This is a genomic window from Actinomycetota bacterium, assembly GCA_014360655.1.
Taxonomy (GTDB): Bacteria; Actinomycetota; Geothermincolia; order Geothermincolales; family RBG-13-55-18; genus JACIXC01.
This window is the reverse complement of record JACIXC010000007.1, coordinates 57,672-115,342: the sequence shown is the minus strand read 5'-3', so window position 1 is coordinate 115,342 and position 57,671 is coordinate 57,672. Positions and strand designations below refer to the sequence as shown.

The following is a 57,671-nucleotide window of genomic DNA, read 5'->3' as shown; positions in this document are numbered from 1 at the left end:
GGTAGTGGGGGTATTCCTTCCCATCGGTGGGATTCTGGTGCATGCACATCATGTAGGGGAAGGGAATGCCGAAAAGGGCATCGTAGCCGCCCACCACCCGCCTCAAGGCCAGGGCGAGGCCGCGCATTTCCCCTTCGTCCATCTCCGCCAGGGACCCGAGATGCCGCTCCGGGGCGATGAAGATATCGTAGCCGTACTGGGCGAAGGGAGGCACGAAGGCCATAAAACCCATCTCGCGGTGGACCACCCGCGTTCCCCCTTCCAGCTCGTGCTCGAGCAGGTCACAGAGGAGACAGCCCCTTCTTTCGCTCCAGTGGTCCAGGAAGGAGGCCAGTTCCACCTGCAGGCGCTGGGGTATGAAGGGATAGGCGTAGATCTGGCCGTGGGGGTGGTGGATGGTGACTCCCACCGCCTCACCCCGGTTCTCGAAGACGAACACGTACTCGATGCCGGGGAGGCTTCCCAGCTCGCGGTAACGCTCCCGCCAGTGCTTGACAAGTTTTACCAGGTGGTCGAGGGGTAGCTCGGGCAGGGTGACATCGTGGCGGGGGGAATAGAGGGTGACCTCGCACTTGCCCAGGCTGGGCCTCACTGGGATGAGATCATCGCCAGGGAGATCCGCTTCGGGCGGGTCGGGCACCAGGGAGGGGAAGTCGTTTTCGTAGGCCAGGACATCGTAGTCTTCCGGCACCTTTCCCGAACCGGGGCAGAAGGGGCAGGGACCATCCGGCAGCAGCGGTCGTTCCTGGCGCTGGGCGGCCACCATGACCCAGGTTCGCAGGAGCGGATGCCAGCGTAGCTCCACCTCTCACCCCTTTCCCTTTGGCGTTCCCTCCCGGACGGCCCGTACGAGGTCGGCGACCTCCGGCCTAGCTCCATCCCTTGCCCCTTTCGCCTTTAACGGGCCGGAGCGGGGCCGCGCCATCCCCAATCCGTGCAGGGCATACTTATTTTACATAACATACCTCGCCGAGAAGCCGCTTGCCGGCGCCCGGAGCGGGACCTCGCCTCCCCGGGTCATGCATGTAACGTTCTTGATCATGTCGATCAGCATCTTTCATGCGTCATCGCGCGCGGCTTTCCTGTCATTGCGAGCGAGGCGGAGCAATCTCAAGGAAGCATGTCATCGCGAGCAGCGGAGCGACGAAGCGATCTCACCCGGAGGAAAACGTCATCGCCGTGATGGCACAACCGGCTTGCCCGTTCCTTTACGCGTACGGGATCGCTTCGTCGGCGCTTCGCGCCTCCTCGCAATGACGGGGTCCGGGCGCTCGCGCGCCTCCCGCTATGACGTTTTTGAAATGCGCCTCCGGGCCACGACACGCGGTACACGGACGCGAACGAGGATCGGCCTTAAACATTCCTGATGAAGGGAAGGCGTGAACGCAGTCGGATTTCCTGGCCCTCCCAGGGGGCGAAGTAGGGGATGACCTCCACTCCATAGCCCACGGCGTGTTCGAGACTGTCGGCAAAGAGAGGGTCGGTGTCGCGGTTGGCCGAGAAAGCCCTCCCACCGGGGTGCTTGACCACGAACACCACGCAGGCGCGTAGTCCTTGCTCTCGCGCTCTCGCCAGTTCCGCCAGGTGGCGTGACCCCCTCTTGGTGGGAGCATCGGGGAACTGCGCGACCCCGTCAACCACCAGGGTGCATCCCTTGACCTCCACCAGGCAGTGCGGGCCCCGGCCCTCGAGGAGGAAATCAAGCACGCTGTCGCCGAAGCGGTATTCCGGCGCTATGCGCGTGATACCGGGAAAATCGTCCAACCGACCTTCGCGCACCGCCTCGGAGAAGAGGGAGTTTGGCAGGCGCGAGTCGATGTTCACCCAGCCCTCGGGGCAGGCCACCCCGATGAGGTCCCAGGAGGTGAGCCGTCCCCATCCCGGGGCTGCGCGCAGGCGAACTCTTGCTCCGGGGATGAGAAGCTCGTGCAGGCGGCCGGGATCGGGAACGTGAGCCCGTACGCGTTCCCCCTCCAGTTCCACCAGCGCGAGGAAGCGGTTGGGTCTTTCCAGGAACACCGCGTCCTTCCAGGTTCCGATATCCATGTACCCCAGGATATCCCGAGCGGCTGCGTCCCGCCATGATGCGGCAGTAGAGGCATTCAGAGGTAGGGGAGGAAGAAGCGGAAGGCGGACCCCCCTCCCGGACGGTCCTCGTGCCAGATGCGCCCGTTGTGGCCCTCCACGATCTGGCGCGCCAGGAAAAGCCCCAGGCCCAGGCCCTCGGAATGGTGCTGCGCTTCCTCCACCTGGTAGAAGCGCTCGAAGATGCGCTCGCGGCTTTCCTCCGCCACTCCCCTCCCGCGGTCCAGGACGGAGACGATGATCCCCTCCCTGACCGCCTCCAACTGCACCTCCACCGCAGTTTCGGAGGGGGAGAATTTCACCGCGTTGTCCAGGAGTATCACCATCAGTTCGTGGATGCGGGTGGCGTCGACCGGGCACGAGCCGATCTCCCCGATCATGTTGAAGCGGAATTCCCTTTGCGGGAAGCGTTTCTCCATCTCGGAAAGGGTCTGCGCGACGAGCTGCGCCACATCCTCCTTCCTGCGCGAAAAAGGGAGGCGGTCGCGCTCCACCAGGGAGACGCGCACGAGTCCCTCTGCGATATCCTTCAGCCTGTCGGTGGCGGAGACTATGGCATCGGCGACCTCGCCGAGTGTCCTCTCGTCCAGTTCGCCGGCGCGTTCCCGCAGCAGCTCGGAGAAGCCTCCCAGCAGGGCCATGGGGTGGCGCAGCTCGTGGGATGCGATGTCTATGAAGTCCCGCAGGCCTTCCTGGTAATCCCAGCGGTCCTCCTCGATGGCGATGGCCCTTCCCAGCATGATGAGGATGTCTATGTCCGCGGCGCTGAAGCGGCGCTCCGTGTCGAAGAAGAGGCAGAGGCAGCCTATGGGCTCGCTCTTCAGTTTCACGGGATAGCAGAGGCATTCCCGCAGGCGGTGGGAGATCACGTCGGGGTCGTTCTCGAAGACGCCCGCCGGGAGGTCCTTGCTCGAGACGGGGGAATCCACGCCACGCGAGATCAATTGCCAGCATACGAGGTTTTCCACGTTGTCCAGGGCGAGGAACCCCTTCTCCGCCGCCAGCGACGAGAAGACCTGGAACCTGCCCCTCTCCTTCCTGCCGTAACAGGCGAGGCGCGCCTCCATGATCCCCCCGGCCGCCATGATGATGTCGGCGATGTTCGCCAGGGGGTCGTGGCCCAGGCTCAGAAGGCAGCGATTGAGCTTTTCCAGCCCCATCTCCGTCTTTTTGCGCTCGGTGATGTCGCGGGTGATGGCGGTGAAGCCGATCGGTTTGCCGTGGGAGTCGCGCAGGAGAGAGGCGCTGATCTCCCCCCAGAAGCGCGTCCCGTCCCCGCGCACGAGGATGTAATCCTCTTTCCTCACCCTTCCTTCCGCGGGCCTGGTGCGCATGGAGTCGATGGCGCGGGCGTGGTCCTCGAGGGCGATGAACTCCAGGATGTTCCTGCCCGCCACCTCCTCGGGGCCGTCATAGCCCAGCAGCTGCGCTCCCGGAGGGTTGATCATGACGATCTTTCCCGCGAGGTCCGTGACGGTGATGGCATCCGGTGAGGTCTCCACGAGGGTGCGATAGCGCCCCTCGCTCTCGGCGAGCGCCCGCTTCGCCTCCTCGCCCTCGGTCACGTCCCGGGCGTTGACCACGATGCCCCTTACCGCGGGGTCGTCCAGGAGGTTGACGGCCACGGCTTCCTGCCAGCGCATGGTGCCGTCCTTGTGGCGGTAACGGTAACGGGCCACTTCCGTGATCCCTTTGTTTTCCAGGTCGGGCCGGAAGGAGTCCACCACCGCCTGCATGTCCTCGGGGTGAAAGAACTCCAGCGCGTTCCTGCCCAGCGCCTCCTCCGGCGTGTACCCGGAGATCTTCTCCACGGAGGGGCTGACGTAGCGTATGGTGAGGTCGTCGTCGAGCACCGCGATGAGGTCGTACGCGTTTTCGATGAGGGCGCGGTAGTAGCGCTCGCTGCGCTCCAGTCGCTGCAGGGCCTCCTGCACTTCCTCCGTGCGTTGTTCCACCAGCCTTTCCAGGTGGGCCCGGTGTCGAGCGAGCTCTTCTTCAAGGCGCCTCTGCTCGGTGACGTCCGCGCCTATGTTGATGACCTCCACGACCTCTCCCGAGGGCCCCCGGATGGGCACGCCGGTGATGTCGGCTACAAGGTAGGTGCCGTCCCTTCTCCTGATCCTCAGGTCGTTGCGGGACGCCTTCTGGCCCTCGAAGATCTCGGAGAGGGCGGTGGCTACGCGCGGGTAATCGTCGGGGTGGAGGATGTCCAGCTCCAGGATACCCTTCCCCACGAGCTCCCCCTCGGTATAGCCGAGCAGTTCCGAGACCACCCGGTTGACGCCGGTGATCACCAGCTCGCGGTCGAAGGAGAACACGCCGAAGCGCGCGTTGTCGTGCAGGATGCGGTAGCGCTCTTCCGATTCCCGCAGCGCTTTCTCCAGCTGCTCCCTTTCCGTGACTTTCCGGGCGATGGCCAGGAAGTAATCCTTCCCGCCGGCGGAGAAGGAGGAAGGTGAAACCTCGGCCACGAAGGGGCGGCCGCGCCTGTCGGCGGAGAGAAATCGGTGTCGCTTCCCAAGTATGTCCTCGCGCGTGCCGGAGATCATCTTTCGGAAGGACTGCGCGAAGCGTTCGCGTTGTTCCTCCGGGACCATCAGCCGCGCCATGTCGGTGCCCAGGACCTCTTCGCGCGGGTATCCCCAGAGCTCCTCGGCGGCATGGTTGATGAAGACGATGCGCGCTTCCTCGTCGATGCAGACGATGGCGTCGGAGGCGGCATCCACCATGTGACGAAGCAGTTCCTCGTCCGGGTGGGCCCCGTGGTCGACGCCACCGGGCTTTTCGCGCGGTCCGCCCCGTTTCTTCGCGCGGTCCGTTCCACCCCTTGCGCGCGCGGGCTTCTCGCCTTTTCCGTCGGGCCTCGCCTTGCCCATCGTCTCTCCCTTCCCAGGAGGACGAGGCCTTGACTTGCGTCCTCGCCCGGCCATCCCTCTTCCCTGCGCCGGTAAGAAGTTGCTGCGGGTAAGGGGAAACCCTTTCCCACGCCCGGCCTTTCCGTCCCGGCGCGTTTTCGCCGTCCGACAGCGTCCATCCAACAGAAATATACCCTAAAAAGGGCGGAAATAGGCCTTTCACACTGCTGCCGGCGGCGGGTTCCGCCGCTGCCTTGGGCGCGTGCCCCGCGTGGGCTATATTAAGGAAGTGGGCACGCGGACCGGGAGCGCGTGCCGGATGCCTGAGCGGAGACCACATGCGTCGAGGCCCCGGAAACGGGGGACTTTTCGGGAGGCGGGCCTCGGGACGGGGACTTATCAGGTGACTGAGCGGTTACGGGGACAGGAGGGAAAGCGAGCCCACATGAGGCGGGAGGAGGACAGACGGGGTAAGGACGGGCGGGAAGCGAAAAAGGCGGGTGCGGGAAGGCGGGAGGCGGGAGGAACACGGGAGGCAGGAAAAAGGCTGGAGGGAAAAGTCGGGAGGCGGGAGGAACACGGGAGGCAGGAAAAAGCGGGAGGCGGGAGGAACACGGAAAGTGGAAAGAAGGTGTGAGGCCGGAAATGGGTAGGCTTACCATCATCTCCTGGAACGTCAACGGGTTGCGGGCGGCGTACGGGAAGGGGTTCCTGGAATGGTTCCTCGCGGCCCGCCCCGATATCCTCTGTGTGCAGGAGACCAAGGCCCTGGAAGACCAGCTCCCACCGGAGCTGCGGGAAGTGAAAGGATACCGTGCCTTCTTCTCCGTGCCGGACCGCAAGGGTTACAGCGGGGTCGCCATCTACACGCGTCATGAACCGCAGGGCGTGCGCGGCGGCTTCGGCATACCCAGGTTCGACAGTGAAGGGAGGTTCCTGGCCGCAGACTACGGCGATTTCCTTCTCTGCAACGTCTACTTCCCCAACGGGAAGCAATCGCGGGAGAGGCTGCGGTACAAGCTGGATTTCTACGACGCCTTCCTGGATTACGTGGAGGCGGTGCGCGGGGGAGGAAAGCCCGTGGTGGCCTGCGGGGACTTCAACACCGCGCACCGGGAGATAGACCTGGCAAGGCCGAAGGAGAACAGCAAGGTGTCAGGATTCCTTCCCGAGGAGCGCGCCTGGCTGGACAGGTTCGTGGCCCACGGGTACGTGGACACCTTCCGCATGTTCAACGAGGAGCCCGGCCATTACACCTGGTGGGACCTGAAGACACGCGCCAGGGAGAGGAACATAGGCTGGCGCATAGATTATTTCTTCGTCAGCGAGGAGCTGCGGGAGAGGGTGAAGAAGGCATACATCCTGCCGGAGGTGGAGGGCTCGGACCATTGCCCCATAGGCCTGGTGCTGGATATGTGAACGGTATGTAGACGTGGAGAAGGAAGAAGAAAGAAAGGAAAGAAAGGAAAGAAAGGAAAGGAAAGGGAAGGGAAGGGAGAAGAAGGAAGGCAAGGAAGGCAAGGAAGGTAAGGAAGGTAAGGGAAGATCGGCAGAAGGAAGGAAAAAGGGAAGGAGAGGGACTTGTTCGAGGACGTGGAGGACATCACCATCAATTACGAGGAAGACGGGGTACAGGTGGTCGAGGAGCTGGACAGGGAGATCATCACCCGCGGCGCCTGGGCCACGGTGCTTTTCCGCTACCGCCAGTGGGAGCGCTCGCGGGATGGTTACGGACCCGAGCGTTATACCATAAGGCGCTACCGCCGTATAAACGGCGAATACCGGCAACAGGCCAAGTTCAACATCTCCAGCGTGGAACAGGCCAGGAAGATCGTGCAGGTCCTCGAGCGCTGGATAGCCGAGGCCGGAGAGGGTGACGGTGAAGACCCGGACGAGGAGTGATCGTAGCAGGGTCGGAAGCCCCCTTCCCTCGTAGCGTCCCTGGGCGAGCTTTTGCCCGGGTACCGGAACCTCTCTTTGAAACTGCCCCAAAGCCGCTTGTGGATCGCAAAACACCGCTATGGGTTGCCCGGGTATCGGAACCTCTATTCTGCAACCGCCACCCCAGTCCGGGTCCCGTTTCCATTAGCCCAGGCCGGCGCTTGTGCTTCTTCTTTACACCTGGCATCCGCTCGGCGGCCTTGGGCCTTTATCAAGACATGGCCAGGCGCTCTCGTCCGTGGCCGTAAGTCGGGGCGGACCCGCTGTCGTCCATCATCTCGGCTTCATCAGGGCTTGGCCATGCGCTCTCGTCCGTGACCCCCTTTTCCGCCTTCCCCGATGTCCGCGCCTGTCGGGCCTGCCGGCGTGCCGGACGGGAGTTGTGCGGGAAGCCCCTGCCGGTGCCCGGGAGGCACGGTCCGATTTAATAAAAAGAGAGGGAAACCCGATAATCCATAGTACCGGATGGTCCGGCCGGAACACGGGACACGCAATGTTCAATGATTAAATAAGACGAAAGGGAAACCCGATAATCCACAGGACTTGTATAGATCGGCGGTGACGGATAGACAGCAACCGGTCGAAGCAATGGAGGTGTAGCAAGGATGGATGATGGAGGGAAGAAATCGCAGGTGGGGAGGAAGAGGTCAAGCATCCTCTACCAGATAACGGCGCTGGTGGTCATCCTCATGGTCACCAGCGGGGTGGTCATCTTCCTCTTCGTCAACGACGGCTATAACCGCATGGTCGAGAAGAGCGTAAACAAGGTGGTGGAGGAGAAGGCGAAGGTCATCGACACGGGCATGAAGTACATGGCGGAGGTGGAAGCGAAGGAGATCCTGGGAGACCTGCAAAAATACACTCCGCAGCAGCTCCTGGAGATGAGCGGGGCCACCCTTTCGGGGGAGTTGAGCGAGCCTTTTCTGAAAGCCCAGGAGCGAATGAAAAAGCTCGTCGAGGAGAGAACCATGGGGGTGGATCTCATAATCGAGGTCCTGTTGGCCACCCCACCCATGATCCCCGAGAGCGGCATCATGTTGGCGACAGACGACAGGCTCATGGAAAGGGACGAGAACGGAAGGCCGAAATACCGGGTGCCAGACGTGGTGCTCGCGACCATCGAGGATATCGAGGAGGGGGGCGAGAGCTACAGGTACCTGGAGGACGGCATCCCCGAGATCGGGCTCGAGGGCAAGTACCTCATGTGCCTCTATGACCTCTCCAAGCTGAGCCCGGTGCTGACCGGCGCGTGGGGCATCGACTTCGTCTCCATGGAAGAGGCGGTGGCGGACATCAACGCTTTCTACAGCAGCGAGAAGAACCGCGCCATCGTGATCATCGCCGTGGTGGTGGGATTATCCGTGCTCCTGGCCATCCTCATCACCTTCTTCGTGCTCAGCATGCTCATCCGCAGACAGATAACCGCTCCCATCGAGGAGCTCTCCGCGGCCGCGGAGCAGGTCATGGAGGGCGACCTGGACGTGGATATAAAAGTGCGCGAGGGAGAGGAGTTCGAGGGCCTGAAGCGCGCCTTCAAGGAGATGGTCGAGAGCTTCAGGAAGTACATAGCCAGGTCCGTTGGCGAGGAATAAGGCACGAGTAAGGCACGAATAAGGCACGAATAAGGCACGTAAGGGCGCGAAAAAGGCGCGAGAAAGGCACGAATAAGGCACGAGTAAGGCACGAATAAGGCACGTAAGGGCGCGAAAAAGGCGCGAGAAAGGCACGAATAAGGCACGTAAGGGCGCGAGAAAGGCACGTAAGGGCGCGAGAAAGGCGCGAGAAAGGCACGAGTAAGGCACGATACCAGAGAACGTCATCGCGAGGGGGCGCGAAGCGCCCCCGTGGCGATCTCACGCGTAAGAAGGAGCGCACGCTGACGGAAGGCGAGTTCCGTTCGAGATGGCCACGTCGGCGCTCACGGGCCTCCTCGCTGCGGGCGGGATGAGGACGAGGAGACTGATTGACGGGTCGGGACGGTGGCGGGCGGCGTGCCGGCGGCGCGGGCTCGCTTGCTCCCCGCTCAACCCCCGAGTTCCTCCAGCCAGGACAGGATGAGGGGGTACACCTCCTCGTAGACCCTCTTCCCCATCACCAGGTCCGTGTGGCCGTACCCCGTGAGGTTCTCGAACCGCTTGCGCTCGCCGGCCACCAGCTCGTAGCCGTGCGTGCGGATGTTTTCCGCTCCCACGAAATCCAGGGTCCCGGTGATGAAGAGGAGGGGCAGGGTGATGTCCGCCATGCGTTCCGTGTAACTGCAGGCACCGCGGTAGTCCCGGAAGTCACGGTCGCGGACGAGGGAGAGTATCTGCCTGGTCATGCGCGCGGTGACGTTGTCGGAGGCCCATCGCAGGAGGCTGCAGCCCACTTCCGGGTAAACGTTCTCCCGGTTGTAGAGAAAAACGGCGATGGGGCCGTGCATCGCCAGCACCATTCCCAGGCGCGGGAAGCGCGCGACCAGGTCGCCGAGGCGGCTGACGGGAAAGCGCGGGGACGCCGTTTCCAGCGATCCGCAGAGGCGGATGAGCATGCGTACGGTGGCGTCGAAGAAGGGCAGGCGGGAGAGCGTCGCCACCCAGGCGCCGCCGCCGTGGTGAAAGGCGGGAGGGCTGCCGATGGTGATCCCTCCCAGGAGAGCACGGTTCCTCTCGGCCGCCAGCGCCGGGTCCAGCGATACCTCGCAGCCGCCGTCGTGGGAGGTCATGCGCGCGCCGGCGAGGTACATGTAGAGGACCATCCCTCCCATGCTGTGCCCTATCCACACGGGCTTCTTGCCCGTGGCCAGGCTCACCCCATCCACCAGGGCCGGCGCATCCAGGGCGGCCAGGTGGTCGACGGAATGCAGCCAGCCGTTCGTGTCGCTGTGGTAGGGCCACCTGCCGCATCCCCGGAAGTTCGCGATCCACACGTCGTAACCCCGCTCCGCCAGGAAAAGGGCGAGGTTGTGCCTGCGGTGGGGCAGGTCGAACTCCAGGCCGTTACCGGTATAGCCGTGGACGAGGATGACCGGCTGGGCGCCCTCTCTCGCGTACCGCTTGAGGCGCAGGGTCACGCCGTCCCCGGTGTGGAAACACTCGCAACGGACTTCCAGGTGGGCGCCGGGGGCCACCTCCTCCGGGTTAAAGGGGATCGTTTCCAGGCCGAGGGATCGCGGAACCGCGCGGGAATCGTCCATCTTCCACCTCCATCCGATACGGGAGGGCATACGCCGTTTCGCCGTGCGGCCTGCGGGCGCGCGCACCTCTTCAACCTAAAACACGTTGACCCTTGCCGCCGCCTCCTGCGTCCGAGGTTGTTCACTTGTAATCGCCACCATTTTATTGATGGCAATGATCGTAATGCAACGCAATCGTGACAACTCCCCCCGTGGAGCTGTGGCATCCCAATGACGACCGTTGTATTCCTCACGCAGCGACGTATGACATGGTTTTTCTCCTGGAAGTATTCATAACCACGGTGCCCCACGGTTGCCTAACAGTTGCCCCGCGGTTGCCCCACGGTTGACCAGAGGTTGTCCAATAGGATCTTCTTGAGGGCATGCTGTATCGTTTCGGTAGGCGCTTTCCTGGTTGAAAAAGGTTGGGAAACCACCCTATCGTCCCGACAAGACAAACAAACTCCACAAGAGGAAAGGTCAAGGTTGACGGACGTACTGCCCGTCGGTAAAATGAATTTACCTACCGTTAAGTAAGGTCCTTATCGGCAGTGAGGGAGCTGGTGAACAAATCTCGCTGGGACGAGATATTGAGCGTCGCAGCGCGCCTTTTCCGGGAGAAGGGGTACCGCGCCACCACCATGGAGGACATCGCCTCCGAGTTGAGGGTTACCAAGCCCGCCCTCTACTACTACATCGACACAAAGCACGACCTCCTCTACGCCATCTGCGAAGCGGCCATCGAGCGGCTGATGGAAGGGGCGAAGAAGATCATGGAGGAGCCCGGCACGGTGGAAGAGAGGCTGCGCCGTCTCATCGCCTGGCACGTGAGCATGTTCTCAGCGCACGGCGACGTCATCGCGGTCTACCTGGCGGAGGAGAGCGAGCTCCCGGAGGAAAAGCGCAAGTTCATACGCTCTCTCAGCCGCGATTACGAGTCGTTTTACCGCGAGCTCATGGAGGAGGGCGTCAGGGAGGGAAGGTTCCGGGAGCTGGACGTGCCCATGGCCGTGCGCGCCATATCGGGGATGTGCAACTGGCTCTCCGTCTGGTTCCGCCCGCGAGGGAAATACACGGCGGAGGAGGTAGCGGATATCTTCTGCGACCTTTTTCTCCATGGGTGCGCGGCCGCGGAACGCCGGTGAGCCCGGCGCCGTCCTCCGGCGGGAGGGCTGCGGGAAGACGGCGGTAATGCGACGGGAAGACGGCGGTAGGGTTACGGGAACAAGGCGGGAGGGCTGCGGGAAGGTGGCCGGCTGCGGGAAAGCGATACGCCGTCAGCCCGAGGCGGCAGCATTTTCGACGGCTCGCGGGCGGAAGGAGACGTGAGGTTCCCCCGTTGGGGCGCCTGGATGAAGGCCCGAAAGATCACGGGAGGTGCGGGTGATGGAGGACTGGATGGCAGGGCAGGAGATCCTGGTCATGGAGGGGAAGATCAAGGTCCCCTACCGCTGGGCGGCGGGAGAGACGGGGACCCGTTACCTGCAGGCCCTGCGGGACGAGGAGAGGTTCCTGGGGACGAGGTGCCCGGACTGCGGAGTCGTCTACCATCCTCCGCGGCGCCACTGCCCGGACTGCGGCGCGGAGTGCGCGCAATGGGTGGAACTGGGAAGGCGGGGGACGCTCCTCACCTATACCGTGGTGCGCAGGCACCATCCCCACCTAGCGCCCCTCGCCCTACCCTTCGCCTACGGGATCATCCGGTTGGAAGGCGCGGATACCGGTTTCCTCCACCTGCTGCACGAATTCGCGGAGGGCGAGCTGCGCGCGGGCATGGAGGTGGAGGCGGTCTTCGCGGCGGAGAGGGAAGGGAGCATCCTCGACGTGCGCTATTTCCGGCCCGTGCGGGAGGTGGTCTAGGTGGACCCGGTGGCCGTGGTGGGGGTGGGGATGACCCGCATGGAGCGCGAGAGGCGAGCGGACACGTACGCGGACCTGGTCTACGAGGCGGTATGCCTGGCGCTCGAGGACGCGGGGATGACCATCGACCAGGTGGACAACGTGGTAACGGTCTCCAACGACTTCTTCGACGGCAGGACCATCTCCTCCATGGCCGTCCAGGACGCCTGCGGTTCCTTCGACAGGAACGTGTCCACCGTGGAGGGAGACGGCACCTTCGGGGCCTTTTACGGCCTCATGCGCATCCTCTCGGGAAGCTTCGGGACCACCCTGGTGTGTGCCCATCACAAGGGGTCGGAGAGCGACATGCCCCTCATCACCAACGCCATGTTCGACCCCGTCTACGAGCGTTCCCTGGGCGTCGAGGCGGTGAGCTCGGCGGCCCTGCAGGCAAAGGCTTACATGGACAGGTATGGCATCACGGAGGAGGAATGCGCCCTGGTATCGGTCAAGAACCACGGCAACGCCTTCCGCAACCCCCTTGCGCAGCTGCCCCTCGAGCTGACGGTGGAGGATGTCATGTCCTCCCCCTATATCGCCGAGCCCCTCAAGGTACTGGACTGCTGCCCCATCTCGGACGGGGCCGCGGCGCTCGTCCTGGCCTCCGCCGAGAGAGCGCGGAGGACCGCCGGCAGGCCGGTCTGGGTGCGGGGCGTGGCGCACTGCTGCGACGCCTACCACCTGGGTGACCGCGACCTGGGGGATGTGCGCGCGCTGCAGCGTGCGGCCGCGAAGGCCTATGCCATGGCCGGCGTCGCGGATGCCGCCCGCGAGGTGGACCTGGTCGAACTCTATGACGCCTTCTCCTATATGGAGCTCATGTGGCTGGAGGGTCTCGGGTTCTGCGAGCGGGGCGAGGCGGGGAGGCTCACCGCGAGCGGGGCGACCTCCCTGGAAGGCAGGCTGCCGGTCAACGCCTCGGGGGGCTGCCTGGCGGGAAACCCGGTGCTGGCGGCCGGGCTCAACCGCATGATCGAGTGCGCGCTGCAGATACGGGGTGATGCAGGTGAGCACCAGGTGGAGGGCGTGCGCACGGCGGTGGCGCACGGCATCAACGGCCCCTGCGGCCAGTCGCACTGCGTGTGGGTGCTGGGAGGTGAACCGTGATGGGAAAGAGGGTCGCCGTGGTGGGGGTGGGCATGACCAGGCAGCGCTCCTCGCGCCCCGATGTCAACGGGCAGGAGCTCATCCACGAGGCGGTGCGCGCCGCCCTCGCCGATGCGGGCATGAAGCGTGACGATATCGACGCCGTGGTCATCGGCAACATGGACCACTTCGAGGGAATCAACTACGTGGACACCTGGTCCGTGGACGGGAGCGGGGCCCTCATGAAGCCCATCATGAAGCTCACCACCGGGGGGACCACGGGCACCACGGTAGCCATGGCCGCCTACTACCACGTGGCCTCCGGGCTCTTCGACCGGGTGCTGGCCATCGGCTGGGAGAAGAACTCCGAGTCCGACACCACGGGAGCCATCATCACCGCCTTCGACCCCTTCTGGGACCGCCCCATCTTCGCGGGGGCGGTGGCGGGCCTGGCCCTGGAGGCCACCCAGTACATGCACCTCACGGGGGCCACCGAGGAGGACGCGGCCTACGTGGCGGTGCGCGAGCGCCGGCACGCGCTCAACAACCCCTACGCGCACCTGCACATCAACCTGACCATAGAGGATGTCATGAACTCCCCCTACCTCTCCTGGCCGGTGAAGATGGGAGACATGTGTCCGCGCACGGACGGGGCCTGCGCGCTGATCTTCGCGAGCGAGGATGTCGTGGAAGAATTTCCCAACAAGCCGGCGTGGATACTCGCCGTGGCCGACCGCCACCTCTGGGCCTACACCAGCGACCCATACGTCAACCAGGCGCTGGAGAACGGCTGGTGGTTCCCTGCCCTGGAGTGGGCGGCGAGGGAGGTCTACGACAAGGTGGGTGTGAGAGACCCCCTGAAGGAGATAGACGTGGCCGAGCTCTACCTCCCCTACTCCTTTGCCGGCCTCCGCTACATGGAGTCCCTGGGCTTCTGCCCGCGCGGGGGCGGCCCGGAGCTGCTGCGCTCGGGGGCCACCGACATGGGTGGGGAGTGCCCGGTCAACCCCTCGGGAGGGGTGATGTCCTCCAATGCCATCGGCGCCACCGGGCTGCTGCGGGTGGCGGAGTGCGCCCTGCAGATCCAGGGGCGGGCGGAGGACCGCCAGGTCCCGGACGTGGAGCTGGCGCTGGCCACCGGCTTCGGCGGCTGCTTCTGGTCGGACGTGCTGCTCTTGGGGAAAGAGAAGCCGGAGAAACCGCGGGGGTGAGGGAGATGGCCGAGGAGAGGATGGCCGAGGAGAGGAAGGAACTCATCAAGCTGGAGAGCGGCGAGGCGGAGCAGCCCTTCCGGTGGTCGGCGGGAATTTACGGATCGCGCTTCCTCACCGAGCTGCGGGACAACCGCAGGTTCGTGGGGGTGAGGTGCCCCGGCTGCGGCAGGGTATACGTGCCCCCGCGCCGTGTCTGCGGGCCGTGTTTCCGGGAGCTGACCGAGCTGGTGCCCGTCTCCGACGAGGGGGAGGTGATCACCTTCACCGTGGTCAGCTTCGGGTTCGTGGACCCCTCCACCGGGAAGCAGAAGCCGGTTCCCTACGGGTACGCGGTCATCAAGCTGGACGGTGCCGACACCTATATCCTGCACTACCTGGACGAAACGGACCCGGGAAAGATCAAGGTGGGAGCGCGGGTGAAGGCGGTCTTCGCGGAGGAACGGACGGGGAGCATGCTCGACGTGAAACACTTCACCCTGGTCGGGACTTAAGGGGAGCGGCCGTGGGCGGACGGCGGGCGCATCGGCAACGCCCGGGGCTTGACCCCGCACGTCGCGTCTGGCGAGGCCTGTGACCCGACACGGCGTGTTGACCGCGGCGTGTTCATGGGAGGTGGAAATGGAAGGCGGCGCTTTCAGGGTCGAGGTCGAGGAGGGCGTGGCCCGCTGCACCATGGACGGGCCCAACATGAACGCCCTGGGCGCGGAGATGGTCATGAGCATGCTGGACGGCATGCGGCACGTCCTGGACGACGAGGAGGTCCGGGTCATCGTCATCCGCGGCGAGGGCGGGAATTTCTCCACCGGCGCGGACCTCTCCATCATGGGGGAAAAGATGGACCCCGGACTGCTCGCGGAAACCATGCGCCGCATGGGCCGGCTCATCGTCGAGCTGCACGAGGGGCCCCGCCCGGTGATCGCCGAGGTGGACGGCTGGGCGGTGGGGGGAGCCTTCGGCCTGGCCATGGCCTCGGACATCACCTACGCCACGGAACGGGCCCGCTTCTTCCTCAGCTTCGTGCGCATCTCCCTGGTCCCCGACTTCGGCTCCGCTTACTTCCTGGCCCGCCGGGTGGGCACGGCGCGCGCCAAGGAGATCGCCCTTACCGGGCGCGTGGTCGACGCCGAGGAGGCCCTGCGCATGGGCATGGTCAACCGCGTGGTGGACCACGTGGAGATATCGGGAGAGGTGATGAAACTGGCGAAGAGGCTGGCGGGCAGGCCCCCCGAAATCCTGGCGCACATCAAACGCTTCGTGAACACGGCATTCGTCGTGGACCTGGGGACGCAGCTGGAACTGGAGGCCCACATACAGTCCCTCAACGTGACAACTCCCGAACACCGTGAAGATGTGAGGAAATTCCTGGAAGGGAAGAAGGGGGGCGACGAGGAGGGTTAAAGGCGGAACCGCGCCCGTCGCTTGCTGCGCGGGGCGGAAGCGCGCGATGGGGAGGAAGGAAGATGTTGGAAACGCGCATCACCAGGCTCTTTCGGATCGAGCACCCCGTGATCGGTGGGTGCATGCAGTGGATCACGGGGCCCGAGTTCACGGCCGCGGTGAGCAACGCGGGGGGGCTCGGCGTCATGTCCTCGGCGAGCTTCGTGACCCAGGAGGAGTTCAGGGAGGCGCTGCGAAGGCTCAAGCGGCTCACGGACAGGCCTTTCGCCGTCAACCTGAACCTCTTCCCCGCCCTGCGCCCCATTGACAACCGGCTCTACGTGGAGGCCATGCTGGAGGAAGGAGGGGTGCCCGTCGTTGAGACCAGCGGGGGACGCCCTCCCGCCGACCTGGTGCAGGAGCTGAAGGACAACGGCGTGCTGCTCATGCACAAGTGCACCACCGTTCACCACGCGGAGGTGGCCCAGGACATGGGATACGACGCGGTGACGGTCTTCGGCAGCGAGGGGGGCGGCCATATCGGGGAGGCGGACCTCACCTTCATCTCCCTGGTGCCGCGCGCCGTGGAAAGGCTGCGCATCCCGGTGATCGCCGCCGGCGGGATAGCGGACGGCAGGGGGCTCGCCGCGGCCCTGGCGCTGGGGGCGGAAGCCGTGCTCATCGGGACCCGCCTGCTGCTCGCGGCGGAGAGCCCGGTGCACGAGGCGATCAAGGAGCGCCTGCTGCAGGCGGAGGAGACCGACACCATCGTCATCCTGGGTTCGGTTCACAACAGGCTGCGGGTGTGGAGGAACCTGGCCGCGCAGCGGGCGGCGGAGCTGGAGGCGGCGGGGGCCGCCTTCGAGGAGATCATCAAGGTCGTGGCGGGGTCCCTGACCCGCGATATTTTCCGCAGCGGCGACCCGGACGGGGGCATCGTGGTCTGCAGCCAGGGTGTGGGCCTCGTGCACGAGGTGAAGCCGGTGGCCGAGATAATCAGGGCCATGGTGGAGGAGGCGGAGAGCGCGACGGAACGCCTGCGGGGCATGGTCAAGGATTAATGCATCGCCTCGCGGGATACAGTAAGACCATGACACGAGTAGATGAGGCGCGCGGGATATGGGAAGGATGCGACACGGGAACGGTAAGACCGCGGGAAGCGGAGACAAGCCGGGCGGGAGGTAGGTCGATATGAAGGATTACGACGTGGTGGTCATCGGCGCGGGTCTGGGAGGCCTCGCAACCGCGGCCTTCCTGGCCAAGGAGGGGAAGAGGGTGCTGCTCCTGGAGAGGCATTACGTGCCGGGGGGATACGCCACCTCCTTCCTGCGGGGACGCTTCGAGTTCGAGGTCTCCCTGCACGAGCTCTCCGGGCTGGGCGACGAGAAAAACCCCGGCCCCCTGTGGAGGATGTTCAAGGAGCTGGGGATAACGGAGAAGGTGGAATTCCTTCCCATCCCCGACTTCTACCGCTGCGTGCTCCCCGACGTGGACATCGTCCTGCCCAAGGGCAGGGAGGAATACGAAGCCGTCCTCTGCGAGCGCTTCCCGCGCGACGCCGAGGGGATAAGGGAATTCACGGACATCATGTTCAGGTTCGCGGAGGAGGCGCTGCGGGCCAACCGCGTGGGCACGAAGATGGTGGCGGAAAACCCGGAAGAATTTCCTACCCTGCTCGCCTACTTCGGCCGCAGCCTCAAGGAGGTGAGGGACCCGCTCATCAAGGACCCCGCGGCGCGGACCGTGCTCGACGTCATCTGCGGCTACTACTGCAACCCGCCGTCGCGCCTCTCCTTCCTCATCTACGCCCTGGGGACGGTGAGCTACGTGCGCTTCGGGCCATGGCACGTCAGGGGGAAGTCGCAGGCCCTCTCCCAGGCCTTCATGGACCGCATCGAGGAGATGGGGGGCGAGGTCTGGCTGCGTAACGGCGCCCGGCGCATCCTGGTCGAGGGAGACAGGGTCACGGGCGTGGTGGCGCAGGACGGGACGGAGATAGCCTGCCCGGTAGTGGTGAGCAACGCCAACCCCTACCTCACGTGCCTGGAGCTCATCGGCAGGGAGAACACGCCGGACTGGTACCTGCGCAGGCTGGGCGCCTGGTCCGGGGGTGCCTCCACCGTCAATCTCTACCTGGGCGTGGACTGTTCCTACCGTGACCTGGGACTCGCCAACCACGAGACCTTCTACAGCGAGGGTTACGACGTGGACGGCAGCTGGGAAAAGATGCGGTCCGGCGAGATCATGGAGCCTTCGAATATCGCGGTGACCGCCTACGACACGGTGGACGACGAGTTCTCCCCGCCGGGCACCTCCTCGCTGGTGTGCACCTTCATCGCCTTCGCGGAGCCCTGGTTGAAGCTCCCGCCCGAGCGCTATTTCGAGACCAAACGACGGGTGGCGGAGCGCGCCCTCGAGCTGGCGGAGCACGTCGCCCCCGGCCTGCGCGACCACATGGAGGTCATCGAGGTGGCAACCCCCCTCACCAACATGCGCTATTCCCGCAACCCGGCGGGTAGCATCATCGGGTTCGACGAGACCTTCACCGGCAGCGGTATAGTGCGCATGCCGGCCGAGGGCCCGCTAAGGGGGCTCTATTTCTCCGGTGCCTGGGTTAACATCGGGGGCGGCTACGAGCCCTCCCTCTATTCCGGGTTCCTCACCGCGGGCAGGGTGCTGCGCGACCTGGAGAGGGGCGGCCCCACCGCGGAGGACATGCAAAAACTGAGGGAGGAGGTGACCAAGCAGGCGGAAGGGGCGGAGGTCGTGGAGAGTCCCCTGCTGCGGGTAGAGCGGGCCCTCGCGGGACTGCACCCGGACCGCGTGAGGCTCAGGGTCAGCGAGGTCATACCCGAGACCGCGAGCACAAGGACCCTGCGCATGACGGCGGCGGAAGGCGTCCTGCCGGGCTTCCGCGCCGGCCAGTACGTCAACCTCTTCTGCGAGATAGGCGGCGTGGCGACCTCCCGCCCTTACTCCATCTCATCCCCTCCGGGGAAGGATCACTGGGACCTGACCGTGCGCCGCATGCCCGGGGGGTTCGTCTCCGACTTTCTACTGGACGAGGTGAAGGTGGGCGATGTCCTCGAGTCCACGGGACCATCTGGTAGCTTTTTCCATGAACCGCTCCTGGACACGGATGACCTGGTGTTCCTTGCCGGGGGCAGCGGCATCACCCCCTTCGCCTCCATGATCCGCGAGGCGGCGGAGAGGGGAACGGGACTCACCATGCACCTCCTTTACGGTTGCCGGGACCCGGAGGACGTCATCTTCGGCGACGAACTCCGGGAGCTCGCAGCGGAACACCCGTGGTTCACCTGCGACCTGGTCATCTCGGAGCCGCCGCAGGGTTACGAGGGAAGGTGCGGCCTGCTGGACGCGGGGACCATCCGAGAGCTGGTGGGTGAGGTTGCGGGCAAGACCTTCTACCTGTGCGGCCCCGCGCCCATGTACGCCCTCTGCGAGGAAGCCCTCCTCTCCCTGGGGGTGCCGCGGCGCAGGATACGCCGAGAGGCCTACGGGCCTCCTGCCGACGTCACCGCGGAACCCGGCTGGCCGGGCACGGACCCCGATACCGTCTTCCAGGTGCGCGAAGAGCGCAGCGGCAGGACCTTCCCGGCCCGCGCCGGGGAGCCCCTCATGAACTCCATGGAGAGGGCGGGGCTGGTGGTGGAAGCCATCTGCCGTTCCGGCGAGTGCAGCGTGTGCCGCACGCGGCTGCGGGAGGGGAGGGTCTTCGCACCGCAGAGGGTGCTCAAGCGCTGGGTGGATGAGAAGGCGGGCTTCATACACCCCTGCATGTCCTATCCCCTCAGCGACCTTGTGATAAGAATATGAGGATATGAGGATACAGGGATAAAAAGGGTATCGAGATCCATATAAAGGGAGGCGGGGCGCAGGGGTCAGTGAACGGCCGGGCCGGGTCCGGGACGATCCTCAAGGTCAGTGAAGGCGCATGCCGTCCTGCTGTCGCCTACCGCCCTGACATGCGCAAGATCATGGAAGAAGAAGGCCGGCTCATTGTTTACTCGCATAAAGGCGCCCGGTAGGGACGGGAATCGGAAGAAAACCGGCAAAGCCGACATAAGGGACGCCGGGAAGGGCCGGGAAGGGATACCAAGGCGGGAAGCGCGCAAGGGTCGGGAGAGGAAAACAACGCTGCAGGGAGGTCCTGGATATGGGCGGGAAGGGAAAAGTGAGCCGACAGCCGGGAGAGGAAAGCGAAGAGACGCTCCTGGAGCGCATAAGAACAGGCGGCGATGCGAGGGCGACGGAGAGGTTCGTCGCGAAGTACGAGGACCTGCTGCACCGTTTCGCACACCGGTACAGCTCGGACCGCCTCCCTTACGAGGACGCCTTCCAGCTGGCGGCGCTGGGGCTCATGAAGGCCCTGCACCGTTTCGACCCCAGGCGCGGGGTATCCTTCATCACCTTCGCCTATCCCACCATCGAGGGCGAACTGAAGAAACATTACCGGGACCACCTGGAGCTCATCCGGCTGCCCCGCCCCCTGCGCGAGTTGAGGCAGCGCGTCATGGCCGCCTGGCGCCAGATGGAACAGGAGGGCAAGGAGCCGGACGTGGCCATGCTGGCGGAGAGGCTGGGCGCGGGCGAGGAGGAGATCATAGAGGTGCTGGCGGCGCAGCGCAACAGCGGCATGTTCTCTCTGGACGCCTCGCGCGGCGAAGAGGGCGGCGAGACGCTGGGCGCCTGCGTGGGAGCATACGACGTGGCCTACGAGAAGGTGGAGGAGGACGTCTTCATCGAGAGCGCCATAGCCGAGCTGCCCCCCAGACACCGCAGGATCATGGAGCTGCGCCTGCGCAGGGGCTGGACCCAGGCGCGCATCGCGCGCGAGCTCAAGGTATCGCAGATGCACGTCTCGCGCATCATCAGGGAGGCGGTGGAGCTGCTACGCAGGGGTTGCGACCTGGAGAGCGATATCGCGTGACGTGGCCATATCGCCTAGCGGGCTCCGGGCAGCGGGCCGTTCGACCTCGGACGGCAAAGGGTCCACGGCAGCCGAATCATGTACAGCGCCTCGCAGCGACGCCCTGTATGGATATGGTCACCGTTTTTCGCGGCCCGGACTCGGGTTGAAACTAGCCTCAACCCCCTAAATAACCCCGGAGTTCGAGCACGGCGGAAAGTCGTTGCCGTTTATCGTGTTCCCCAAGTGCTCAATACACGATCTCGTAAACCTCTCCCGTCTGTTTGTCCACCGCGTACCAGCCGAAATCGACGGTATCGACGCCGGTCCACTCGAATAAGCGCACCTGGTAGCTGTCGTCCTCCTCGAAGATCTCGCAGTCCGGGTTCTCGACCGTGGCCCACCATTCCTGTACGAGCGGGTCCTGAAGCACCAGGAGGAGGGCTTCATCGTACGTGTCCACGGGGAGCTCGACCACGGTCTCTTCGGACCAGTCATCGTAGTCGGTATAGTCGTCGTAGTCCCGGCCATCCTCGTGATCCGCGTAACCGTCTTCACCGGCATAGTCGTCCTCGTCCTCGAGGTCGTAGCCGGAGAAATAGTCCTCGATGTCCTCGATGTCCAGACCCATGTCCTCCAGGGTTTCGGCGGACAGGTACCATTTACCCCCTTCCTTAACCAGCTTTATGACATCCATATCGCTCTCGGACGCCTCCAGCCTGACCTTGTCGCCGGACTCGTCCGTGTAGGTCATGGTGCCCTCGAGGATGGTCACCTCCGCACGGTCGCCCTCGATATCGGTGTCCATCTTCCTGATGTCTACCTTCAGATCGTCCGGGATGTAAGAATCAACCAGAAATTCTTCGAGCATATCCTTGTATTCTTTTCCCAGCGCTTTTTTGAGTCGGGAGACGAAGTCCGGTTCCATGATGTCGAGAAGCGCGTTTACGTCCTTCTTCTCCATGGCCTTGAAGAAGGTCTTGACCACTTCCTCCGGCCCGCCGGTATCAGCTCCCCCTTTGAAGACCACGAAGACCAGCACCAGCACAACCGCCGCCGCCACCACGACGCCGAGGATGCCCAGGATCCAGGGAAGTGCCGATTTCCTGGTCGCGGGACCACCGGGAGCGGCCTGCTGGTATGCCTGGTAGGGCTGTCCCGGAAGGGCGACTCCCGGTGCCGGCGGCACGGTGCCCGGCGCGGGTGGCGGGGGCTGCGGCTGGTAGGCCGGAGGTGTCGTGGGAGGGGGAGGCGTCCCCCCGGATGCGCCGGCTCCGACCGCGGCGCCGCAATAACCGCAGAATTCGCTTTCGGGGGGGATCTCCTTGCCGCACTGCTCGCAGTACATCACATCTCTCCTTGCCTCTTGGCTCCCCCCTATGCTCGATTCGGGCGCGTGGGATGAGCCGTTCCAAATCCTTTGTTTATTCTACCCCATAAAGGCGAGATTGCTTCGTCGGCGCTGGCGCGCCTCCTCGCAATGACATACTTGGAACGCGACTCCTCGCAATGACAGGGGACCGGAAACGTCATCGCGAGGAGCCCCCGGAAACGTCATCCCGAGGAGCGCTTTAAACGTCATTGCGAGCGAAGCGAAGCAATCTCACCGGAAACGTCATCCCGAGGAGCCCCCGGAAACGTCATCGCGAGGAGCGCTTTAAACGTCATTGCGAGCGAAGCGAAGCAATCTCACCGGAAACGTCATCGCGAGGAGCCCCCGGAAACGTCATCCCGAGGAGCGCTTTAAACGTCATTGCGAGCGAAGCGAAGCAATCTCACCGGAAACGTCATCCCGAGGAGCGCTTTAAACGTCATTGCGAGCGAAGCGAAGCAATCTCACCGGAAACGTCATCGCGAGGAGCCCCCGGAAACGTCATCCCGAGGAGCGCTTTAAACGTCATTGCGAGCGAAGCGAAGCAATCTCACCGGAAACGTCATCCCGAGGAGCGCTTTAAACGTCATTGCGAGCGAAGCGAAGCAATCTCACCGGAAACGTCATCGCGAGGAGCCCCCGGAAACGTCATCCCGAGGAGCGCTTTAAACGTCATTGCGAGCGAAGCGAAGCAATCTCACCGGAAACGTCATCCCGAGGAGCGCTTTAAACGTCATCGCGAGCGAAGCGAAGCAATCTCACCGGAAACGTCATCCCGAGGAGCGCAACGCTCGATGCCTGACCCCGCGCGTTGCGTTTTTATCCCATCTGTTGCGGGATTCGGTCTGTGGAGGTTGCGGAGGAAAAGGTATAAAATCTCCTCGAAAGGGCGCGGGTCACGGCGATCCAGAAGCTGTTCGTGACCGCGGATCCTGACTCGGCGGCGAAACATCAAGAACGGCGCGGGTGAAGGAAAGGGGGATGAGGGACATGTCTCTGGCGGAGGAAACGGCATTCCTGGACGCCACGGCGCAGGCGGAGTTGGTGCGCAAGAAGGAGGTCAAGCCCATCGAGCTGGTGGAGGCGGCCATCGAGCGCGTGGAGCGGCTCAACCCGCAGCTCAACGCGGTGATCACCCCCATGTACGAGCAGGCCCGCAAGGAAGCGCAGGGGAAGCTGCCGGAGGGACCCTTCACCGGCGTCCCCTTCCTCCTGAAGGACCTCCTGTGCGCGTACAAGGGCGTGCGCATGTCCTTCGGGTCGGCGTTTTTCCAGGATTACGTCCCCGACTATGACAGCGAGCTCGTGGTCAGGCTGCGCAGGGCGGGGCTGGTGATCATCGGCAAGACGAACGTGCCCGAGTTCGGCATCCTTCCCACCACCGAGCCCCAGGCCTTCGGCCCCACCCGCAATCCCTGGAACCCCGGTCTCACCCCCGGGGGTTCCAGCGGCGGGTCGGCGGCGGCGGTTGCGGCGGGCATGGTCCCCATGGCTCACGGCAACGACGGCGGGGGTTCCATCCGCATCCCCTCATCCTGTTGCGGGCTCCTGGGCCTCAAGCCCACGCGGGCCCGCAATCCTCTGGGCCCCTACTTCGGGGACATATTGAACGGCTTCGTGGTCGAACACGCCCTGACACGCTCGGTGCGGGACAGCGCCGCCCTGCTCGACGCCACCTGCGGCCCCGATATCGGCGACCCCTACTGGGCGCCGCCCCCGGCACGGCCGTTCCTGCAGGAGGTGGGAGCGGACCCGGGGAGGTTGCGCATCGCTTACACCGTGCGGGCGCAGGACGAGGTTGTCCATCCCCATTGCGTTAAGGCGGTGGAGGAAGCGGCAAGGCTGTGCGAGGAACTCGGACACCAGGTGGAGGAGAAGGACCTGGAGGTGGACATCCCGGCCATCACCCCCCACTTCATGGTGCTCTACAGCGGGATGCAGGCTTGGACGGCGGAAACGGCGAAAGTGGCGTTGGGGAAGGAGCCCACGCCCGACCAGTTGGAGCCCCTCACCTGGGCCCTCATCGAGATGGCGCGCGGCTTCACCGCGCCCCAGTATATGATGGCTGTGACCGCCCTGCAGCGCTTCTCCCGGGACGTGGCGCGACAGAGCGAGGGCCTGGACGTCTGGATCAGCCCCACCCTGCCGGAACCGCCGCCTCCCCTGGGGACCTTCGATTCGCCTCCCGACAACCCCCTGCAGGGGATAATACGCGCCGCGGACTTCGTCCCCTTCACCGTGGTCTGCAACATAACCGGCCTGCCGGCCATGAGCGTCCCCCTGCACTGGAGCGAGGAAGGATCACCCATCGGGGTGCAGCTCATAGCCAAGTTCGGAGACGAGGCCACCCTCTTCCGCCTGGCGGCGCAGCTGGAGGAGGCGAGGCCCTGGGCGCAGCGGCGCCCTCCCCTCAACGCCGGCCGGCCTTGAACTGCGAGACCAGGTCGAGGAGGTAGTGGGCCACCTCGGCGAGTTTCTCCGCGGTGGCGGTGAGCTCGGTGGTCGACTGGGTCTGCTGTTCCGACGAGGCGTTGATCTCCTCGTAGGCCTCGGCGGTACTCTCCACCTTCGAGCGCATGGCCTCCAGCGAGGCGGTTAGCCTCTCGCTAAGGTCGAGCTCACGGGAGGAGGCCTGGGCGATGCTCTCCGCCAGGCGGGACATGCGGCTGACGGCCTCGGAGACGGAGAGGAGCGCCCTGTCGGTGCGGTCCACCGTTTCCATGCCCACGTACATGCCCATGGTCCCCTTTTCCATGAGGCTTTTCGCCGTTTCGACGTCCTTCTGGATCGCCCGCACCAGGTCGCTTATCTTCTGGGCGGAGGCCCCCGCTTCCTGCGCCAGCTTTTTCACCTCGCCGGCCACCACGGCGAAGCCCTTGCCGTGTTCCGGCACGCGGGCCGCCTCTATGGCCGCGTTGAGGGCGAGGAGGTTGGTCTGGTCGGCGATGCGGGTGATCATGTCGACGATGGTGCCGATCTGGCGCGAGCTCTCGCCCAGTGAGAGGATGGCGTCCATGGTGACGTCGAGCGTCTCCTTGAAGTCGCCGATCTTCTGCACGGCTTCCCGCGCCGATTCCCTGCCCTCGAGCACGACCCTCTCGGCGTCCTGGCTGATCTCCTGGCTCTGGGCCGCCTGGGCGTGGGAAAGGGATATGGTCTCCGCCACGCCGGCCATTATCTCCTCGACCTTCACGATGTGCTCGACCTCGTCTTCTATCTGGCCGGAGAGGTCCTGCACCAGGGCGTTCAATTCCTCGATGGCCGCCATGATCTCCTCGGAGACGGCCACGATGTTCTCCGCCCCCTCGCTCACCTCTCCCGATGTTTCCAGGAGGCCCTGGCTGATGCGGCGCAGGGAGGCCAGCATGTCGCTGTATGAACTGGTAAGTTCTCCCACATCGTCCAGTGAATCCACCGGCACCTCCACGTCGAGGTCTCCGCTGCCCACCACGCGGCATATGCCGACGAGGCGCTTGAGGGGATCCGCGAAGTTGTGGTAGAGGATGAGGACCATGAAGGCGGCCACCAGGACGCTGAAGGCTGCGAGAAGGACCATTGTGGGGGTGAGCCGCCACATGGCGTGGAAGGAAACGCCCGTGCGGCCCGCCCGCAGGACCTTCCACCCCGGCAGGTCCGGGAGGGCGGCGGCGGTGACCAGGTACTCGTGGCCGCCCTTAGCCCTGATAAAGCTGGCCGCCTCGCTTCCCTCCGGGGCCGCCTCGCCTACCAGTTCCTGCCAGGCATCTTCTCCCAGGGAGATCCCGTCGTGACGGAAGAAGACGGATCCGTCGGCGTCCATGACGCGCAGGTCTTCCCGCGTGGTCACGGCCGATTCCTCGACGATGGCCTCCATGCCGGAAGGGGGGACCTCCTCGCGGATGGCGGCGGAGAGGCGCTGCGCGAGCAGGCGCACGTTGTCCGCGCCCCGCTTCTCCAGCTCGCCTTTCAGGTCCTGGCCGGAGAGGTAGGAGGCGGCGACCCAGGTGGTGCCCAGGGTGAAGATGATGAGCACCGCGGCCAGGGAGGCGAGGCGTTTGCCCAGGCCGGTGGCGGAGTGATACCCGAAGCCCTTGCAGGAAGCGAGCAGTGTTTCCATGACGGGTCGCATCTCGCGGTGGGAGAGGAATACGGTCAGGAACCACTCCGTAACGCCCAGGACAAGGCCGAAGGCGATGTAGGAGAGGGTGAGATTGGGGGTGAAGTCGGCGAAACGCCCGAAGATGAGCACGCCCAGCGCCAGGCTCAGCAGGATGGTGAGCGAGACCAGGGCGCCGTGCATGAAGGCCGAGCGGTAGAGTTCACCCTGCAGCCTGACCGCCAGGTCGCGGTCGCTCTGCGACGCGGGGTCCCTCGCCTTGTCGAACCACGAGCGCAGGCGACGGTAGAGGCGGCGCTGCAGGTTGTGATAGATGAGAACGCAGACGACCACGAAGGGGATGACCAGCACCCCGATGGCGAGGATATAGACGAGATACTGGCGGGCGGCGAAGCGGAACACGGTAAGGGAAAAGATGGCGAGCATGAGGAGCGGCAGGGTCCCCGCCGAGAGCGAGACCTTGAGCGTAAGCTTTCTCGAGGCGGCGGCGAATTCCGCCCGCAGCCTCCTGGCGCCGTCAGGCGCCCCTTCGTTTTCCGTCAAGTCCGGTCGCCCCCCCGTCGTTCCCGCTTCCCTTCGCGCGTTGCCGGAGACGCGAACCGCAGGTCACTTTACTGCGGACGCGCTGGTCACTTGCTTTAATCGACCTCTCATTCTCGCGCCTTAACCGCCGCGGGGAGCCGGAAGGGGGCGGGCAAGTGGCGGGCCTACCGGCGGCGCGGCGATCACCCGTGACGGCGTTCCCGGCCGCGCGGCGCATGCCCGCGGCGCTGGAGAGCCTCTCCCGGGGGAACTTGCGGGAGGACACCCATGTCGCGACCCGTGTCGCGGCCCCGCGCTCGCTACGGGGTCGTAAGCGAACCGGTCAGGGGGGTGGGACGTCACGAAAAAAGGGCGGCGGATGTTAAAATGCGAATACCGGGATGGTACCGGTAGAGGGAGCATATCGTCGCGGGGAGGCGAGGAGGCATGGAGCGTACCGGAGCCGAGACCACGCGCAGCGAACGTTTCCGGCGTATCAGGGAAACCCTTCTCTCCACGCCGGTGCATCTCTGCCCGGAAAGGGCGCTCCTGGTCACGGAATATTTCAGGAAGCACGACGACCCCACGCAGCCGGTGCCCGTACGCCAGGCGCGGGCCTTGCGCCACGTCCTCGCCAACAAGTCCGTGCGCATCTACCCGGACGAGCTCATCGTGGGCAACGTGGGTTCGTACCGCATCTCCGCCATCATGCAGCCGGAGCTGGCCGGCGTCTTCATGAGCGAGGACCTCCTCTGGATCGAGAGGCGGAAGACCACGCCCCTGCGCATATCCTGGCCCGACCGCCTGAGAATACTCTTCGGCGTGATACCATACTGGCTCACGCGCAACATGAACTTCCGCGCCTTCCGGGACAAGCGTCACCTCGTGCGCTACGTGCGCGAGCAGCTCCGGCCCGCCTACTACCTGATCAACGAGGCCGGCGGGATCGGTCATTTCCTTCCCCACTACGAGAGGATGCTCCGGGAGGGCATCGAAGGTTACCTTGCGTGCATGGAGGGAAAGGAAGGCGACCTGTACCGCGCCGCGCGTATTGCCTGCGATGGTTTGGTAATATTTGCCAGCAGACTCGCCGCGGAAGCGGAAGGGCTGGCGGAGAAAGAGGCGGACCCCGTGCGCCGCGAGGAGCTGCGCGAGATCGCCCGCATCTGCCGCAAGGTCCCGAGGGAGCCGGCTGAGACCTTCCACGAGGCGCTGCAATCCTTGTGGCTGACCCACCTGGCGGTCAACCTGGAGAGCCTCAATTCCGCCGTCTCCTTCGGGCGCGTCGACCAGTACCTCTATCCCTATTACCGCGGGGACGTGGAGGAAGGGCGCCTTGATCCGGAAAGGGCCAGGGAGCTGCTGCTATGCTTCAGCGCCAAGGCCACCGAGCACGTCTTTCTCCTCTCGGAGAGGATCAGCCAGTATCACGGCGGATACCTGGTGGTCCAGGCGGCCATCGTGGGCGGCACCGACCGGGAGGGGAGAGACGCCGTCAACGAGCTCACCTACCTCTTCCTGGACGTCATGGAGGAAGCGGGATTACGCGACCCCAACTACCAGGCGCGCGTGCATGCGGGCTCCCCGCCGGAGTACCTGCTCCGCGTGGCGGACGTGGCGCGCAAGGGGAAGGGCGTCCCCGCCGTGTTCAACGACGGGGCGGCGGTGGCCTCCCTGGTCCATCACGGATATCCCCTGCGGGAGGCGCGCGATTACGCCGTAGTGGGATGCGTTGAGCTGGCGCTTCCGGGGGTCAGCTTCCTCTCCACGGACGCCGCCCTTTTCAACCTGCCACTCTGCCTGGAGCTGGCCCTCAACGGGGGGAGGCGCTTCGGCCGCAGGCGCAGGGTGGGGGCCGCTACACCCGACCCCGCGGGCTTCGGCAGCATGGATGACGTCATCGCGGCCTTCCGCCGCCAGGTGGACACCATGGTGGACCGCATGGTAGGTGATTTCCAGGTAGTGGAAATGGGTAACCGGGACTACCATCCCACGCCCTTTTCCTCCATGCTCGTGGAAGGGTGCCTGGAGACGGGAAAGGACCTTACCGAGGGCGGGGCCAGGTATAACGCGAGCGGCATACAGGGGGTGGGGGTGGCCGACGTGGCCGACTCCCTTGCAGCCCTGGACGAGGTGGTGTTCCGCAGGGGGAAATACACCGTGGCAGAGGTGGTCGCGGCCCTGCGGGAAGACTTCAGCGGCGCGCAGCGCCTGCGGGCGGAGCTGCTCAAGGCACCCAAGTTCGGCAACGACCACCCGCTGCCGGACGGTTACGCCGACCTGGTTGTACACGTCTTCCACGATTCCCTGGCGCGCCATCGCAACACCAGGGGCGGACCTTACGTCCCGGGTTTTTATTCCGTCACCTGCCACGTGGCCTTCGGGAGAGAGGTGGGAGCCCTCCCCAGCGGGCGCCGCGCCGGGGAGACGCTGGCCGCCAGCCTGGGCCCGGCGAACGGGCAGGATCGCCGCGGCCCCACCGCCGTGTTGAGTTCGGTGGCCAGCCTGGATTCGCGCCTCATGCCCAACGGGTGCGCGTTGAACCTGAGCTTCTCCCCCACGGAGCTGCGGGGCGAAGAGGGGGCGGAGAGGCTGGCGGCGCTCATGCGCGGCTTTTTCGAGGCCGGCGGGATGCAGTTGCAGTGCAACGTCCTCGACCCGGAGATGCTGGAGGACGCGCGGCGCTGTCCAGGCAAGTACCCGGGGCTGGTGGTCAGGGTGGCGGGATACTGCGCCTACTTCGACGACCTTCCGGATGCCGCCAAGGAGGAGATCATCTCCCGCTGGCGGCGGGACGGGGGCGCATGAAGGCGGGAGATCCCGCCCCTTCCGTTCGCCCTTCCCCGGCGCATGGGCCGAAACGGCTTGCGGCTGTCGGCGGGGAAAAGGCTTGGGCCATCAGTCGTCGCCTCGCGGAACCGGCATACCTACCAGATAGGGGTTGCTTCGTCGGCGGCGAGAAAGCGTGGGCCCTCAGTCGTCGCTGGCGGGCGCGGTGAAGAAGAAGGTGGAACCCTCGCCGGGCCGGGAGTTCACCCATACGCGTCCCCCCCAGGCTTCCACGGCCCGCTTCACGGTGGCCAGGCCGATGCCCAGCCCGTGCGACTTCCCACCTTCCAGGCGCTTGAAGGGGAGGAAGATGTCGGCTACGAAGCGCGGGTCGATGCCGCACCCGTTGTCGCGCACGTAGAAGGTCACCAGGCCTCCCTGGCGTGCGGCGCCGATCTCTACGCGTGGTTTCGCCGCCTCCGCCGTGTACTTGATGGCGTTGTCGAGGAGGTTGTAGATGACCTGGTGCAGCTTGAAGCGGTCAGCGACTATGAGCGGCAGTTCCTCTGACACTTCCACCTCGATGTGCGAGGTTTCCAAGTCGCCCTTGCGCTCCGACAGCACCTCCTCTATCACGGTCCCCGGATCGAGGGAGACCATGTTTCCCTCCGGTTTGCCTGCCTGCGCGTATACCAGGAGCGAGGCGGTGAAATCGTCCAGCCGTTGGGCCGCCCTGGCGATGCTCGCGACGTAGGCCTTCCTCTCCTCGTCCGTGAGGTCGTCCGACTGCAGGAGCTGCGCGTAACCGGTGATGATGGAGAGGGGCGTGCGCAGGTCGTGGGATACGGTGGTGGCGAAGGCGTCCAGCTCGCGGTTGCGCGCCACCAGCTGTTCCTCCATCAGCTTGCGCTCCGTGACGTCGCGGGAGTTGATGATGATGCCCCGTACGTCGGGGTCGTCGAGGAGGTTGTTCACGATGGCCTCGTGGTAATGGTAGCTCCCGTCGCCGTGGCGGAAGCGCCTGACGGCGTGGACGGGGGTCCTCGGATTGCGGAGGGCGAATGTTAGGTCCGCCCGCGAACCCTCCCTATCGTCGGGATGGATGAAGTCGAGAATGGATTTGCCGTAGATCGCTTCGTTGTGGCCGGTGACGGTGACCGTGGAGCGGCTGCCCCAGCGGAAGCGGAAGTCCTCGTCCAGTATGGTGACCATGTCCGCGGCGTTGTGCAGCAGGGCCCGGAAATAGCGTTCCCTGCGCCGCAGGGATTCCTCCGCCTTTTTCAGCTCCGTGACGTCGGAGTAGATGGCCAGGGCGCTCAGGTAGCGGCCGTTCGCGTCGAAGCGCGGGGAGGCGGTGACCCTGATGATGCGCCTCTCGCCGTCGCCGCGGATGATGGCCAGGTCGTAGGTGCTGCTCTCGCCTTTCTTCCGCACCTCCGTCTCTTCCCGCACCTGTCGGAAGCTCTCCTCGTCCGTGAACTCCCGCAGGTTCCTGCCCACCAGGGTCCCCTGCGGGACGCCGAATATCCCGTGCGCCGCGGAGTTGGCGAAGAGAAACATCTCGCCTTCGTCCACCTCGCTTATCCCCAGGGCCTGGTTCTCGATGATGGCCCGGAAGCGGTCCTTATCCTCTCCCTCTCCCATGTCGAAGGCTCCGTCAACTCCCTACCCGGTTTTTTCTCAGTATGCTACTCCCGGACGGACATATCGCCGCGCGATGCCCGCCGCCCGCCCTGCCGCCGTTTCGACACCCGCTTCCGGCTGCCGCGCAAGCGTTTACATCATTATATATCAAGATGTCGCCAGGTCCTCACGGTTCGTCGGCATCGTCGCGGTTATGACCTGGTTTTGCGGAAGCGGCGCGTTCTTGCGGGCGTTGGGGGCCAGGGGGTTCCCGGGCCTGTTGCCGTTCCGTCGCGCGCTTTTCGCGGGGAAGCGATCCGCCACGGTGGGTGCCGCCTCGTGCGCGCCACCCGCCTTGCGCCGCATGCGGGCGGTGGATATAATGCAAAAGCGTTGACAATTGAACGAAGGCTCTCCGAGTCCCGTTTCCTAAGGCCTCGGCTATGGAACCGGACCGATAGGGTGCAGGTGGAAACGCCGGCGCCTCCCGTGCTTGGAAAGGAGAGGTTATTGAGCGATGAAGCGCGCCCGTCCTCTCCGGACGGGTTTTTTTCGGACACGCGCCGGACGGACGGAACGCGGGACCCCGCGCGGGGCGTGGAGTCGCCGCGCAACCCCGCGCCGCGCGATCCCGCTTCCGCCGCCAGGATCATAACCGTATCGGGGGCCAGCAAGGACGTCGGCAAGAGCTCACTGGCCGCCTACCTCGCCTCACACTGCCGCGCCTGTGCGGGCATGAAGGTCTCCATGCACGAGGAGAGGCCGCTGGGAGAGGTGATCATGGAGGAAGGCGAGGTACCCGCGCGCCCCGAAACGGACACGGGGCGCCTGCGCCTGGCGGGCGCCTTTCCAGTGCTCTGGGTGAGGAGCACGCGGGAGGACCTGGAGCGGGATCTCGCAGCGGCGCTCTCGCGCTTAGCGGCCCCGGTGATCATCGTGGAGGGCAACAGCGTCCTCCGCTTCCTGGAACCCGATTACGCCGTCTTCGTCATGACCCCGTCCTTCGCGGGCTTCAAGCCCTCGGCTTTCGAGGCCTTGAAAAAGGCCCACACGGTGGTGGTGAACGGGGGGGAGGGGATCACCGGTAGGGAGGCGCTGGAGCTCGAGAGGAAGATAAAGGAGATCAATCCCTGGGCTAAGCCGGTCATGGTGGCGGAACTCGGCAGGGAAAGGGCCTGGGAGGTGGTACTCTCCCGGGCGGTGGGAAGGATAGGAGGTGAACTCATGTCCGCGGAAGTCGACGACAGGGTCCTGCAGGCGGTGAGAGAGAGGGCGGAGGAAGGGCGCATCCCATGCGCAATCGCCCTCGAGCTGGCGGAGGAGCTGGGCGTGCCGCCCCTCGAGGTGGGGAAGGCCGCCAACGCGCTGAACGTCAAGATAGTGCAGTGCTCCCTGGGCTGTTTTTAAGAAATATGGTAGATAAAGGAGTTTTTAGGAAGAGATCGGCGTTGTCCATGGCCGCCTTCTTCCTGCTTGCCCTGGCGGTGGGATGCGGCGATGGCGGTGGTAAGGCGATGAATAGGACCGAGCTCATCCTGGCCACCACCACCAGCACCCGGGACTCGGGCCTGCTGGACGAATGGATCCCCATGTTCGAGGAGGACAACCCCTACTCCGTGAAGGTGGTGGCGGTGGGAAGCGGGCAGGCCATGGAGATGGGCCGCAACGGGGAGTGTGACGTCATGCTGGTGCACAGCCCCGCGGCGGAGGAGGAGTTGGTGGCCGAGGGTTACGCGGTGGACCGCAGGGCCGTCATGCACAACGATTTCGTGATCGTCGGCCCGGCTTCCGATCCCGCAGGGGCCGGGGAAAGCGCCTCCGCGGCGGACGCGTTCGCCGCAATCGCCGCCGCCGGGTCGCGGTTCATATCCCGCGGGGACGGGTCGGGGACCCACGTCAAGGAGTTGGGCATCTGGAAGAAAGCGGGAATCGAGCCCCGGGGCGATTGGTACCTCGAGAGCGGAAGGGGAATGGGCGATACCCTGCGCATCGCTTCCGAGGAGAGAGCGTACACCCTGTCCGACCGCGGAACCTACCTCAGTATGAAGGACGAGCTGGACCTGGTGATCGTCTGCGGGGGCGACCCGGCGCTGTTCAACCACTACCATGTCATGAATGTCAACCCGGAGAAGTGGCCCGACGTGAACTACGATGGCGCCCAGGCCTTCAACGACTTCTGCGTCTCCGCCCGGGCACAGGAATCTCTCAATCGATTCGGCGTTGAGGAGTACGGCGAGCCGCTCTTCTACCCCGATGCGCTCCAGGCCGGTTTTACGCGTCAAGTTGGATGAAGGTCCCCGGTGCGCATGCCCGGTGGGGACACCGCGGGCCGTGCACATAAAGCGTTGCCCCTAAAGGAGGTGAGCGATAGCGTGGGAGACATCTGGCGTGGGTTCGTGGAAGCCCTCAAGCTCATCGTCCACCTGGATCCGTACGTGGTGAAGATCACCCTCTTCACGCTCTACGTGTGCGCCATCGCCACGGTGGTGGGCTTGCTGCTGGGCATACCGCTGGGTTCGGCCCTCGCCGTCTACCGCTTCCGTGGAAGGAAATTGCTGGTAACGCTGGTCAACGCGGGCATGGGCCTGCCTCCGGTGGTGGTGGGCCTGTTCGTGTACATGTTCCTCAAGAGGAGGGGCCCCCTGGGATTCCTGAACTGGCTCTATACCCCCAAGGCCATAGTGGTGTCCGAGATCGTCCTGGCCATGCCCCTTATCGCCGGTATCACCATGGCCGCATTGCAGAACGTGGACCCGAAGTTGCGCATGCAGGCAAGGTCCCTGGGGGCCAGCGAGGCGGGGTCCATCCTCACCCTGCTGCGGGAGACCCGCCTCTCGCTCCTGGCCGCCGTCATAGCGGGCTTCGGGGGGATCATCTCCGAGGTGGGGGCGGCGATGATGGTGGGGGGCAACCTGCTGGTGGGCGGAGAGCCCTACACCCGCACCCTGACCACCGCAACCGTCCTCGAGGTGAGCAGGGGGAACAGCACCATGGCCATCGCCCTGGGGATCATCCTCCTGGGCATCACCCTCCTCCTGGTGTGGATCATGACCCTGCTGCAGCAGGGGACCCTGCTGAGCCATCCGGCCAGGGTGGCCCGCAGCCTTTTCTCCCGGCGTCGCAAGGGGGCTCCGGCTTGAACCCGTTGCTGACCATCCAGGGCCTGCAGCACTTCTACGGGGACCGCCGGGTGCTGGAAGTAGAGCGCCTGGAGGTCTTGGAGGGGGAGATACTGGCTATCGTGGGCCCCAACGGTTCGGGAAAGAGCACCCTGCTCCGTATCATCAACCTGCTCGAGAGGCCAACGAATGGTGAGATCCGGTTCTGGGACGGTTCGCTTCTCTCGAACATGAAACGGCGGGAGAGGGGGGACCTGGCCAGGCAGATGGCGATGATCTTCCAGGACCCCTTGCTCTTCAAGCGCACCGTGCGGGCGAACATAGCCTACGGCCTCAAGGTGCGCAAGGTAAAGAAGGAGGAGAAGCGGGCGCTGGTGGAAGAGATGCTCGCCAAGCTTGACCTCGAGGAGCTGGCAGAGCGCGACGCCATGACCCTCTCCGGCGGCGAGGCCCAGAAGGCGGCGCTGGGCCGGGCCATGGTGCTGAGGCCGCGCCTGTTGCTCCTGGACGAGCCCCTGGCCTCCCTGGATACGCCCTCGCGCAGGGACCTCAGGAAGTACATCTCGAGCATGGTGCGGGAGATGGGCGTGACCGCCATCTACGTCTCCCACGACTATCACGAGGTGCTGGAGATCGCCGACCGGCTGGCGGTGCTCATCGGGGGGACCCTGCTCCAGGCGGGAAGGCCGGGGGAGGTTTTCGCCCGGCCTGTGAACGACGTTGTGGCGGAGTTCCTGGGCGCGGAGAACCTGCTGGAGGGCGAGGTTACATGGTGCCATGCGGGTGCGGCGCGCGTCCTGGTGGCGGGCCTGGAGCTGGAGGCGGTGTGCGAACTACCTGCCGGCTCGCGGGTGAAGGTCCTCGTGCATCCCGAGGAGGTTGCCATGCTTTCCGAGGCCGCGGAGGCGGGCTCGGTGCGTAACCGCTTGCGGGCCAGGGTGCTGGAGGTGAGGGAGATGGGTGGGATGGTGAGGGTGAGGCTCGACTGCGGCTTCCCCCTGGTGGCCCACGTCACGAGGGCGTCCCGGGAGGAGATGGGCATCGAGCCGGGGAAGGAACTGACGGCGGCGATAAAGGCCACCTCCCTGCACGTCATGCCCTTCACGCGCACCGGGTGAAGGGCTGGTGAGATAAAATAGCCGCATGAGGAAAAGAGGGGTGAGGGCAGGAGGCCGCGCGGGCGTGGAGGCGATGTGGAGGTTCGGGAGCGGTGCGGAAGGCAGGGGTGAGCACGTGAGGAGAGGCGGGAAAGGCAGGGGTGAGCACGTGAGGGGAGGCGGGAGAGGCAGGGGCCTTTGCGGCGTATCCGGCCTTGCCGTCGCCGTGCTGATCCTGGCTTTCTCGGCGGCGGGCTGCGGGAAAAAGGGCGGGGGCGCACTGGTCCTCGCGGCCACCCGGGACCTCGAGGGTTTCGGCGTCCTGAAGGCGTGGGTGGAGGAGTTCGAGCGAGGTTCCCCCTACGAGGTGGAGTTGGTGACGGCGGTGGACCGGGAACTCCTGGAGATGGCCAAGCACGGGGATTGCGATGTCCTGCTCGCCCATGTCTCCGAGGAGACGCAGTCTCTGGAAAATTATGGTTATGTGGAGGGAAGGCGCGAGGTGATGCGCGACGACTACCTGCTGGTTGGCCCGGCGGAAGACCCGGCGCAGGCGGCGGGGGCCACCTCCTTTCCCGAGGCCTTCACCAGGGTGGCGAAGGCAAGACGCCCCTTCATCATGCGCACGGACGGGTCCGGCGTATCGCTCCAGGCTTATTCCCTGTGGGAGGCGGCGGGGGTGGAGGATTTCCAGGACTGGATGGAGAGGGAGGAGGGGGACATGAGAGACGCCCTGCGGCGTGCCTCACGCGAGGGCGCTTATGCCTTCTGCGACCGCAGCACGTACGAGAGCATACGCGGTGAGCTGATGCTCGAGGTGATATACGACGGGGGCGGGCAGGTGGTCAACTCCTACTACGTGATGGCGGTGAGCGCCCTGCCCTACCCGGACACCAACGTGGCGGGCGCGCGGGAGTTCACGGAATATCTCCTCTCCGAGAGGGCGAGGAAGCACCTCGCCCTGGGCTGCTGGGTGGCGCCCCCAGAAGAGCAGTGACTTCGCGGCGCCCCGTGCGGCAGGCGGGAGCGGGAAGCCGCCCCTCTCGCCGCCCGCCGCAGAGAGGGCCCGCGGCAGGTGGTCACGGCGGGACCGTGGCGTGGGGAGCGGTTGAGGGAGCGGTTGCGAGTGGACGGACGCCACGCGAGGAGGGATGAGGATGTTGAGCGTTGATGAGGCGCGCGAGGCGGTCCTCGCGTCCATCGACACCCTTCCGGAGGTGGAGGTGGGGCTGCAGGACGCGCTGGGCATGACCCTGGCGGAGGACGTTGTGGCGGGGCACGACATCCCCCCCTTCGACAACTCGGCCATGGACGGCTACGCGGTGCGCGCCGCGGACCTCGCCGGGGCGTCTCCGCGCCGCCCGGTGGAGCTGGCCGTCGTGGGGGACCTGCCCGCCGGCTACGAGCCGGGGGTCACCGTGGCGCGGGGAGAGGCGCTGCGCATCATGACCGGGGCGCCCCTGCCGCCGGGAGCAGACACCGTGGTCCCCGTGGAAGCCACCCGCGGCGAGGGGGACCGCGTGCAGGTCATGGAAGAGCTCGCCAGGGGGGCCAACGTGCGCCGGGCGGGCGAGGACGTGCGCGCCGGGGAGAAGGTGCTGGAGGCGGGCAGGCTCGTCGCGCCGGCGGAGCTGGGAATGCTTGCCAGCCTGGGGCACGCCAGGGTGCGCTGCTTCCGGCGTGCCGTGGTGGGCATCATCTCCACTGGCGACGAGCTGGTGGGGGTGGAGGAAGAGCTCTCCCCCGGCAAGATACGGGATTCCAACAGCTACACCCTCTACGGGATGGTGCGCGAGGCGGGAGGAGAGCCGCTGCGGCTGGGCGTGGTGCGCGACGATGCGTCGCTCCTGGAGAGGACCATCCTGGAGAACCTGGAACGCGTGGACCTCTTCGTTACCAGCGGCGGCGTCTCGGTGGGGGATTACGACATGGTCAAGGATGTTCTGGGCAAGCTGGGCGAGATGAACTTCTGGAAGGTGGCCATGCGCCCCGGAAAGCCCCAGGCCTTCGGGCATATCCGCGGAAAACCGCTCTTCGGGTTGCCGGGAAACCCGGTGTCGGTGATGGTCTCCTTCGAGCAGTTCGTCCGCCCCGCCCTCCTGAGGATGATGGGAAGGCGCGACCTCTTCCGCCCCACCGTCACCGCCGTCCTCGACGCCCCCCTGGGCCGCAGAACGGGCCGCACCGAGTTCATAAGGGTCATCGCCGAGTGGCGTGGGGGACGCTATCACGCCCGCCCCACCGGCCCCCAGGGCAGCGGCATCCTCAGTTCCATGGTGGCGGGGAACGCGCTGGCGGTCCTGCCGGAGGAGGTGGGCCGCCTGGAGCCGGGGAGCGAGGTCACACTGCAGCTCCTCCGCTGAAAGAGACGGATTGGGGAAGCCGGAAAAGTTCCCACCGGTCGGCATCGGCACCCGCGGCCGCCGCGAGCGGACGAACGAGGCGGGACCTGGGCGGAAAGCTCCCCCATGACCGGAGGGTTGATTTTTGCCTACCTAGTTTCGTAGACGGCCTCATATTGCTAAACCCCCCTCCCCGGGAGCCGAAAATCAAAGAAGAAGGATATGAGAGAGCGCGGCCGTTGTCACCATCAACCCCGGGTTTCTCCACGTTAACCGGCGAGGGGGGGACTTCGGGAAGCACCGGAAGGGGCGGCCCGCGTAAGGGGAGGACCAAGGAGGAGTGAAAATGGCCAGGATATTACTCGTCGAGGACTCCGAGCTCATCCTGCGCGTGATGAAGGAAACCCTGCAGGCCGAGGGGCACGAGGTCATCGAGGCGAGGGACGGGGAGATCGCCCTGCGAAAGTTCCTCGAGGAGAGGCCGGACCTGGTGATCACCGACTGTCTCATCCCCAAGCTCAACGGCTTCAAGCTGGTGCAGAGCATAAGGGAGCTGGACGACGGAGGGCATACCCCCATAATCATGAACAGCTCCATCTACCGCAAGGCCAACTACCGCCAGATCGCGCTGGATGCCGGCGCCGACATCTACCTGGTCAAGCCATCCACGCCCGAGGAAAGGAAGGAATTCCTGCACAAGGTCGAGGACGTCCTGCGCTCCTTCGCCGGCAGCGTCAACCCGTGAGGCTGCGTTCACCGGCGTCGGGAGCTCGGCGTCTGGCCCGGAGGTGAAGGTGATGGAGGGAAGGCAGCAGGACGGCGGCCTCGGAAACAGCCTGGTGGAGAAGGGGATCATCACCCAGGAGCAACTCCAGCTGGCCCTGCAACTCCAGAAGAACACGGGACTGCGCCTCAAGGAAGTGCTCATAAAAGAGGGGTTCACCACCCGGGAGCAGCTGCAGGAATTCATCAGCAAGCACGTCGATATCCCCTACGTCAAGCTGTCCGTGGACCTCATAGACCCCGAGGCGGTCAAGTCGATCCCCGCTAACATGGCCCGCAACCTGGTGGCTATCCCCGTGACCCTGGTAGGAGACATCCTGACCATCGCCGTCAGCTGTCCCTTCGACACCGCCGCCCTTGACATGCTGGCCTTCGCTTCCGGTTACACCCTGGAACCGGTGCTGAGCGACGAGGAAGACATCCTGGAGGCCATCGACTATTTCTTCAGGGAGGGCGGCCTGGAGCAGGAGATGGCCACGTTCGGCGAGGAGCACCTGGAGTTCGTGGACCGCTACAAACCGGAAAGCGTCGACGAGATCCAGGTGGAGGAGGGCCCCATAGTAAAACTCACCAACCTCCTTCTCTCGCGGGCCATAAAGGAGGGGGCCAGCGACGTGCACATAGAACCCGAGGAGAACCTGGTGCGCGTGCGCTATCGCCTGGACGGTGTGCTCATGGAGGCCAGGATACTCCCCGTGGAGGCCCTTAACCCCCTGGTCTCCCGCATCAAGGTTCTCGCCCAATTGAATATCGCGGAGAGGAGGCTGCCACAGGACGGCCGCTTTTTCGTCCGCTACGGCGGCAAGGACGTCGACTTCCGGGTGGCCACCGCCCCCACCATCTACGGGGAATCGGTGACCCTCAGGATACTCGACCAGTCCAACGCCGCCGTGGGCCTCGCCGAGCTCGGCTTCGAGGACGACGACATGCGCAAGGTACTGCGCGCCCTGGAGGACCCCAGCGGTTTTATGCTGGTCACCGGCCCCACGGGAAGCGGAAAGACCACCACCCTCTACGCCGTGCTCAACGAGATTAACGATATCACCCGCAAGGTGATAACCATCGAGGACCCCGTCGAGTACAGGTTGCGCGTGATCAACCAGATCCCCGTCAACCACAAGATAGGCCTGACCTTCTCCACCATCCTCAGGTCGGTGCTACGTCAGGACCCGGACGTGATACTGGTGGGGGAGATCAGGGACCGCGAGACGGCGCAGATAGCCATGCAGGCCGCCATGACCGGGCACCTGCTGCTGAGCACCCTACATACCACCGCGGCCGTGGAGGCCCTTCCGCGCCTTCTGGACATGGGCGTGGAGCCCTACTACGTGCGGGAGGTGGTGAAGCTCGTCATCGCCCAGAGGTTGGTCAGGAAGCTGTGCCCGCGCTGCAAGGAGAGCTACCGCCCGGATGCGGAAACCCTCGCCGGGTTGGGAATCGAGGAGGAGGGGAACGAGTTCTTCCGGCCGGTTGGTTGCAGGTATTGCAACCATACGGGGTACAAGGGGAGGACGGCGGTCTTCGAGGTGTTGGGCGTGAGCGACGCCGTCAAGTCCAGGATGGACCTCCGGGTAGACCCGCGGGAAGTGACGGAGGTCGCCATGCGGGAGGGGATGCGGACCATGTGGCAGAACGCGGTGAGGAAGTTATCCCGAGGCGTGACCTCGCTGGAGGAGATCATGCGCTGCGTACCCAGGTAAGGGGGTGAGAGGAGATGCCGCAATGCGTGAACCACCCGGAGCGTTCGGCATCCGCGCGCTGCGCCGGTTGCGGCAGGGAGCTGTGCGAGCAGTGCGTGGAGCTGCGCGAGGGGGAGGAGGCTTTCTGTTACGACTGCGCGGTGGAACGCCAGCTTTCCGACCTCCGCTCGAGGAGAAGGGAGGAAGGCGAGCGCGAGCGGGAGGCGTTCGCGTCGCGGCGCAAGGTAGGTTCGCGGGGGTTCATCGTGATGGCCGCCATCCTTTCCGTTCTCGTCCTCTCCTGCGCGGGGTTCCTCGTTTACGGGCGCCTCACCCTCCACTCCGGAAGGGCGGAGGCCACGCCGCAGCAGGAGCTGACCCGGAACCGGGACGAGTGCATCCTCTCCATGCAGGCGGTGAGGGACGCGCTTGCGCGCTACAGGGAGGAGAAGGGGCAATACCCCTCCTCGCTGCAGGAGCTGAAGGGCGCATACCTGGACAGGGAGGCGGCGTGCCCGGCGACGGGCGCCCCCTACGCATATTCTTGCGACGGCTTGGGTTATCGCCTGAGCTGTCCCAACCCCGGCGCGCACGAGGCCTCCGGGATCGAGGCGGATGAGGGGAATAAGCCCCGGGTGACGGAATAGGGGGTGGCCGTACATGGAAAAATATAGAGGAGAGGAAAAGGGAAAGGGCGCGCCGGCGCGACGCCCGCGCCTGGCGGACTGCCGCGGTTTCAGCCTCATCGAGCTCATGATCGTCATCCTGCTCCTGGGTATCCTGGTGGGCCTGGCGGTTCCCGTTTTCGCCTCGGTGCGGGACATGGCCGAGAGGGGCGTCTGCTGGCATAACCAGCGCTCTATCATGTTCGCCATAATGCGCTGGAGGGCCGATCACCCCGACGAGGAGTTCATCACCGATTCCTGCCTCCCGGGAGGGGGCGAGGCGTATATAGATATCAGGGGAAACGTCCCCGGTGATCCCGGCCGTTCCCTGGCCACCTACTTCGAAGAGGGCGGCGGTCCCTTTGACTGTCCCTCCAACGGCAGGGGCGTGGGGGAGGTGGCGGGCATGTGCGATTACCTCACCGACGGCCACACCGTGACCTGCCTGACGGATAACCGGGTGGGAGTACGGGCGGACGGCAAGGAGTTCCAGCACGACGTGCCGCGGGCGGTGGCCTGGAGCCACGTGAAAGAGAAGGAAGAAGCGCCGAGCAGGAAAACCCCCCTGGGGGATACCTTCCAGGAGATCACCAAGGGCATGATCGACCTCATCGAGGAATATTACGAGAAGTACGAGAAGTACCCGGCGAGCTCCGGCGCTCGCGCCTACACGGATATCGGTCTTGATCCCGAGGACTGGAAGCTCCCCGTGGACCACGCCTACTACGTTCCCGCGGGCTCCCGCGTCAAAGTGGCCCCCGAGGCCGGCTACTCCTTCGAGGTTACGAGCGTGAAGGGGAAGAAGCTGGTCCTCACCTCCAAGAGCGGGGGTTCCCTGATATACGACGTGTCCAGGGGCAAGTGGTATTACAAGACGGTGAGCACCGCCAACGAGATCGATATCTCCACCCTCCGGGTGATCAAGGAATAACCGCGATGCATAACGCCTTCCGCGTCCTGGCACGGTCAGCTGAACCAAGCTTTTGCCGCTTGGCGGCCGCAAACCGCGTTTGCGGTGCGGGGGCGGCGCGCGTCAGGGGACCTCGGCGGCGAAGATGGGGGGCACGGAGAGGTGCGTGAGGGAAAAACCGCTTCCCAGGACCTCGCCGGCCATGCTCCACGCCTGCTCCAGGGAATCGGCGTACGTGAAGCCGAGGCGCTCCACCACCGCGCGCTCCCTGGCGCCCACCACGATCACCCGCTCCAGGTGCTCCAGCGCCAGGCCTCCCCAGTACCAGACGTAGAAGGGGTGCACCCCGTGGTAGGAGTGGTCTTCCCGGTAGGCGCGGATGTACTCCTCACGGCGGGCGAAATCCTCCTCGAAACGCGCCTCCATCTCGCGCGGGTCCCGGGTCTCGGGGAGGACCCGCTCGAAGAACTCGATGTAGGGAAGGTGGTGCCGCCGGTGAAAGCCCGGCAGGAAGGGTTGCAGGAGCACCATCACCCCTCCCTCGCGCACCACGGGACGGCCCAGGTGCAGGTTGAAGACGTAGCCCAGGGCCGCGTTCATGGCCAGCAGGGGGTTCATGCGCGAGAAGGCGGCGTACGGGCACATGTTGGGCAAGGCCAGGAAAAGGGCGTCCGCCTGCTCCTCGACGCGCACGTTCTGCTGCCGGAAGAGGGCCTCGAGGGTCCTGGGGTGCACGGCTTCGGGATCCCCGGCGTGCACGGCGATGGGCGCGTAGGCGGCGCGCAGCGCGGAGGAGACCGCGCTTTTCGCAGCCTGGGGAAAGCGGCGCGAGATGCGGAAGGGAAGGGGCACCTTGCTGCGGGACAGGGACAGATAGCGGTCCAGGGGGCCGGGCCAGACGCGGTTGTTGAGCACCGTCTCCACGCTGAACACGCGGGCGTGGCGGGCGAGGTGCCTCCCCTGCTCACGCAGGATGTCGTGGAAGCGGCTGCCGGGATCCATGACCGTCCCGCCGCCGGCGAGCACGGAAGGGTTGTGGTGGGCGCGGATGGAGCGGTAGGTCCCCAGGCCCACCAGGTACGATTTCCATCCCCCGTTCATGCTGGTCCAGTTGACGTTGACGTAAATGGTGAGGTCCGACTCCAGGAGCCTGCGGTCGACCTCCACGGGGTATCCGCTGGCAGTATTTCCCAGGTCAACGTTTCCCACCGGGTCCTCGGCGTCGTGGTTGGCGATGCGGCCGGGACCCATCACCGCCCACACCCGCTTTCCGAGCAGGTGCCTCAGTTCCCGTTCCGTCCACTTGCGGTGCAGTCCCACGGCGCAGACCAGGTTCACGTTCTCCCTTCGCAGGCCCCGCGAGAAGAGCTCCTCCAGCAACACCTCCGTGGCCTGGCCGCGGGGGTCCCTCAGCGCGGGCGGGAGGGGCAGGCAGGGGTCGTCGAAGGCTATGGTCACCCGGGAGCGCGGATTGACCAGTTCTCCGAGGGGAGGAGAGCCCAGGGGATGGCGGAGGGCTTCCCTGACCGCGCTCCGGAAATCGGGCAGGGCCGGCAGGCAGGGAGGGGCCTCGATGACCCGGGTGCGCTCCGGGAGCTCCACCTGCACGAGGTCGTCTCCGTAAAAGACCAGCCTGCGCATGTCGCCCACCTCCCTCTTTCTCGCTAACGGTGCGTGCTCCACGTTCTCCGCGTTCTCACGTATCGCCGCGCATCGCATGCCGCGATCGGGGTCGTGATACCGCACTTCGGCGTCGGGAACCGCGCACGGGACGTTGCGTTTTCAACGTAACCGCATGTTCGCCGCATTTCGAAGGGAACGGCCGAACCCCCCTGCGGTGATCTCAGCCCATGGCCCCCGACGCGAGTATGCGCTCCGCCTCCGCGTCGTCCTTGCCCAGTACCTCGCTGAGCAGCCAGCGGTTGTGTTCCCCCAGGGCGGGCGCGGGTCCCCTGGGCCGTATGTCGCTCCGCGCAGCCTTGACCGCAGGGCCGAAGGCGGTTATGACTCCCGCGCCCGGCTGTTCCAGCTCCACCAGCATGCCGCGCGCCTGCGTGTGGGGATGCTCTACCACCTGCTTCACGTCCTGTATGGGCGCCCCGGGCACGCCGTGCTCCTGCAGGAGCTCCCATACCTCGGTGGTGGAGAGCCCGGCCGACCACTCCTCGATGATCTCCTTCAACGCGGGCTCGTTGGCGTTGCGCGCGAAGAGGTCGCGGAACCTCTCGTCCTCGGCCAGCTCCGGCCTGCCCATGGCCTCGCAGAGGCTGCGGAAGGGGTGGTCCCCCACGCATATGATGAAGACGTGTCCGTCGCGCGTGCGGAAGGTGTCGAAGGGGGTGACGTAGGGGTACCTGTTTCCCGTCCTCTGCGGGATGTTTCCCGTGACGGTGTAGTCCACGAACTTCGCCTCCAGGAGGTTGATGCCCACGTCGTACATGGAGATGTCCAGGTGCTCTCCCTCCCCCGTCCTCTCCCGGGCGAAGAGGGCCGCGCATACGGCGAAGGCGGCGTTGAAGGCGGTGGATATGTCGATGATGAGGGTCCCGGAACGCAGGGGCGGCCCGTCCTGGTACCCGGTGGTGCTCATGAGCCCGCTCATGGCCTGGATGACGGCGTCGTAGGCGGGCAGGCGGGAGAGGGGGCCGTACTGGCCGTAACCGGATATGGAACACATAACCAGGCGGGGATTGACCTCCCTGAGGCTCTCGTAATCGAGGCCCAGCTTTTTCATGACCCCGGGGCGGAAGCTCTCCACCAGCACGTCGGAGCGTGAGACCAGCTCGCGGAATAGCTGCACCCCCTCGGGGTTCTTGAGGTCCATGGTCACCCCCTTCTTGCCGCGGTTGAGCACCGCGAAGGACGCCGACACGCCCTCCTTGTAGGGGGGGAAGAGCCTGGCCTCGTCGCCCAGGCCCGGTCTCTCGACCTTGATCACCTCCGCCCCCATGTCGGCCAGGAAGAAGCAACAGCCCGGGCCGGCGACGGTGGTGGTGAAATCGATGACCCTGATACCCTCGAGCATGGAACGCATCTCCGCGACCTCCTTCCCCCCGCTCGGACTACCGTGTTATGCCTCACTGCCGGACGGGAACAGGATACCACATGCCGCCCGTGGTCCCGCAACGATCCCGCGGGGAAGACATGCGGGCCTTCCGCCCGTGGTCCCGCAATGACCCCGCAGGGAAGACATGCGGGGCTACTGCACGGCCGCTGCCTCATGTTTACGTGGCGGAAACAGGAATGCGTGATCCCCGGATGGTATCATAGTGCGTGACGTGCCGCGGGCGCCCCCGCCGGCGGCTTGAGGCCGGAGCGAAGGATGAAGGGATTTCTGAAACGGGTCGCGTGGGCGTCGAGCAGGAACGCCACCATGGCCAACCTCTTCGAGAACCTCGCCCGCGTCTACGGCGCGGAGGCCATGAGGGTCGCCTCCCCGGCTGCATGTAATTATTTTCCAGGAGGGACGGTCACCCATGAAGGCGCCCTCCGCTTCACCAACCTGGCGGCCGAGGCGTTGATCGAGCGCGTGGACCTGGTGAAGGGGGAACGGGTGCTTGTCGCGACCCCGGACGCGGGCGAGGGGTTGCTGATCGCGGCGGCGGTGATAAAGGCGGGCGGCGTGGTGGTCCCGGCGCTGGGAGCGGCGGACGACGGGGAGCTGGCGTGCCTCGTTCGCGGCTGCGACGTCAGGGTCGCGCTCGTCCGTGCGCAACTGCTGGACGGTCTCCCCCGCCTGCGGGAGGCGTTGAACGAGAGGGCGCGCCTCGTGACGCTGGACGGGGAGGCGCGGGGCGCAGGTGATGAGCCCTCGCTTTACGGGTACATGGCGGGGGCGAGCGGCTTCTTCCTGCCCTACACCCTCAAGCCCAGCAACGTGGTGCTGCTCTGCGGGGTGAGGGATGGGGGCGGGACGACGAGGGCGGTCATGGTGACCAACCGGGGCCTGATGTCGCCGGCGCGCCTTCTTGCCCCGCTCCTGCCCGCGCGGGCGGGGGGCGCCTGCCTGGTGTGCAGCCCCCTCACGAAGCCCTCCCTTTTCGCCGCCGCGGTATGGGCGCTGGCCGCGGGGATGAGCCTGCGCTTCCCCCCTTCTTGCGAGGAGGAGCTGCTGCGGGGGATGGTGGAGGAGGAAGGGCCCGCGGCGGTGGCGGGGCATCCCCGCGACCTTCAAGGGCTGGCGGACGCGTGCGCGCGGCGGGAAGGGCGCCGCCTGCCCGCATTGTGGTTGAGCGCGGGGCTGCTGGGGGATGAGGAGGGGGGCCCCTGCGGTCGCCCGGGAGGGCGGATACCGGCGGGCCGCACATACTGGCTTGTGGAGACCTTCGCGGCCGGGGAGAACGCCACCATCGCGGGGCTGCGCGTCTCCCTTGCCGGGCGCCGCCGCATGGCCCTCCCCTGCGTGCCGCTGCCGCCCAACCGCGTGCGCTGCGTGCGCGGGGACGGCGCCCCCGCGGGGAGGGGGGAGGAGGGGGAGCTGGCGCTCAGGGGCCCTGCCGTGACACCCGGCTACTGGAACGACCTGGAAACCACCTTCCGCAGCTGGAGGAACGGCTGGCTGCACACGGGTATGCGGGTGACGAGGAGCCCGTGGGGGATCCCCCGGTGCGGCGACGCGTGAACCCGGGCGGTGCTGCAAGCGCCGCGGTCCATCGCGAGGGCTCCTTCAGGGACTCCACGCCTTTTCCTGCTGCGTTTCCTACTGCGCCCGTTCCCCCTCCTCCGTGTCGGGCGCGGCCTGCTGCGCGGCAGCCCTGCGGCGCTGTATGCGGCGCAGCGCCTCCGCCACCGCATCCCTCACCTCCTCGCTGCGGTCGTTCGCGAACTGCGTGAGGAGGGAGCGGCATTCCTCGCTTCCGATGGAGCCGAGGGCGCGCGCGGCGGCGGCCCTCAGCGCGTCTTTCCTCCCCAGGCGGAAGGGACTGCGCGAACCCCTGCGCAGCAGCTCCCTGCAGTAAGGGACGGCGGAATAGTCCCCGATCTCGCCTAGTGCCCACAGCGCGGCCGCCTTCACCCCGTTGCTGCGGTGCTTTTCCCGGTGAAAGCTGCGCGGGGGCTTGACCACGTCCACCAGGACGGGAACGGTGGAGACGTCGCGCATGCGCCCCAACCCCAGGCAGGCCTCCTTCTGCACCTGCTCGTCCCGGTCGTTCAAGGCCTCTACCAGGAGAGAAACGGTCTCCGGGGTGCGGATGCGGGAGACGGCCTTGATGGTCTCCCGCCGCACCTCCGGGTTCTGGTGCCTGATGAAGCGCGCCAGGGACTGGATGATGGAGCGGTTGCCGATCTCCGCGAGGATGGAGACGATGTTGCGGTACATGTGCCAGGGGTTGTATTTTTCGAGGTCGTTGATGAGGGCGAGGATGGCATCCTTACCGATGTTTTCCAGGGCCTCGAAGGTCACCCGTCTCACCAGCAGGTCCTCGCTGTCCTTGAGCACCCGGATGAGGGGTTGCACCGACTTGTCCTCGAACTTGATGAGCAGCTCCGCCACCTCGGTGATGGTCTGGATGTCTCCCTCGCGCAGGACGTCGGCCAGGGTGTCCAGGACCGTGGGGCTGGCCACGGTTGCCACTGCCTCCAGGGCGACCTTTCTCTGCTCGGGCTTGCGGCTCTCGTCCGCCCCGTGGTGGCGCCAGAAGGTGTCGATGATGTCCAGGGCGGCCGTGTATTCCTGCGAGAGGATGAAGGTCTGCGCCAGGCTGACCAGGCATCCGGCCAGGGTGGTGTATATCTCGGTGAGCTCGCGCTCCCTCTCCAACCTGTCCAGCAGGCGGTCCTTCATCTCGTAGGCGATGGGGAATTCCTGCAGGCGGCGGCCCAGTTCCAGGGCGTCTGGTATGTTGCGCAGGGTCTCCGCCGTCTTCAGGCGGATCTCGGGACTCATGTCATCAAGGTTGTCCAGGAGGCTCTCCAGCACCTTGATCACCGTTTCGGGGCGCCTGGCCCTGTACAGTTTCTGCAGCAGTCGGGGGATGTTCTCGTCGATGGTCAGGCTGCGGGATAACTCGTCTATGTCCAGGGTGAGTCCCTCCTGCACCAGCATGCTGCTGATCTGGTAGACGAGGGTGCTGTCACCCGCACTCCCCCTCTCGCCCTTGCCGTTGACGATCTTCTTCCACATGTCCGCCTGGAAGATGCGGTCGCTCACCCTGGACTCCCAGGGCTTGCCCACCGAGGACTGGTAGATCTCGTCGATGAGGGTCGAGAGGTCGTGCATGCGCAGCTCCTGCCCCGGGTCGAGCGGGGACTCGCCGTCCGCCGAGAGGCGTTCCAGGTACTCGTGCTCCCGTATCACGCTCTCCAGCAGGTCCAGGGTCTTGTTCTCGCGCAGCCCTTCCAGTATCTTCCTGCGCAGGTCGAGTTCCTCCAGGGCCTGCGGCTTTGCGAGCAGGAGGAAACCCTTGAGCTCGGAGGGCTCCAGGAAGGCGGCGGCCCTGGCGATCTCCTCCTCGTCCATGTGCCGCAGTTCCTCGTCCGGCAGCTCCCTGACGAGCAGGGCGCTTCTTTCCAGTGCGCCGCATACGGCCTGCAGCGCGGCCTCGGGGTCTTCCTGGCCCACCACGATCTCCCGCACCGCCTGCCTCAGCAGCAGCCCGAAGCGGGGCGGATTGGAGATGATGTCCCGTATGGTGTCCTCCCCCGTTTCGCCGCGCTCCTGGATGCCGAGGAGGAAGTTGACGAAACGCTCGTCCTTGAGTTTTTCCTCCAGCCGGAGAAGCTCCTCCTCGCGGAAGCGGGCCTCCTCCTTCGCCGCGCCTTCCGCGGTCACGACCTCCTCGTCGGTGACGGAAACGAAACGCCGCTCGTTTACCAGGATATGGGAACAACCGGCGCGCTGCACCTCCTCCGCGAGCCCGCCGTGCTGGCGCAGGTCCTCGGGGTCCCTGGCCATGACGTAGAGGAAGGAGAGGAACTCCTCCCGCCCCATGCCGCTGCTGAAGGTCATGCTGTATACGTCGCGGCGGCGCAGGCTGTCCAGGAAGGAAAGGACGGGAGGGCGTGCCTGGTCACGGTCGTGCAGGCGTTCCCCGTTCACCAGGAGGAGGTTGTCGGCCTCGCCCAGGGTGAGTTTCCCCGTCTCCGCCAGCAGGGGTTCCATGCGGGAGTAGGCGTTATCAACGGAGGCCGCGATCATGTCGCTGGTGGGAGGGTACATGTGGATGTTGGTCATGGCGGCGTTGAGGGCGATGAGCAGTTCCACCGCCCTGCGGGCCAGCTCCTCTCCCGCCTCTCCCCCGGTGGGGGCCCCCGGCCGGTCGGTCCTCTCCTCCTCCGCCATGACCCTTCCGTTCCTGTAGCCGGATTTCACGCCCGGTCGCCCGTCCTCGCCCTGATGTAGCTCGCGGTCGTCTCTTCCGGCGTGGTCGCGGGCCGTTCCCGTTGATGACCTTCCCTCTGGATGATATTTATCGTCAGCCTTTGCCGCTTACATTAGGAAGCGCAAGGGGCGCCCGCGTGGCCGCGCCGCCCGCTGGCCCGCGATTCGCGATGGTCTACAATAACATTATGCCCGAGATATTGCGCCTGGAGGAGGGGAGGGAGTCCGCCGTGGCGGAGGCCTGCGCGGAGGCCCTGTCTGGCGGGGCGGTGGTGATAGTGCCCACTGATACCGTGTACGGCGTGGCCGCCTCCGTGCACGTGCCGCGCGCCGTAAAGCGCGTCTACGCCGCCAAGGGAAGGGACGCCGCCAAGCCCCTGGTGGTGATGGCGGCATCCGTGGAGGAAGCCGTGGCGCTGGCCGTCCCCCGCGAGAGGGAGAGCGTGCGGCGGCTCGCATCCTTCTGGCCTGGAGCCCTGACCGTCGTGGTGGAGGCCGTGGCTCTTCCCTGGCGTGATCTGGTGGCCCCGGGCTCCCGGACCCTGGGGATACGGGTCCCGGACCACCCCTTCTTGCTGGAGGTCCTCTCGCTCGTGGGGCCCCTCGCCGTCACCAGCGCCAATCCCTCGGGAGGCAAGGCGCCGGGGGCGGGGGAGGAGATCGACGCGTCCCTCCTGCAGCGGGTGGACCTGGTGGTGGAGGGCGGTGGGCCCGGCACCGGGAAACCGTCAACGGTGGCGGAGGTGGGGGAGGGGAGGATAAAGGTATTGCGGCGCGGCGACATCTCCGAGGAGGACCTGCTGGCGGCGCTTGCGGAGAGTGACGGAAACAAGTGACGGCAACAAGTGAAGCTAAAACGCTGCCCCTTCACGGTCCCCTGTCCGGGAAGGCAGGTCGAGGAGGACCCGCCGGCGGCGCTCGCGGTGAGGTTACGGTAAGGGCGATGACGGCAAGGACGCTTTCATGATAAGGATACTTTTCGTATGCACGGGAAACATCTGCCGCAGCCCCATGGCGGAAAGCCTCTTGCGGCAGAGGTTGAGCCGGGATTACCCGCACATCGACTTCGTGGACTCTTCCTCCGCCGGCACCTCCGCGGTGGAGGGCAACCCCGCCACCTCCTCTTCCGTCCAGGCCATGGACCTCTGGGGGCGTGACCTGAGCGGACACCGCGCCTCCGTGCTCACGCCGCGCAGGTTGCGGGAAGCGGACCTGGTCCTGGCCATGGCCCGCGAGCATCTCCTCACCATCGAGAGAATAGAGCCTGCGGCGCTGCGCAGGTCAACCACCCTGCGCCACCTTGCCTCGCGGGTGGAGGAGATCGTGGAGAGGCTGGGCGAGGAGACCGTGCTCGACGAGGACGATGCCCGCGCCAGGCTGGACCGGGTGCTCGAAGCGCTGCGCGCCTCCACCTCTCCCGAGGGATACCTGGCGGATATGCACTCGCGGGCCTCTGATATAATTGACCCCATCGGGAGTTCGCTGCAGGTGTATATCGGGGTGGCGGATGACCTTGATGCGGCCATGCAGGGAGCTTTGCGCGCCCTCTTCGGGCGCCCCCTTTGAGCGGCGGCATGGCACCTGCGGCGAGTGGATCCGGGGGGTGGGTACGCCGGAGTCTTCCGGGTCTTGACCGGGCCGGAAGCGGGGATGTGAAAGCCTGGGTCGGGAGGATGAGAGCCGGCCGCGGGAACACGGGAGCCAAGGACGGGAAGATGAAAGTAGCCTTGGGAAGCGATCACGCGGGTTACGCCCTCAAGCTGCGGGTGGAGGAATGGCTGAGGCGGGACGGTCACGAGGTCATCGACGAGGGGACCTCCTCCGAGGAATCCTGCGACTACCCCGATTTCGCCCTGGGCGTGGCGCGGCGCGTGGCCGGAGGCGAGGCGGAGAGGGGCATCGCCATCTGCGCCACGGGGATCGGCATGGCCATGGCGGCGAACAAGGTGCCCGGGATCAGGGCCGCCGTGTGCAACGACCTCTACACGGCGCGCTACAGCCGTTTGCACAACGACGCCAACGTGCTGGCGCTGGGGGCCCGCGTTATCGGTCCCGGCGTGGCGGAGGAGATCGTGCGCACCTGGATGGAGACCCCCTTCGAGGGAGGCAGGCATTCCCGGAGGCTGGAGAAGATCGCGGGGATCGAGGTAGCCCGGGAAGGAGAAGAGGGTGGGCGAGCTTGACGAGATAGCCAGGGTGGACCCCGAGACGGCGGACGCCATCCGCGCGGAGCTGGAGCGGGAGCGCCGCAAGATCGAGCTCATCGCCTCGGAGAACTTCGCCTCCCGCGCGGTGCTGGCGGCGGCGGGGAGCATCCTCACCAACAAGTACGCGGAAGGGTATCCGGGAAGGAGATGGTACGGGGGCTGCGAGCACGTGGACGTGGTGGAGACCCTGGCCATCGAGCGCGCCAAGCGGCTCTTCGGGGCCGAGCACGCCAACGTGCAGCCGCACGCGGGGGCCCAGGCAAACCTCGCCGTCTACTTCTGCGTCCTCAAACCCGGCGACGTCATCCTGGGCATGGACAAGGCGGCGGGGGGTCACCTGACCCACGGCACCCATGCCAACATCAGCGGCGCGCTCTACCGGGCTCATTTCTACGGCGTGAACCGGGACACGGAGAGGCTCGATTACGGGGAGATAGCGGAGATCGCCAGGAAATGCCGTCCCCGCCTCATCATCGCCGGGGCCAGCGCCTATCCGCGCGACATCGATTTCCGCGCCTTCCGGGAGATCGCCGACGAGGTGGGGGCGCTTCTCATGGTGGACATGGCCCATTTCGCCGGCCTGGTGGCGGCCAGGATACACAGCGACCCGGTACCCCACGCGGAGTTCGTGACCACCACCACCCATAAGACGCTGCGCGGTCCGCGGGGTGGGATGATACTGTGCCGCGCCGAATACGCGCAGGACCTCGACCATGCCGTCTTCCCCGGGGTGCAGGGCGGCCCCCTCATGCACATCATCGCGGCCAAGGCAGTGGCGCTCGAGGAGGCCGCGCAGCCGGAGTTCGCGGCCTACCAGAGGCAGGTGGTGAGCAACGCCAGGGCGCTGGCCGAAGCCCTCATGGAGCACGGCCTGCGCGTCGTTTCCGGGGGCACGGACACACACCTGCTCCTGGTGGACCTGCGGCCCCGTGGTCTCACGGGCAGGGAGGTGGAGGAAGCCCTGGACGCGGTGCGGATAACCGTTAACAAGAACAACGTGCCCTTCGACGACAAGCCGCCCGCGGTCACCAGCGGCATACGGCTGGGCACCCCCGCCGTCACCACCCGGGGCATGCGGGAGCCGGAGATGGTGGAGATAGCGGGGCTCATCGCCACGGTCATCGACAACATGGGCTCGCAGGACGTGCTGCGCCGCGTGCGCGGCAGGGTTGACGAGCTGCTGGCGGGTTTCCCTCTCTATGAGCACCTCTGAGGCTCACGGCGGGAGGAGCGGCGAGGAGTTCTCCATGGGCAGGCCCAGTTGGGAAGAGTATTTCATGTCCATAGCCGGGCAGGTGTCCACGCGCTCCACCTGCCTGCGGCGGCACGTGGGTTGCATAATCGTGGTCGAGAAACGCATCGTCTCCTCCGGTTACAACGGGGCCCCCGCCGGCCTTCCCCACTGCGAGGAGGTTGGTTGCCTCAGGGAGGACCGCGGCGTGGCCCCGGGCGAGCGGCACGAACTGTGCCGCGGGTTGCACGCGGAACAGAACGCCATCATCCAGGCGGCGCTGCACGGGACGGCGGTGCGGGGCGGGACCCTGTACTGCACCCACAAACCCTGCGTCCTCTGCACCAAGATGCTCATCAACGCCGGTATCTCGCGTGTCTGTTACCGGGAAGGGTACGAAGACGAGCTTGCCGACGAGCTGGCGAGGGAGGCGGGAATGCTCGTGGAGCGCATACGCGGCCGGGAGGACTCTCCTTGATATACGCCATTTCCTTCGCGGTGTCCCTGGTGCTGGTCCTCTTTCTAACCCCCGCCGCCCGCCGCCTGGCGGTATGGGTGGACGCCGTGGACATGCCCCATGACCGCAAGGTGCACGAAAACCCCACCCCCTCGCTGGGAGGTCTTGCCATACTCCTGTCGGTGATCGTCTCCGTCCTCGCGGTGAAGGTCCTGGTGGTGGCCGCCCCATCCCTTGCCGGACCGAGGGGCATGAGCGAGGCCCTCTCCTCCTACCAGCTTCTGGGAATCATCGTCGCCGCCACCTTCGTGGCCGTGCTGGGCGCCGTGGACGACATGCGGCACCTCTCCCCGTGGATGAAGCTGGCCGGGCAGGTGATGGCCGCTTTGGTCCTCATCTCCTTCGGCGTGGAGATAACCACCCTGGCCCTTCCCCGCGGCAACGTCATCGACCTCACGGGGAGCCCCGTCCTCTCCATCCTGCTCACCGTGTTGTGGGTCGTGGCGTTAACCAACATCATCAACCTCATCGACGGGCTGGACGGCCTTGCGGCGGGTGTCTCCCTCATCACCGCCGCGGCCTTCTTCTATTACGGTTCGCGCATAGGCGGAGACCCCAACACCCTCCAGGCCATGGTGGTCTCCGCGGCGGTGGGCGGCGCTTGCCTGGGCTTCCTCCGCTACAACTTCCACCCCGCGAACATCTTCATGGGCGATTCCGGCGCCATGTTCCTGGGCTTCATGCTGGGGGCCCTCAGCATACAGGGCATCCTCAAGCGCACCGCGGTCGCGACCCTCTTCACCCCCATGATCATCCTCGCGGTCCCCATCGCCGACACCGGGCTGGCCATCCTGCGCCGGGCCCGCAAGGGAAAGCCCTTCCATTACGCGGACAAGGAACACATACACCACCGCCTTCTCTACATCGGCCACTCGCAGCGACAGGCGGTGCTCATCATCTACCTGTGGACGGCCCTCCTGACCGGCATCGCCCTTTCACTGGAGTTCGTGGCCTCGAAGACGCTCTTCTTCATCCTGCTGGCGGTGGGCGTGGTCAGCCTGCTTGCGACCACCCTGCCGCGCGTGATCGTTGGCGGTCGCGAGCTGGAGGAGGAAGAGGAGGAAGGGGAGGGAAGAGAGGAACGGAGTGGGTAAGCGGTGCGATGATGCGGGAAGTAGCTGGAAACGGCGGCGTGCGGGCGGCACCGGGACAACGACGGGACGCGGGACGGCGATAAAGCGGCCTGCACGGCATCTCGATAGCGGCGCCGCCCCGCCTGATGGGCTGAGCGTACGTTCCCCCTCCCGCCGGGGGCTCATCACATCCTAAACCCGGTGTAGATTGCGTTCGATAAAAGGCAGTATATAAAATGTTGTCGGGCTAAAATGTTGTCGGGCGATATGCTTGCGGCGGAACTGCGCGAGAGGCAGGGGCGGCATGAGTATCAGGCTGGCTTTCCTGGGGTTCGATGACAGTTGTGCGCGCCTGGCGGGCGCCCTGTCTTCCCTCGAGGGCGTGGAGGTGGTCGGGTTCCTGGGGAAGAAGGTCCCGGAGCGGTGGCCCGGATCGCTCGAGCCGCCCGTCCTTTACGGCTCGCGGGGGAAGCTACTGCGTGAAGGCAAGCCCGACCTACTCTTGCTGGCGGGGGAAGCGGAGGAGCCGAAGAACCTGCCGGAGGGCTGCCAGGTGCTGGATCTAAGGAAAAAAGTGCCGCTAACGGAACTGCTCCTTTCGATCTCCGCGAGGCTGGAGGAAAACCGGCGACTGAGGCATGACCTGGGCGAGGTAACCTCCATCTGCGCCAGCGTCAACGTGGTCGAAGCGTATTCCGACCCCGTGCCGAAACTCTCGCAGCTCCTGGACAGGGCGCTTGCCTTTTCCGGTGAGGGGGTTGGCATGGTGCTCATGCCAGGCGAGGAGGTGGACAGCCTGCGCGTGGTGCTGGCGAGGGGGGACGGTATCGAGGGCATGGTGGGGAAGACCCTGAGCATCGCGAACTCCTTGTGCGGCAAGGCGTTCGATGCGGGGGTCATCGTCCAGAGGGAAATAGGTCCCGACATGGAGGAATTCGACCACCTGCGGGGCGCGCCGGTCAGGCGCCTCCTGGCCATGCCCATGCGCGCGGAGGGAAGGGTGGTGGGGATCATCGCCCTGGGCTTCAACCGGGACATCTTCAACACGAGCAGCATGCCGGTGCTCACCCTGCTGGCCGACCAGGCCGGGCTGGCCGTGCTCATCGCAAGGCTCTACTCGGAGCTGGAGACCAACGTGGTCAAGGACACGGTCAGCGGACTCTATAATGCCAATTACTTCCAGCAACGTCTGCACGAGGAGATCTGCCGCGCGCGCCGCTACAGCCTCAACGTTTGCCTGGTCTTCCTGGAGATCGACGATTTTGCGGGCTACGTGGAGAGGAACGGCCGCTTCATGGGGGATTTCGCCCTCTCGGACGTAGGCAGCATCATAAGGCGCAACACCAGGGAGGTGGACACAGCCGCGCGTTTCGGGGACCACCTCTTCGCGCTGCTCCTGCCGGAGACCAGGAGGTTGGGGGCCATGCGGCTGGCGGAGCGCATACGCAAGGTGATGGAGGAGTACCCCTTTCCTTCCCGGGAAAGGAAGGAAGTGGAAACCCTTACCATGTGCGCGGGAGTGGCTTCCTACCCCGCCAATGCCGACAACGAGCAGGACCTGGTGAAGAAGGCCATGCAGGCGCTGGCCGCGGCCAGGAGGGAGGGGCCCAACAGCCTCTGCCTGTTCTCGGAGGAGTTGGCGGCGGAGAACGGGTGATTCCCTCCGCGCGTCATGACGGCGGCGATCGCCGCCCTCCCACCGGGCGCCCTTGCCGGCGAGGGCGGAGCGGGCGTTCCGGGCGCGCCGGGCGGCGCACTCAGCCTCGGAGCAGGTCCGCGTACTTCCTGCGCAGCCCCCAGACGACCCTGAGGCCTTCCCAGAATATGTCGGCGCTCATCTTCGACTCTCCCCCCTTGCGGTCTGTGAAGATGATGGGCACCTCCACGATGCGGAAGCCCAGGGCCTCGGCGACGAAGGTCATCTCGATCTGGAAGGCGTATCCCTGCGAGGTCACGCGGTCGAGGGGTATGGCCTCGAGGACGCGGCGCGTGTAGCAGCGGAAGCCGGAGGTGGTGTCCACCGTGCGCGTGCGCGCCACCAGCTTTGTGTAGAGGTTGCCGCCCCGGCTGATCATCCAGCGATAGAGGCTCCAGTTCTCGCAACCGCCCCCCCTGACGTAGCGGGAGCCGACTGCGGCGTCCGCTTCCCGGGCGGCGGCGTAGAGGCGGGGGATGTCGTCCGGATTGTGCGAGAAGTCGGCGTCTATCTCGAACAGGTACTGCGCCCCCCCTTGCAGCGCGTGGCGGAAACCGGCGCGGTAAGCGGTCCCCAGGCCGCTCTTGCCCGGACGGTGCAGGACCTCCACCCGTTCGTCGCCGGCGGCCAGGCGGTCGGCGATCTCCCCGGTGCCGTCGGGGGAGTTGTCGTCCACGACGAGTATGGAGAGGTCGAGGGGTTGAGCGAGAACCGCCGCGACCATGCGCTCCAGGTTCTCCCTCTCGTTATATGTCGGCATCACCACCACGATCTCGCGCATGCGACGATTATATCACCCGGCAATCCTGCCCGCGGCGCCGGGGGAGAAGGCGTCCTACGCGTCGTTGCGGCCCCGCCTGCGGCGGGCAGTCCCGCCGTCAATAAGCGGCGTCGCGCCTCCAGCCGTGCTTGCCTACCAGGGGCACGAAGATGCAGGAGCCTTCCTCCGAGGTCTGGAAGCTGTTTCCCGTCCTGCGCACCACGGTGAGCATCTGCATGCCCGCGGGTCCCACGGGAATGACCAGCCGCCCACCGTCCGCCAGCTGTTCCAGCAGGGGCTGGGGCACGGAGGGAGCTCCGGCGGTGACCATTATGCCGTCGAAGGGCGCCTTTTCGGGCCAGCCGAGGGTGCCGTCACCCACGCGGATGCTGAAGTTCGTGTAACCGAGGGCGCGCAGTCTCTCCCCAGCCTCCCGCGCTAGGCGTGGATGCAACTCGACGGAATAGACCTCGCGTGCCAGTTCGCAGAGGATCGCCGCCTGGTAGCCGGAACCCGTGCCTATTTCCAGCACCTTCTCCGTGCCCCTCAGCTCCAGGAGCTCGCTCATCCACGCCACCATGTAAGGCTGGCTTATGGTCTGCCCTTCCTCTATGGGTAGCGGGCAGTCGTCGTAGGCGCGGTAACGGATGTCCTCCGGGACGAAGAGGTGGCGGGGAACGCGTAGCATGGCATCCAGCACGCGGGGGTCGCGCACGCCGCGGTCGGCGATCTGCTGGCGGACCATCTTGCGGCGCAGCCTGGCATAGCGGTCCTCTTCCGTCACGCCCACCACCCTTTCCCGGTTCCTCTCGCCATCACCGCGCATCCCCTTGCTTTGCCTCCAGCGTCATCTACGAGCGGGCCCTCCTGCCGTGACGTAGCCACCGGGCCCGCCCTCTCCGCTCCCGCGCGTTTCCGCGCGGTGCGCCGACCGTTTTCCCTTGCGAGGCCCTCAAAGGCGCGACGATCGCCTCCGCCGGCGACACGCCCGGTTACGTGAACGCAGCGGCGGCGGGGACCCTGCGCGGAAGGAAGGCCTCAGGTATCCTTTTTCTCCGGGTGGAGGTACTTGGTTACGCTCACCACCGTCCCGCCCTGGGGGTGGGAGTCGCACTCGAAGACGTCCACCAGGCTCCGGATAAGGGGGATGCCGAAGCCCTTGTCCAGGAGGTCGCCGCCCTCGCAGCCGAGGACGAGGTCGGGGTCAAAACCCGGTCCCCGGTCCCTGACCTCGATGGTGAGGCGATCCTCGCCGGCCAGGAAGCGCACGAGGATGGCGGGCTTCTCCGCGGTGCCGTTACCCGTGTGCACGATGGCGTTGGTGCACATCTCCGAGACGGCTATCTTG

Annotated in this window: 45 protein-coding genes and 1 riboswitch (2 of these 46 cut by a window edge); of the genes, 32 read left to right on the top strand and 13 right to left on the bottom strand. The window is 65.8% G+C overall.

The window, feature by feature from the left end; translation table 11 throughout:
- The 3 genes from galT to H5T73_06790 form a co-directional block, all read right to left on the bottom strand.
- Positions 1 to 766: the 5' portion of a galactose-1-phosphate uridylyltransferase gene (gene galT, locus H5T73_06800; GenBank protein ID MBC7247470.1), read on the bottom strand. It extends 173 nt beyond the left edge of the window; only the first 766 of its 939 coding nucleotides appear in the window; the start codon lies at positions 764 to 766; its stop codon lies beyond the left edge, outside the window.
- A gap of 587 nt (positions 767 to 1,353) precedes the next feature.
- Positions 1,354 to 2,046, bottom strand: a complete 693-nt coding sequence (gene sfsA, locus H5T73_06795; GenBank protein ID MBC7247469.1) for a DNA/RNA nuclease SfsA — start codon at positions 2,044 to 2,046, stop codon at positions 1,354 to 1,356.
- A 56-nt stretch (positions 2,047 to 2,102) separates the two neighbouring features.
- On the bottom strand, positions 2,103 to 4,961 hold the full coding sequence (locus tag H5T73_06790) for a PAS domain S-box protein (GenBank protein MBC7247468.1): 2,859 nt from the start codon (positions 4,959 to 4,961) through the stop codon (positions 2,103 to 2,105).
- Positions 4,962 to 5,585: 624 nt separating this feature from the next.
- Here H5T73_06790 and xth point away from each other — a divergent pair.
- From xth to H5T73_06775, 3 genes are all read left to right on the top strand, one after another.
- A complete protein-coding gene (xth, locus tag H5T73_06785; GenBank protein ID MBC7247467.1) occupies positions 5,586 to 6,359 on the top strand; it encodes an exodeoxyribonuclease III in 774 nt (257 codons plus the stop codon).
- A gap of 162 nt (positions 6,360 to 6,521) precedes the next feature.
- Positions 6,522 to 6,842 (top strand): hypothetical protein, encoded by a 321-nt coding sequence (locus H5T73_06780; GenBank protein MBC7247466.1) that lies wholly within the window; start codon positions 6,522 to 6,524, stop codon positions 6,840 to 6,842.
- Positions 6,843 to 7,486: 644 nt separating this feature from the next.
- Positions 7,487 to 8,473: a HAMP domain-containing protein gene (locus tag H5T73_06775; GenBank protein ID MBC7247465.1), complete on the top strand. Its 987-nt coding sequence runs from the start codon at positions 7,487 to 7,489 to the stop codon at positions 8,471 to 8,473.
- Between the two features lie 431 nt (positions 8,474 to 8,904).
- On the opposite strand, the gene H5T73_06770 is transcribed toward H5T73_06775, so the two are convergent.
- Complete coding sequence (locus tag H5T73_06770; protein ID MBC7247464.1) at positions 8,905 to 10,056, bottom strand: alpha/beta fold hydrolase; 1,152 nt, start codon at positions 10,054 to 10,056, stop codon at positions 8,905 to 8,907.
- A 530-nt stretch (positions 10,057 to 10,586) separates the two neighbouring features.
- Here H5T73_06770 and H5T73_06765 point away from each other — a divergent pair.
- The 9 genes from H5T73_06765 to H5T73_06725 all read left to right on the top strand — a co-directional run bounded on the left by H5T73_06765 (position 10,587) and on the right by H5T73_06725 (position 20,562).
- Positions 10,587 to 11,180: a TetR/AcrR family transcriptional regulator gene (locus tag H5T73_06765; protein ID MBC7247463.1), complete on the top strand. Its 594-nt coding sequence runs from the start codon at positions 10,587 to 10,589 to the stop codon at positions 11,178 to 11,180.
- A gap of 241 nt (positions 11,181 to 11,421) precedes the next feature.
- Positions 11,422 to 11,895 (top strand): Zn-ribbon domain-containing OB-fold protein, encoded by a 474-nt coding sequence (locus H5T73_06760; protein MBC7247462.1) that lies wholly within the window; start codon positions 11,422 to 11,424, stop codon positions 11,893 to 11,895.
- Positions 11,896 to 13,041, top strand: coding sequence for a thiolase family protein (locus H5T73_06755; GenBank protein ID MBC7247461.1), 1,146 nt, complete (start codon positions 11,896 to 11,898; stop codon positions 13,039 to 13,041). It begins immediately after the preceding gene.
- Positions 13,041 to 14,231 (top strand): thiolase family protein, encoded by a 1,191-nt coding sequence (locus tag H5T73_06750; protein MBC7247460.1) that lies wholly within the window; start codon positions 13,041 to 13,043, stop codon positions 14,229 to 14,231. Before H5T73_06755 ends, H5T73_06750 begins: the two co-directional genes overlap by 1 nt.
- A 20-nt stretch (positions 14,232 to 14,251) precedes the next feature.
- Complete coding sequence (locus H5T73_06745; protein MBC7247459.1) at positions 14,252 to 14,725, top strand: Zn-ribbon domain-containing OB-fold protein; 474 nt, start codon at positions 14,252 to 14,254, stop codon at positions 14,723 to 14,725.
- 127 nt (positions 14,726 to 14,852) lie between these two features.
- Positions 14,853 to 15,632 carry an enoyl-CoA hydratase/isomerase family protein gene (locus H5T73_06740; GenBank protein ID MBC7247458.1) on the top strand — a complete coding sequence of 260 codons (780 nt, stop codon included), beginning with the start codon at positions 14,853 to 14,855 and terminating at the stop codon, positions 15,630 to 15,632.
- 62 nt (positions 15,633 to 15,694) lie between these two features.
- Positions 15,695 to 16,672 carry a nitronate monooxygenase gene (locus H5T73_06735; protein ID MBC7247457.1) on the top strand — a complete coding sequence of 326 codons (978 nt, stop codon included), beginning with the start codon at positions 15,695 to 15,697 and terminating at the stop codon, positions 16,670 to 16,672.
- Between the two features lie 130 nt (positions 16,673 to 16,802).
- Positions 16,803 to 19,448, top strand: coding sequence for an FAD-dependent oxidoreductase (locus H5T73_06730; GenBank protein ID MBC7247456.1), 2,646 nt, complete (start codon positions 16,803 to 16,805; stop codon positions 19,446 to 19,448).
- Between the two features lie 340 nt (positions 19,449 to 19,788).
- A complete protein-coding gene (locus H5T73_06725; protein ID MBC7247455.1) occupies positions 19,789 to 20,562 on the top strand; it encodes a sigma-70 family RNA polymerase sigma factor in 774 nt (257 codons plus the stop codon).
- A 229-nt stretch (positions 20,563 to 20,791) separates the two neighbouring features.
- Here the strand turns inward: H5T73_06725 and H5T73_06720 are convergent, their stop codons facing one another.
- Entirely contained in the window at positions 20,792 to 21,889 is a 1,098-nt protein-coding gene (locus tag H5T73_06720) for a zinc-ribbon domain-containing protein (protein MBC7247454.1), read from the bottom strand.
- Positions 21,890 to 22,903: 1,014 nt separating this feature from the next.
- Here H5T73_06720 and H5T73_06715 point away from each other — a divergent pair.
- Positions 22,904 to 24,343, top strand: a complete 1,440-nt coding sequence (locus H5T73_06715) for an amidase (protein MBC7247453.1) — start codon at positions 22,904 to 22,906, stop codon at positions 24,341 to 24,343.
- On the opposite strand, the gene H5T73_06710 is transcribed toward H5T73_06715, so the two are convergent.
- Entirely contained in the window at positions 24,324 to 26,552 is a 2,229-nt protein-coding gene (locus tag H5T73_06710; GenBank protein MBC7247452.1) for a methyl-accepting chemotaxis protein, read from the bottom strand. The genes H5T73_06715 and H5T73_06710 overlap by 20 nt on opposite strands.
- A 426-nt stretch (positions 26,553 to 26,978) precedes the next feature.
- On the opposite strand from H5T73_06710, the gene H5T73_06705 reads away from it, so the two are divergent.
- Positions 26,979 to 29,339 carry a formate acetyltransferase gene (locus H5T73_06705; GenBank protein ID MBC7247451.1) on the top strand — a complete coding sequence of 787 codons (2,361 nt, stop codon included), beginning with the start codon at positions 26,979 to 26,981 and terminating at the stop codon, positions 29,337 to 29,339.
- A gap of 165 nt (positions 29,340 to 29,504) precedes the next feature.
- Here the strand turns inward: H5T73_06705 and H5T73_06700 are convergent, their stop codons facing one another.
- Complete coding sequence (locus H5T73_06700) at positions 29,505 to 30,944, bottom strand: PAS domain S-box protein (protein MBC7247450.1); 1,440 nt, start codon at positions 30,942 to 30,944, stop codon at positions 29,505 to 29,507.
- Positions 30,945 to 31,326: 382 nt separating this feature from the next.
- Positions 31,327 to 31,442, top strand: a riboswitch (molybdenum cofactor riboswitch).
- Positions 31,443 to 32,147: 705 nt separating this feature from the next.
- Between H5T73_06700 and H5T73_06695 the strand changes: the two genes are divergently transcribed.
- The 10 genes from H5T73_06695 (at position 32,148) to H5T73_06650 (ending at position 41,539) form a co-directional block, all read left to right on the top strand.
- Positions 32,148 to 32,330: a hypothetical protein gene (locus H5T73_06695; GenBank protein ID MBC7247449.1), complete on the top strand. Its 183-nt coding sequence runs from the start codon at positions 32,148 to 32,150 to the stop codon at positions 32,328 to 32,330.
- Between the two features lie 5 nt (positions 32,331 to 32,335).
- Entirely contained in the window at positions 32,336 to 33,214 is an 879-nt protein-coding gene (locus tag H5T73_06690) for a substrate-binding domain-containing protein (GenBank protein MBC7247448.1), read from the top strand.
- An 81-nt stretch (positions 33,215 to 33,295) separates the two neighbouring features.
- Positions 33,296 to 34,063 (top strand): ABC transporter permease, encoded by a 768-nt coding sequence (locus H5T73_06685; GenBank protein ID MBC7247447.1) that lies wholly within the window; start codon positions 33,296 to 33,298, stop codon positions 34,061 to 34,063.
- Complete coding sequence (locus H5T73_06680; protein ID MBC7247446.1) at positions 34,060 to 35,160, top strand: ABC transporter ATP-binding protein; 1,101 nt, start codon at positions 34,060 to 34,062, stop codon at positions 35,158 to 35,160. The genes H5T73_06685 and H5T73_06680 overlap by 4 nt, the downstream gene beginning before the upstream one ends.
- Before the next feature lie 40 nt (positions 35,161 to 35,200).
- Positions 35,201 to 36,136, top strand: coding sequence for a substrate-binding domain-containing protein (locus H5T73_06675; protein ID MBC7247445.1), 936 nt, complete (start codon positions 35,201 to 35,203; stop codon positions 36,134 to 36,136).
- Positions 36,137 to 36,296: 160 nt separating this feature from the next.
- Positions 36,297 to 37,502: a molybdopterin molybdotransferase MoeA gene (locus tag H5T73_06670; protein ID MBC7247444.1), complete on the top strand. Its 1,206-nt coding sequence runs from the start codon at positions 36,297 to 36,299 to the stop codon at positions 37,500 to 37,502.
- Positions 37,503 to 37,827: 325 nt separating this feature from the next.
- Complete coding sequence (locus H5T73_06665; protein MBC7247443.1) at positions 37,828 to 38,226, top strand: response regulator; 399 nt, start codon at positions 37,828 to 37,830, stop codon at positions 38,224 to 38,226.
- 52 nt (positions 38,227 to 38,278) lie between these two features.
- The gene (gene tadA / locus H5T73_06660; protein MBC7247442.1) at positions 38,279 to 39,964 is read left to right on the top strand and encodes a Flp pilus assembly complex ATPase component TadA; all 1,686 of its coding nucleotides are present in this window, start codon (positions 38,279 to 38,281) and stop codon (positions 39,962 to 39,964) included.
- A gap of 14 nt (positions 39,965 to 39,978) precedes the next feature.
- On the top strand, positions 39,979 to 40,590 hold the full coding sequence (locus H5T73_06655; protein ID MBC7247441.1) for a hypothetical protein: 612 nt from the start codon (positions 39,979 to 39,981) through the stop codon (positions 40,588 to 40,590).
- Positions 40,591 to 40,603: 13 nt separating this feature from the next.
- Positions 40,604 to 41,539 (top strand): prepilin-type N-terminal cleavage/methylation domain-containing protein, encoded by a 936-nt coding sequence (locus H5T73_06650; GenBank protein MBC7247440.1) that lies wholly within the window; start codon positions 40,604 to 40,606, stop codon positions 41,537 to 41,539.
- Between the two features lie 102 nt (positions 41,540 to 41,641).
- Here H5T73_06650 and H5T73_06645 read toward each other — a convergent pair whose 3' ends face one another.
- Positions 41,642 to 43,159: a DUF2088 domain-containing protein gene (locus H5T73_06645; protein MBC7247439.1), complete on the bottom strand. Its 1,518-nt coding sequence runs from the start codon at positions 43,157 to 43,159 to the stop codon at positions 41,642 to 41,644.
- A 202-nt stretch (positions 43,160 to 43,361) separates the two neighbouring features.
- Positions 43,362 to 44,543 carry a CoA transferase gene (locus H5T73_06640; GenBank protein ID MBC7247438.1) on the bottom strand — a complete coding sequence of 394 codons (1,182 nt, stop codon included), beginning with the start codon at positions 44,541 to 44,543 and terminating at the stop codon, positions 43,362 to 43,364.
- Positions 44,544 to 44,840: 297 nt separating this feature from the next.
- Here H5T73_06640 and H5T73_06635 point away from each other — a divergent pair, with 297 nt between their 5' ends.
- On the top strand, positions 44,841 to 46,139 hold the full coding sequence (locus H5T73_06635) for an AMP-binding protein (GenBank protein MBC7247437.1): 1,299 nt from the start codon (positions 44,841 to 44,843) through the stop codon (positions 46,137 to 46,139).
- Between the two features lie 78 nt (positions 46,140 to 46,217).
- Here the strand turns inward: H5T73_06635 and H5T73_06630 are convergent, their stop codons facing one another.
- Positions 46,218 to 48,830 (bottom strand): HEAT repeat domain-containing protein, encoded by a 2,613-nt coding sequence (locus H5T73_06630; GenBank protein ID MBC7247436.1) that lies wholly within the window; start codon positions 48,828 to 48,830, stop codon positions 46,218 to 46,220.
- Between the two features lie 197 nt (positions 48,831 to 49,027).
- Between H5T73_06630 and H5T73_06625 the strand changes: the two genes are divergently transcribed.
- The 7 genes from H5T73_06625 (at position 49,028) to H5T73_06595 (ending at position 55,524) form a co-directional block, all read left to right on the top strand.
- On the top strand, positions 49,028 to 49,675 hold the full coding sequence (locus H5T73_06625; GenBank protein MBC7247435.1) for a threonylcarbamoyl-AMP synthase: 648 nt from the start codon (positions 49,028 to 49,030) through the stop codon (positions 49,673 to 49,675).
- A gap of 127 nt (positions 49,676 to 49,802) precedes the next feature.
- Positions 49,803 to 50,405 (top strand): hypothetical protein, encoded by a 603-nt coding sequence (locus H5T73_06620; protein ID MBC7247434.1) that lies wholly within the window; start codon positions 49,803 to 49,805, stop codon positions 50,403 to 50,405.
- Between the two features lie 149 nt (positions 50,406 to 50,554).
- On the top strand, positions 50,555 to 51,022 hold the full coding sequence (gene rpiB, locus H5T73_06615; GenBank protein ID MBC7247433.1) for a ribose 5-phosphate isomerase B: 468 nt from the start codon (positions 50,555 to 50,557) through the stop codon (positions 51,020 to 51,022).
- Positions 51,023 to 51,026: 4 nt separating this feature from the next.
- The gene (locus H5T73_06610) at positions 51,027 to 52,259 is read left to right on the top strand and encodes a serine hydroxymethyltransferase (protein ID MBC7247432.1); all 1,233 of its coding nucleotides are present in this window, start codon (positions 51,027 to 51,029) and stop codon (positions 52,257 to 52,259) included.
- 34 nt (positions 52,260 to 52,293) lie between these two features.
- Entirely contained in the window at positions 52,294 to 52,755 is a 462-nt protein-coding gene (locus H5T73_06605; GenBank protein ID MBC7247431.1) for a cytidine/deoxycytidylate deaminase family protein, read from the top strand.
- Positions 52,752 to 53,888, top strand: coding sequence for an undecaprenyl/decaprenyl-phosphate alpha-N-acetylglucosaminyl 1-phosphate transferase (locus tag H5T73_06600; GenBank protein ID MBC7247430.1), 1,137 nt, complete (start codon positions 52,752 to 52,754; stop codon positions 53,886 to 53,888). Before H5T73_06605 ends, H5T73_06600 begins: the two co-directional genes overlap by 4 nt.
- 283 nt (positions 53,889 to 54,171) lie before the next feature.
- Entirely contained in the window at positions 54,172 to 55,524 is a 1,353-nt protein-coding gene (locus tag H5T73_06595) for a GGDEF domain-containing protein (protein MBC7247429.1), read from the top strand.
- Between the two features lie 100 nt (positions 55,525 to 55,624).
- Here the strand turns inward: H5T73_06595 and H5T73_06590 are convergent, their stop codons facing one another.
- The 3 genes from H5T73_06590 to H5T73_06580 form a co-directional block, all read right to left on the bottom strand.
- Positions 55,625 to 56,344, bottom strand: coding sequence for a polyprenol monophosphomannose synthase (locus tag H5T73_06590; protein MBC7247428.1), 720 nt, complete (start codon positions 56,342 to 56,344; stop codon positions 55,625 to 55,627).
- Between the two features lie 97 nt (positions 56,345 to 56,441).
- Positions 56,442 to 57,149 (bottom strand): protein-L-isoaspartate(D-aspartate) O-methyltransferase, encoded by a 708-nt coding sequence (locus H5T73_06585; GenBank protein ID MBC7247427.1) that lies wholly within the window; start codon positions 57,147 to 57,149, stop codon positions 56,442 to 56,444.
- 212 nt (positions 57,150 to 57,361) lie between these two features.
- On the bottom strand, positions 57,362 to 57,671 hold the 3' portion of the coding sequence (locus H5T73_06580; GenBank protein ID MBC7247426.1) for an ATP-binding protein. Its footprint extends 131 nt past the window's final position; 310 of the gene's 441 nt are visible here — the last part of the coding sequence; its start codon lies beyond the right edge, outside the window; its stop codon occupies positions 57,362 to 57,364.

Bases quoted from the DNA above. Each gene is read 5' to 3' on its own strand.
- sfsA (MBC7247469.1), bottom strand. From the start codon at position 2,046: ATGGATATCGGAACCTGGAAGGACGCGGTGTTCCTGGAAAGACCCAAC.
- H5T73_06790 (MBC7247468.1), bottom strand. From the start codon at position 4,961: ATGGGCAAGGCGAGGCCCGACGGAAAAGGCGAGAAGCCCGCGCGCGCA.
- xth (MBC7247467.1), top strand. From the start codon at position 5,586: ATGGGTAGGCTTACCATCATCTCCTGGAACGTCAACGGGTTGCGGGCG.
- H5T73_06775 (MBC7247465.1), top strand. From the start codon at position 7,487: ATGGATGATGGAGGGAAGAAATCGCAGGTGGGGAGGAAGAGGTCAAGC.
- H5T73_06770 (MBC7247464.1), bottom strand. From the start codon at position 10,056: ATGGACGATTCCCGCGCGGTTCCGCGATCCCTCGGCCTGGAAACGATC.
- H5T73_06760 (MBC7247462.1), top strand. From the start codon at position 11,422: ATGGAGGACTGGATGGCAGGGCAGGAGATCCTGGTCATGGAGGGGAAG.
- H5T73_06750 (MBC7247460.1), top strand. From the start codon at position 13,041: ATGGGAAAGAGGGTCGCCGTGGTGGGGGTGGGCATGACCAGGCAGCGC.
- H5T73_06745 (MBC7247459.1), top strand. From the start codon at position 14,252: ATGGCCGAGGAGAGGAAGGAACTCATCAAGCTGGAGAGCGGCGAGGCG.
- H5T73_06740 (MBC7247458.1), top strand. From the start codon at position 14,853: ATGGAAGGCGGCGCTTTCAGGGTCGAGGTCGAGGAGGGCGTGGCCCGC.
- H5T73_06735 (MBC7247457.1), top strand. From the start codon at position 15,695: ATGTTGGAAACGCGCATCACCAGGCTCTTTCGGATCGAGCACCCCGTG.
- H5T73_06730 (MBC7247456.1), top strand. From the start codon at position 16,803: ATGAAGGATTACGACGTGGTGGTCATCGGCGCGGGTCTGGGAGGCCTC.
- H5T73_06725 (MBC7247455.1), top strand. From the start codon at position 19,789: ATGGGCGGGAAGGGAAAAGTGAGCCGACAGCCGGGAGAGGAAAGCGAA.
- H5T73_06720 (MBC7247454.1), bottom strand. From the start codon at position 21,889: ATGTACTGCGAGCAGTGCGGCAAGGAGATCCCCCCCGAAAGCGAATTC.
- H5T73_06715 (MBC7247453.1), top strand. From the start codon at position 22,904: ATGTCTCTGGCGGAGGAAACGGCATTCCTGGACGCCACGGCGCAGGCG.
- H5T73_06705 (MBC7247451.1), top strand. From the start codon at position 26,979: ATGGAGCGTACCGGAGCCGAGACCACGCGCAGCGAACGTTTCCGGCGT.
- H5T73_06700 (MBC7247450.1), bottom strand. From the start codon at position 30,944: ATGGGAGAGGGAGAGGATAAGGACCGCTTCCGGGCCATCATCGAGAAC.
- H5T73_06695 (MBC7247449.1), top strand. From the start codon at position 32,148: ATGTCCGCGGAAGTCGACGACAGGGTCCTGCAGGCGGTGAGAGAGAGG.
- H5T73_06690 (MBC7247448.1), top strand. From the start codon at position 32,336: ATGGTAGATAAAGGAGTTTTTAGGAAGAGATCGGCGTTGTCCATGGCC.
- H5T73_06670 (MBC7247444.1), top strand. From the start codon at position 36,297: ATGTTGAGCGTTGATGAGGCGCGCGAGGCGGTCCTCGCGTCCATCGAC.
- H5T73_06665 (MBC7247443.1), top strand. From the start codon at position 37,828: ATGGCCAGGATATTACTCGTCGAGGACTCCGAGCTCATCCTGCGCGTG.
- tadA (MBC7247442.1), top strand. From the start codon at position 38,279: ATGGAGGGAAGGCAGCAGGACGGCGGCCTCGGAAACAGCCTGGTGGAG.
- H5T73_06655 (MBC7247441.1), top strand. From the start codon at position 39,979: ATGCCGCAATGCGTGAACCACCCGGAGCGTTCGGCATCCGCGCGCTGC.
- H5T73_06650 (MBC7247440.1), top strand. From the start codon at position 40,604: ATGGAAAAATATAGAGGAGAGGAAAAGGGAAAGGGCGCGCCGGCGCGA.
- H5T73_06645 (MBC7247439.1), bottom strand. From the start codon at position 43,159: ATGCGCAGGCTGGTCTTTTACGGAGACGACCTCGTGCAGGTGGAGCTC.
- H5T73_06640 (MBC7247438.1), bottom strand. From the start codon at position 44,543: ATGCTCGAGGGTATCAGGGTCATCGATTTCACCACCACCGTCGCCGGC.
- H5T73_06635 (MBC7247437.1), top strand. From the start codon at position 44,841: ATGAAGGGATTTCTGAAACGGGTCGCGTGGGCGTCGAGCAGGAACGCC.
- H5T73_06625 (MBC7247435.1), top strand. From the start codon at position 49,028: ATGCCCGAGATATTGCGCCTGGAGGAGGGGAGGGAGTCCGCCGTGGCG.
- H5T73_06620 (MBC7247434.1), top strand. From the start codon at position 49,803: ATGATAAGGATACTTTTCGTATGCACGGGAAACATCTGCCGCAGCCCC.
- rpiB (MBC7247433.1), top strand. From the start codon at position 50,555: ATGAAAGTAGCCTTGGGAAGCGATCACGCGGGTTACGCCCTCAAGCTG.
- H5T73_06605 (MBC7247431.1), top strand. From the start codon at position 52,294: ATGGGCAGGCCCAGTTGGGAAGAGTATTTCATGTCCATAGCCGGGCAG.
- H5T73_06595 (MBC7247429.1), top strand. From the start codon at position 54,172: ATGAGTATCAGGCTGGCTTTCCTGGGGTTCGATGACAGTTGTGCGCGC.
- H5T73_06590 (MBC7247428.1), bottom strand. From the start codon at position 56,344: ATGCGCGAGATCGTGGTGGTGATGCCGACATATAACGAGAGGGAGAAC.
- H5T73_06585 (MBC7247427.1), bottom strand. From the start codon at position 57,149: ATGCGCGGTGATGGCGAGAGGAACCGGGAAAGGGTGGTGGGCGTGACG.